Annotated in this window: 52 protein-coding genes and 1 pseudogene (2 of these 53 cut by a window edge); 16 read left to right on the top strand and 37 right to left on the bottom strand. The window is 44.8% G+C overall.

The features are described 5' to 3' along the window. Positions 1 to 665, top strand: partial view of a phosphoglycerol geranylgeranyltransferase gene (locus LWP20_RS01455; protein WP_242926338.1) — the 3' portion only. The gene continues 100 nt to the left of window position 1, outside the view; 665 of the gene's 765 nt are visible here — the last part of the coding sequence; its start codon lies off the left edge, out of view; the stop codon is at positions 663 to 665. Here the strand turns inward: LWP20_RS01455 and LWP20_RS01450 are convergent. From LWP20_RS01450 to panC, 7 genes are all read right to left on the bottom strand, one after another. After that, complete coding sequence (locus LWP20_RS01450) at positions 648 to 1,571, bottom strand: AraC family transcriptional regulator (RefSeq protein WP_242926337.1); 924 nt, start codon at positions 1,569 to 1,571, stop codon at positions 648 to 650. The genes LWP20_RS01455 and LWP20_RS01450 overlap by 18 nt on opposite strands. Before the next feature lie 160 nt (positions 1,572 to 1,731). Continuing rightward, positions 1,732 to 2,871 (bottom strand): acyl-CoA dehydrogenase, encoded by a 1,140-nt coding sequence (locus LWP20_RS01445; protein ID WP_242926336.1) that lies wholly within the window; start codon positions 2,869 to 2,871, stop codon positions 1,732 to 1,734. Between the two features lie 239 nt (positions 2,872 to 3,110). After that, a complete protein-coding gene (locus tag LWP20_RS01440) occupies positions 3,111 to 3,791 on the bottom strand; it encodes a zinc metallopeptidase (protein ID WP_242926335.1) in 681 nt (226 codons plus the stop codon). 9 nt (positions 3,792 to 3,800) lie between these two features. Then, positions 3,801 to 4,298, bottom strand: a complete 498-nt coding sequence (rfaE2, locus tag LWP20_RS01435; protein ID WP_242926334.1) for a D-glycero-beta-D-manno-heptose 1-phosphate adenylyltransferase — start codon at positions 4,296 to 4,298, stop codon at positions 3,801 to 3,803. Further along, complete coding sequence (locus LWP20_RS01430) at positions 4,282 to 5,328, bottom strand: lysylphosphatidylglycerol synthase transmembrane domain-containing protein (protein WP_242926333.1); 1,047 nt, start codon at positions 5,326 to 5,328, stop codon at positions 4,282 to 4,284. The genes rfaE2 and LWP20_RS01430 overlap by 17 nt, the downstream gene beginning before the upstream one ends. An 8-nt stretch (positions 5,329 to 5,336) precedes the next feature. Further along, a complete protein-coding gene (panD, locus tag LWP20_RS01425) occupies positions 5,337 to 5,684 on the bottom strand; it encodes an aspartate 1-decarboxylase (protein ID WP_242926332.1) in 348 nt (115 codons plus the stop codon). Between the two features lie 95 nt (positions 5,685 to 5,779). Beyond that, complete coding sequence (gene panC, locus LWP20_RS01420; protein ID WP_242926331.1) at positions 5,780 to 6,634, bottom strand: pantoate--beta-alanine ligase; 855 nt, start codon at positions 6,632 to 6,634, stop codon at positions 5,780 to 5,782. A 135-nt stretch (positions 6,635 to 6,769) separates the two neighbouring features. On the opposite strand from panC, the gene LWP20_RS01415 reads away from it, so the two are divergent. The 3 genes from LWP20_RS01415 (at position 6,770) to glmS (ending at position 10,848) form a co-directional block, all read left to right on the top strand. After that, on the top strand, positions 6,770 to 7,582 hold the full coding sequence (locus tag LWP20_RS01415) for a glycogen/starch synthase (protein WP_242926330.1): 813 nt from the start codon (positions 6,770 to 6,772) through the stop codon (positions 7,580 to 7,582). Beyond that, positions 7,566 to 8,942 (top strand): DUF4270 domain-containing protein, encoded by a 1,377-nt coding sequence (locus tag LWP20_RS01410; protein WP_242926329.1) that lies wholly within the window; start codon positions 7,566 to 7,568, stop codon positions 8,940 to 8,942. The genes LWP20_RS01415 and LWP20_RS01410 overlap by 17 nt, the downstream gene beginning before the upstream one ends. Before the next feature lie 70 nt (positions 8,943 to 9,012). Continuing rightward, the gene (gene glmS / locus LWP20_RS01405) at positions 9,013 to 10,848 is read left to right on the top strand and encodes a glutamine--fructose-6-phosphate transaminase (isomerizing) (RefSeq protein WP_242926328.1); all 1,836 of its coding nucleotides are present in this window, start codon (positions 9,013 to 9,015) and stop codon (positions 10,846 to 10,848) included. 76 nt (positions 10,849 to 10,924) lie between these two features. On the opposite strand, the gene LWP20_RS01400 is transcribed toward glmS, so the two are convergent. Continuing rightward, positions 10,925 to 11,611, bottom strand: a complete 687-nt coding sequence (locus LWP20_RS01400) for a 3-hydroxyacyl-CoA dehydrogenase family protein (protein ID WP_242926327.1) — start codon at positions 11,609 to 11,611, stop codon at positions 10,925 to 10,927. 47 nt (positions 11,612 to 11,658) lie between these two features. On the opposite strand from LWP20_RS01400, the gene LWP20_RS01395 reads away from it, so the two are divergent. Further along, positions 11,659 to 12,039 carry a RidA family protein gene (locus LWP20_RS01395; RefSeq protein ID WP_242926326.1) on the top strand — a complete coding sequence of 127 codons (381 nt, stop codon included), beginning with the start codon at positions 11,659 to 11,661 and terminating at the stop codon, positions 12,037 to 12,039. Between the two features lie 67 nt (positions 12,040 to 12,106). Here the strand turns inward: LWP20_RS01395 and LWP20_RS01390 are convergent, their stop codons facing one another. After that, positions 12,107 to 13,099: a YihY/virulence factor BrkB family protein gene (locus tag LWP20_RS01390; RefSeq protein WP_242926325.1), complete on the bottom strand. Its 993-nt coding sequence runs from the start codon at positions 13,097 to 13,099 to the stop codon at positions 12,107 to 12,109. A gap of 181 nt (positions 13,100 to 13,280) precedes the next feature. Here LWP20_RS01390 and gltX point away from each other — a divergent pair, with 181 nt between their 5' ends. From gltX to LWP20_RS01375, 3 genes are all read left to right on the top strand, one after another. Next, positions 13,281 to 14,822: a glutamate--tRNA ligase gene (gene gltX / locus LWP20_RS01385; RefSeq protein WP_242926324.1), complete on the top strand. Its 1,542-nt coding sequence runs from the start codon at positions 13,281 to 13,283 to the stop codon at positions 14,820 to 14,822. Between the two features lie 130 nt (positions 14,823 to 14,952). Then, positions 14,953 to 15,297, top strand: a complete 345-nt coding sequence (locus LWP20_RS01380; RefSeq protein WP_242926323.1) for a hypothetical protein — start codon at positions 14,953 to 14,955, stop codon at positions 15,295 to 15,297. Between the two features lie 44 nt (positions 15,298 to 15,341). Next, positions 15,342 to 16,109, top strand: coding sequence for a TIGR00266 family protein (locus LWP20_RS01375; protein ID WP_242926322.1), 768 nt, complete (start codon positions 15,342 to 15,344; stop codon positions 16,107 to 16,109). A gap of 137 nt (positions 16,110 to 16,246) precedes the next feature. Here LWP20_RS01375 and LWP20_RS01370 read toward each other — a convergent pair whose 3' ends face one another. The 3 genes and pseudogenes from LWP20_RS01370 to lptB all read right to left on the bottom strand — a co-directional run bounded on the left by LWP20_RS01370 (position 16,247) and on the right by lptB (position 18,966). After that, the gene (locus tag LWP20_RS01370; protein ID WP_496197209.1) at positions 16,247 to 17,764 is read right to left on the bottom strand and encodes a GH3 auxin-responsive promoter family protein; all 1,518 of its coding nucleotides are present in this window, start codon (positions 17,762 to 17,764) and stop codon (positions 16,247 to 16,249) included. A gap of 44 nt (positions 17,765 to 17,808) precedes the next feature. Then, positions 17,809 to 18,087, bottom strand: a pseudogene (locus LWP20_RS18320) (four helix bundle protein); the annotation flags it as partial. Between the two features lie 147 nt (positions 18,088 to 18,234). Beyond that, positions 18,235 to 18,966: an LPS export ABC transporter ATP-binding protein gene (lptB, locus tag LWP20_RS01365; protein WP_242926320.1), complete on the bottom strand. Its 732-nt coding sequence runs from the start codon at positions 18,964 to 18,966 to the stop codon at positions 18,235 to 18,237. Between the two features lie 195 nt (positions 18,967 to 19,161). Here lptB and LWP20_RS01360 point away from each other — a divergent pair, with 195 nt between their 5' ends. After that, positions 19,162 to 19,983: a glycoside hydrolase family 25 protein gene (locus LWP20_RS01360; protein ID WP_242926319.1), complete on the top strand. Its 822-nt coding sequence runs from the start codon at positions 19,162 to 19,164 to the stop codon at positions 19,981 to 19,983. 88 nt (positions 19,984 to 20,071) lie between these two features. Here LWP20_RS01360 and recJ read toward each other — a convergent pair whose 3' ends face one another. From recJ to pdhA, 14 genes are all read right to left on the bottom strand, one after another. After that, the gene (gene recJ / locus LWP20_RS01355; RefSeq protein WP_242926318.1) at positions 20,072 to 21,778 is read right to left on the bottom strand and encodes a single-stranded-DNA-specific exonuclease RecJ; all 1,707 of its coding nucleotides are present in this window, start codon (positions 21,776 to 21,778) and stop codon (positions 20,072 to 20,074) included. Between the two features lie 245 nt (positions 21,779 to 22,023). Next, a complete protein-coding gene (locus LWP20_RS01350; protein WP_242926317.1) occupies positions 22,024 to 23,838 on the bottom strand; it encodes a tetratricopeptide repeat protein in 1,815 nt (604 codons plus the stop codon). A 129-nt stretch (positions 23,839 to 23,967) separates the two neighbouring features. Next, a complete protein-coding gene (locus LWP20_RS01345) occupies positions 23,968 to 26,079 on the bottom strand; it encodes a peptidylprolyl isomerase (RefSeq protein ID WP_242926316.1) in 2,112 nt (703 codons plus the stop codon). Between the two features lie 74 nt (positions 26,080 to 26,153). Next, positions 26,154 to 27,455, bottom strand: a complete 1,302-nt coding sequence (locus LWP20_RS01340; protein WP_242926315.1) for a hemolysin family protein — start codon at positions 27,453 to 27,455, stop codon at positions 26,154 to 26,156. Between the two features lie 17 nt (positions 27,456 to 27,472). Continuing rightward, on the bottom strand, positions 27,473 to 27,646 hold the full coding sequence (locus tag LWP20_RS01335; RefSeq protein WP_242926314.1) for a hypothetical protein: 174 nt from the start codon (positions 27,644 to 27,646) through the stop codon (positions 27,473 to 27,475). A gap of 2 nt (positions 27,647 to 27,648) precedes the next feature. Further along, positions 27,649 to 28,185, bottom strand: a complete 537-nt coding sequence (lptC, locus tag LWP20_RS01330) for an LPS export ABC transporter periplasmic protein LptC (RefSeq protein WP_242926313.1) — start codon at positions 28,183 to 28,185, stop codon at positions 27,649 to 27,651. A 143-nt stretch (positions 28,186 to 28,328) separates the two neighbouring features. Further along, positions 28,329 to 29,621, bottom strand: coding sequence for a BamG family beta-barrel-assembly machinery protein (gene bamG, locus LWP20_RS01325; RefSeq protein WP_242926312.1), 1,293 nt, complete (start codon positions 29,619 to 29,621; stop codon positions 28,329 to 28,331). After that, the gene (locus LWP20_RS01320) at positions 29,614 to 30,330 is read right to left on the bottom strand and encodes a type III pantothenate kinase (RefSeq protein ID WP_242926311.1); all 717 of its coding nucleotides are present in this window, start codon (positions 30,328 to 30,330) and stop codon (positions 29,614 to 29,616) included. Before LWP20_RS01320 ends, bamG begins: the two co-directional genes overlap by 8 nt. Positions 30,331 to 30,336: 6 nt before the next feature. After that, positions 30,337 to 32,070 carry a pseudouridine synthase gene (locus LWP20_RS01315; RefSeq protein WP_242926310.1) on the bottom strand — a complete coding sequence of 578 codons (1,734 nt, stop codon included), beginning with the start codon at positions 32,068 to 32,070 and terminating at the stop codon, positions 30,337 to 30,339. A gap of 83 nt (positions 32,071 to 32,153) precedes the next feature. Further along, on the bottom strand, positions 32,154 to 32,714 hold the full coding sequence (gene scpB, locus LWP20_RS01310; RefSeq protein WP_242926309.1) for an SMC-Scp complex subunit ScpB: 561 nt from the start codon (positions 32,712 to 32,714) through the stop codon (positions 32,154 to 32,156). A gap of 12 nt (positions 32,715 to 32,726) precedes the next feature. Then, positions 32,727 to 33,116 carry a TraR/DksA family transcriptional regulator gene (locus LWP20_RS01305; RefSeq protein ID WP_242926308.1) on the bottom strand — a complete coding sequence of 130 codons (390 nt, stop codon included), beginning with the start codon at positions 33,114 to 33,116 and terminating at the stop codon, positions 32,727 to 32,729. A gap of 472 nt (positions 33,117 to 33,588) precedes the next feature. Further along, positions 33,589 to 34,065, bottom strand: coding sequence for a 6,7-dimethyl-8-ribityllumazine synthase (gene ribH / locus LWP20_RS01300; protein ID WP_242926307.1), 477 nt, complete (start codon positions 34,063 to 34,065; stop codon positions 33,589 to 33,591). A gap of 145 nt (positions 34,066 to 34,210) precedes the next feature. Then, entirely contained in the window at positions 34,211 to 34,924 is a 714-nt protein-coding gene (locus tag LWP20_RS01295; protein ID WP_242926306.1) for a tetratricopeptide repeat protein, read from the bottom strand. 119 nt (positions 34,925 to 35,043) lie between these two features. Beyond that, positions 35,044 to 36,090 carry a pyruvate dehydrogenase (acetyl-transferring) E1 component subunit alpha gene (gene pdhA, locus LWP20_RS01290; RefSeq protein ID WP_242926305.1) on the bottom strand — a complete coding sequence of 349 codons (1,047 nt, stop codon included), beginning with the start codon at positions 36,088 to 36,090 and terminating at the stop codon, positions 35,044 to 35,046. Positions 36,091 to 36,221: 131 nt separating this feature from the next. Here pdhA and recF point away from each other — a divergent pair, with 131 nt between their 5' ends. The 5 genes from recF to LWP20_RS01265 all read left to right on the top strand — a co-directional run bounded on the left by recF (position 36,222) and on the right by LWP20_RS01265 (position 40,689). Next, the gene (gene recF / locus LWP20_RS01285) at positions 36,222 to 37,328 is read left to right on the top strand and encodes a DNA replication/repair protein RecF (protein ID WP_242926304.1); all 1,107 of its coding nucleotides are present in this window, start codon (positions 36,222 to 36,224) and stop codon (positions 37,326 to 37,328) included. A 34-nt stretch (positions 37,329 to 37,362) separates the two neighbouring features. Beyond that, on the top strand, positions 37,363 to 38,088 hold the full coding sequence (locus tag LWP20_RS01280; protein WP_242926303.1) for a hypothetical protein: 726 nt from the start codon (positions 37,363 to 37,365) through the stop codon (positions 38,086 to 38,088). A gap of 73 nt (positions 38,089 to 38,161) precedes the next feature. Further along, entirely contained in the window at positions 38,162 to 38,485 is a 324-nt protein-coding gene (locus tag LWP20_RS01275; protein ID WP_242926302.1) for a DciA family protein, read from the top strand. 188 nt (positions 38,486 to 38,673) lie between these two features. Continuing rightward, on the top strand, positions 38,674 to 39,231 hold the full coding sequence (locus LWP20_RS01270; protein WP_242926301.1) for an acyl-CoA thioesterase: 558 nt from the start codon (positions 38,674 to 38,676) through the stop codon (positions 39,229 to 39,231). Positions 39,232 to 39,309: 78 nt separating this feature from the next. Further along, positions 39,310 to 40,689 carry a M28 family metallopeptidase gene (locus LWP20_RS01265; protein ID WP_242926300.1) on the top strand — a complete coding sequence of 460 codons (1,380 nt, stop codon included), beginning with the start codon at positions 39,310 to 39,312 and terminating at the stop codon, positions 40,687 to 40,689. 192 nt (positions 40,690 to 40,881) lie between these two features. On the opposite strand, the gene LWP20_RS01260 is transcribed toward LWP20_RS01265, so the two are convergent. Both LWP20_RS01260 and LWP20_RS01255 read right to left on the bottom strand, forming a co-directional pair. Next, the gene (locus tag LWP20_RS01260; protein WP_242926299.1) at positions 40,882 to 41,604 is read right to left on the bottom strand and encodes a head GIN domain-containing protein; all 723 of its coding nucleotides are present in this window, start codon (positions 41,602 to 41,604) and stop codon (positions 40,882 to 40,884) included. A 327-nt stretch (positions 41,605 to 41,931) separates the two neighbouring features. Continuing rightward, positions 41,932 to 42,117, bottom strand: a complete 186-nt coding sequence (locus LWP20_RS01255) for a hypothetical protein (protein WP_242926298.1) — start codon at positions 42,115 to 42,117, stop codon at positions 41,932 to 41,934. A gap of 1,087 nt (positions 42,118 to 43,204) precedes the next feature. On the opposite strand from LWP20_RS01255, the gene LWP20_RS01250 reads away from it, so the two are divergent. Beyond that, positions 43,205 to 45,061 (top strand): ABC transporter ATP-binding protein, encoded by a 1,857-nt coding sequence (locus LWP20_RS01250; protein ID WP_242926297.1) that lies wholly within the window; start codon positions 43,205 to 43,207, stop codon positions 45,059 to 45,061. Positions 45,062 to 45,167: 106 nt separating this feature from the next. On the opposite strand, the gene LWP20_RS01245 is transcribed toward LWP20_RS01250, so the two are convergent. From LWP20_RS01245 to LWP20_RS01215, 7 genes are all read right to left on the bottom strand, one after another. Continuing rightward, complete coding sequence (locus tag LWP20_RS01245) at positions 45,168 to 45,608, bottom strand: hypothetical protein (RefSeq protein ID WP_242926296.1); 441 nt, start codon at positions 45,606 to 45,608, stop codon at positions 45,168 to 45,170. A gap of 46 nt (positions 45,609 to 45,654) precedes the next feature. Further along, complete coding sequence (locus LWP20_RS01240; protein WP_242926295.1) at positions 45,655 to 46,515, bottom strand: glycerophosphodiester phosphodiesterase family protein; 861 nt, start codon at positions 46,513 to 46,515, stop codon at positions 45,655 to 45,657. A 6-nt stretch (positions 46,516 to 46,521) separates the two neighbouring features. Continuing rightward, complete coding sequence (locus tag LWP20_RS01235) at positions 46,522 to 47,013, bottom strand: fasciclin domain-containing protein (RefSeq protein ID WP_242926294.1); 492 nt, start codon at positions 47,011 to 47,013, stop codon at positions 46,522 to 46,524. Positions 47,014 to 47,098: 85 nt separating this feature from the next. After that, entirely contained in the window at positions 47,099 to 47,722 is a 624-nt protein-coding gene (locus LWP20_RS01230; protein WP_242926293.1) for a rhomboid family intramembrane serine protease, read from the bottom strand. Between the two features lie 93 nt (positions 47,723 to 47,815). Beyond that, on the bottom strand, positions 47,816 to 48,790 hold the full coding sequence (locus tag LWP20_RS01225; RefSeq protein WP_242926292.1) for a polyprenyl synthetase family protein: 975 nt from the start codon (positions 48,788 to 48,790) through the stop codon (positions 47,816 to 47,818). A gap of 7 nt (positions 48,791 to 48,797) precedes the next feature. Next, complete coding sequence (gene rnr / locus LWP20_RS01220; RefSeq protein ID WP_437179399.1) at positions 48,798 to 50,900, bottom strand: ribonuclease R; 2,103 nt, start codon at positions 50,898 to 50,900, stop codon at positions 48,798 to 48,800. A gap of 698 nt (positions 50,901 to 51,598) precedes the next feature. After that, positions 51,599 to 53,431 carry an ABC transporter ATP-binding protein gene (locus LWP20_RS01215; RefSeq protein WP_242926290.1) on the bottom strand — a complete coding sequence of 611 codons (1,833 nt, stop codon included), beginning with the start codon at positions 53,429 to 53,431 and terminating at the stop codon, positions 51,599 to 51,601. Between the two features lie 235 nt (positions 53,432 to 53,666). Here LWP20_RS01215 and LWP20_RS01210 point away from each other — a divergent pair, with 235 nt between their 5' ends. Beyond that, positions 53,667 to 54,254: a hypothetical protein gene (locus LWP20_RS01210; RefSeq protein WP_242926289.1), complete on the top strand. Its 588-nt coding sequence runs from the start codon at positions 53,667 to 53,669 to the stop codon at positions 54,252 to 54,254. Positions 54,255 to 54,314: 60 nt separating this feature from the next. Here the strand turns inward: LWP20_RS01210 and LWP20_RS01205 are convergent, their stop codons facing one another. Together LWP20_RS01205 and ileS are read right to left on the bottom strand one after the other, a co-directional pair. Continuing rightward, positions 54,315 to 54,932 (bottom strand): lipoprotein signal peptidase, encoded by a 618-nt coding sequence (locus LWP20_RS01205; protein WP_242926288.1) that lies wholly within the window; start codon positions 54,930 to 54,932, stop codon positions 54,315 to 54,317. A 108-nt stretch (positions 54,933 to 55,040) separates the two neighbouring features. Then, a protein-coding gene (ileS, locus tag LWP20_RS01200) for an isoleucine--tRNA ligase (protein ID WP_242926287.1) crosses the window boundary here: on the bottom strand, positions 55,041 to 57,671 show its 3' portion. It continues 720 nt past the right edge of the window; the window shows 2,631 of its 3,351 coding nt (coding positions 721-3,351); the start codon falls outside the window, past its right edge; it ends in the stop codon at positions 55,041 to 55,043.

The following is a 57,671-nucleotide window of genomic DNA, read 5'->3' as shown; positions in this document are numbered from 1 at the left end:
TGCAACTGCTTGCGCTGAGCGAACTTCACCCTATAGATTTTTTCTTTGTAGGTGGCAGCCTCATCACTACTAATAACCAGGGCGGGCTTATACGTCTGCTTAAATCCAACTCTGATATCCCGGTTATACTTTTCCCGAGCAACAGCCTGCACATTGATAAACAAGCCGATGGCATTTTACTGCTTTCGCTTATATCAGGCCGTAACCCGGAGTTCCTGATAGGCCAGCACATACTTTCGGCTCCTATACTTAAGGCCAGCCAGCTGCACGTTTATCCTACCGGCTATATGCTTATTGATACCGGCCGCCAAACCACGGCTTCATATATGAGCGGCACTACACCTATACCTTACGATAAGCCTGAGATTGCTGCCTGCACGGCTATGGCCGGCGAGATGCTTGGCCTGCGTTACATTTACATGGATGGTGGCAGCGGTGCCCAGAATCCTATTAGTGCGGCTATGATTTCGGCGGTACGCAAAGCGGTGGATATCCCGGTTATAGTTGGCGGAGGCATTAATACTAAACAAAAAGCTAAGGCTGCCCTTGATGCTGGTGCCGATGTGATTGTGGTAGGTAACCACATAGAAAAAAACCCCGGCTTTCTGGCCGAGGTTTCTCAAATTGTTTCTTCTTATAATGTTGCCTTAGATATTCATCGCTGATTCTCTGCGACGCATCTTACCAGCTGGTATACCAAACATCATCTTGAAGCGACGGCAGAAGTACGCAGTGTCTTTGTAGCCCACGTCTTTACCAATCTCACGGATGCTCTTCTTGGTAGTACGTAGCAGGAATACGGCACGCTCCATGCGCTGGTACTCGATGTAATCCTGTGGGTTAATACCAGTCAGCATTTTGAAATACTGGCCTACATAATCCTCAGATACGTTTGCTACGTTAGAAAGCACTTTGTTTGAAAGGTCGCCGCCCAGGTTCTCCTTGATATAGTTGAACAGGTCGATAAGGCGAGGATCTTTGAAATAGGTGCTGTTTGTTGCCAGCTGCTCCACGAACATTTTGTTACGCAGAATGTGGCGCACGATCTCTACTACAATGTTTTCAGTGTAGATGCTGATCAGTCGCTCTTTACCTGGCAGGTCCTGCATGCTTTCCTCTACAACCTTTATCACCAGGTTAGCCAGTTTGTTGTTACCTGAAATCAGGAACGCCGGCAGATCTAGTGAGGCGAAGAAGTTAACCGAGTCAAATACTTTTGCTTCGAAGCTAACATAGCTATGGCTTTCCTCAGCATCACCGATCAGATCAAGCTCGTTGTTGCTTTTGAAAAACTTCTCTCTGTTTGTGATCAGGTCATCGTTAGAGATAGTTCTGCCATCGCTGGAACCGTATGTCACTTTTGTGCTACGGCCACCCGGAATAAACAGAAGCTCCCCTTCTTCTACCATTTGCTCCTCGTCGCCGAAAAAGATACTACCCCTGTGGAGCAGGATCAGATTGTTGCCTACATCATAGTAGTTGCGCACCGTAAACGGCTGCTGCAACACCAGATTTTTAGCCTTAATGAACCGCACCCCAAGCGATTCAATAATTTTATTGTAATCTTCCATGTGTGTTACCAACTAACTTTTATACTATAAACCCTTAATTCAAGGCCTAAAGCTAAGACTAATCTTTATAAAATTCAAATTAATTTTAAAAAATAAATTTTAATTCAACAAATCCTATTCTTAGCATAAACTACAGATTAACAGATATTTAAGACTTGATTTACTTAAGCAATTCTCTTGAAATTACTATTTTCTGTATCTCAGAAGTACCTTCATATATCTGCGTAATTTTTGCATCGCGCATTAAACGCTCTACATGGTATTCTTTCACGAAACCATATCCCCCATGTACTTGTACGGCTTCGATGGTAGTATCCATTGCAACTTTTGATGCAAAAAGCTTAGCCATAGCACCCGACTTACCATAATCGGCGTGTGTATCTTTATCATAAGCAGCCTGCAGGCAAAGAAGGCGGGCAGCCTCAATGTTTGTAGCCATATCAGCCAGCTTAAACTGGATAGCCTGGTGCTTCGAGATTTCTACGCCAAATGCCTTACGCTCTTTAGAATACTTAACCGCCAGCTCGTAAGCGCCTGAAGCTATACCTAATGCCTGCGAAGCAATACCGATACGGCCACCAGCCAACGTAGACATAGCGAACTTAAAGCCGAAGCCATCTTCACCGATACGGTTCTCTTTCGGCACCTTCACGTCAGTAAACATCAGTGAGTGGGTGTCAGAGCCACGTATACCCAGCTTATTTTCTTTAGGTCCGATCTCAAAACCTTCCATACCACGCTCTACAATAAGTGCATTGATGCCACGGTGGCCTTTTGCTACATCTGTCTGCGCAATTACAATGTATACAGAAGCTGAACTACCGTTTGTGATCCAGTTCTTTGTACCGTTCAGCAGGTAGTAATCGCCTTTATCCTCGGCAGTGGTGCGCTGCGAAGTAGCATCAGAACCAGCCTCCGGCTCAGATAAACAGAAAGCACCGATGATCTCGCCAGTAGCAAGTTTGGTCAGGTATTTCTGCTTTTGCTCTTCGTTACCATACTTCTCAATACCCCAGCAAACAAGCGAGTTATTAACCGACATTACAACAGAAGCAGAGGCATCTACTTTAGAGATTTCCTCCATGGCCAGTACATAAGATATTGTATCCATACCGCCGCCATTGTACTTAGGGTCTACCATCATACCCAAAAATCCAAGCTCACCCATCTTCTTGATTTGCTCAGCCGGGAACTTCTGGTGCTCATCGCGCTCTATTACGCCTGGCAGCAGTTCGGTCTGTGCAAACTCACGGGCAGCAGCTTGTACCGCCAAATGTTCTTCTGTTAATTGGAAATTCATGCTTATATAAATTTAAGTGCAATCTATTTAGTTTTATCGGGCGCAAAACTATGAAATTCAGAGGTATTAAAACAACCCGTTATAGTAATATTTGTTTAACCCGCCACAAACCTCCAATTTATTATATTAAACGCATTAGTGACAAAATAGGATTTAACAAACAAAAAACGCCATTTGCTACTAAAACAAATGACGTTAATTTATTAATAATCAGACCTATACAACGAACACATCTTCAGTTAGTCGCGGCGCCCCATTAGTAATGATACATAGTATAACAATGTTGCTAACGAGCCCAGCGCAGCAACCACGTAAGTTAAAGCAGCCCACTTAAGCGCATCTTTAGACATGGCATACTCTTGCTTTGTTACAACATTATTCGATTCGATCCAGGCAAGTGCCCGCTTGCTCGCGTCAAATTCTACGGGTAGCGTAACAAAACTAAAGATAGTTGTAAGTGCAAAAAGTGTTACACCAATTGTTAACGGAATTGGAGTTGTCTGCAGCATGAAGATACCGATAAGTATAATCCACTGCATGTAACGCGAAGCTATACTTAAGGCAGGCACCATAGCCGAACGGAACTTCAGGAAACTATAGGCTTTGGCATGTTGTACAGCGTGGCCACATTCGTGCGCGGCAACAGCGGCGGCGGCGGCAGAACGCGCTTCATATACATACTCGCTCAGGTTTACTGTTTTATCTGCCGGGTTATAATGGTCTGTAAGACGGCCGGCTACCGAAATTACTTTCACATCGTGTATACCGTTATCGGCTAACATCATCTGCGCAATCTCGCGGCCACTCAGGCCAGAGCTAATCGGAATCTGAGAGTATTTCTGAAATTTGCTTTTAAGGCGCCAGCTTACAAGCCAGCTTATCAGCATAAAAATTATACCTATTAAATATATACCAGCCATAGCTATACTTTACTTTGTTTTAGGGTTGAGTTGATTTTCTATTTTGTTTACGATGTTGGTAGTAGAATAGCCTTTAACCAGTGGTACAGTTTTTACTTCTCCACCTTTAGCCATAACTACCTCGTGCCCTACTATAGTTTCTATGCTGTAATCGTCGCCTTTAACCAGTATATCCGGCTGAATGGCTTGTATCAGTTGCAACGGAGTATCTTCATCGAAGAGCACTACTGCATCTACGAACAAAAGCGATGCCATTACCCTTGCACGTGACATTTCGTCCTGAAGCGGGCGATTCGGGCCTTTAATTCTGCTGATTGAAGCATCTGTATTTAACCCAAGTACTAATTTATCGCCAAGTTGTCGTGCTTTTTCAAGATAATCAACATGCCCCAGGTGCAGAAGATCAAAGCAGCCGTTGGTGAAAACTATTTTCTGGCCTTGGTTTTGCCAGGTATTTACTTGTTCCTGTAATTGGGAAACGGAAAGGATTTTATCGGTTGATTTCATGATGAGTAGTTACTTCTGCCTGTATGGTTTCAGCTACGGGCTTATTGCGCCGCAGCATACCTGCCATAAAACTAAGCACTCCCATTAGAACGACCAAAAGTGTTTGTGAAGTATGTGCGAGCAACGCATAGGCCATGCCGCCTTCTTTGGGCACGCCATATAAGAGCAATGTAGTTTGCACCAGAATATGGTATACGCCGATACCACCCTGCACAGGTGCTGCCATGCCTAAACTACCAATAACAAGCACAGATAGTGCCGCCCCAAACGATAAATGGGCGGTAGCGGGCAAAGCGTAAAAAACAACCAGGCTCATACCATAATACATACCCCACACAAAAAAAGTATGCAGCCAGTAAGCAACCGGGTTTTCTAACTTCGAAAGGCTAAAGATACCATCCAGCATGCCTTTTAAAAAACCGGTAACTTTCAGGAAATATTTGTTTTGCCGCAACTGGTTTAAAAACACAAGTATAAGCACCAATGCAATGGCAATCACTGCTACTGTAATACCTCCTATTAAGTATAAGGAATCCAGGCTTTTTTCAAGGTTATTATACTTGTCAGCAAAAAGACCCAGTAGCAAATCCTGCAGCCGGTCAAGCTCTACCAGAAAAGTAATGCCTATAACCAATAACAGCATCAGCATATCCACAAAACGCTCGGCTATTACAGTGCCAAATCCGGTATTTACCGGTATTCCCTCAGTGCGGCGCAGCATGGTACAGCGGGCCACCTCTCCCATACGCGGCAATACCAGGTTAGCCACATAGCCAAACATCATGGCATTATAGGTATTCCCAAGCGAGGGCTGATAACCGGTAGAGTTAAACTGCATGCGCCAGCGGTAGGCCCTGCTCATGTAACTTATCACCCCCATCACCAACGAAAGTATGATCCAGGAATAGCTTGCATTTTTAAGCTCGTCCCACATTTTCATAAAGTCCAGTTCCTTTAGAGCGTACCACATCAGAAATGCGGAAACCGCTAAAAGCAAAACATACTTTAGAAATGAGAGCAGCTTTTTCATGAACAGAATTATACCAGGCGGTTATGCTGGTCAGGGAAAACAAGCGTAGGTTTATGGCTGCGCGCGTTTTCAAAATTAACGGTGCAATAGGATATAACGATCACAATGTCGCCTACCTGTACTTTGCGGGCAGCTGGCCCGTTCAGGCAAACGGTTCCGGTAGCGCGCTCGCCTTTAATTACATAGGTTTCGAAGCGCTCGCCGTTGTTTATATTAACGATAGTCACTTTCTCATTCTCCACCATATTGGCGGCATCCATCAGGTCTTCATCAATTGTGATGCTACCTACATAATGCAACTCGGCCTGCGTGACCTTACAACGGTGGATCTTAGATTTTAAAACCTCAATCTGCATGGTTTGGTATTGAAATAAAGCGCAAAGTTAGACAATAAGCATCAGATTAACTACCAAAGTATAGCTATCTGCCCACAGCATGCAGGCAAAACAATCTATACTTCATTTAAATTCACAATGATATTATCTATCAGGCGCACTTCGCCTACAAAAGCTGCTATACACAAAGCCACCTGCTTATACTTACTTACATCTTCCACGGGCTGCAACGTATCAGGATCTGCTATTTCAAAATACTCTAACGCAACCTGGTTTATACTTTGCAGATACTCTGCTATACTTTGTTTTATACTTGCTACCGGCTTTTGCTTAAGCTCTGCTTTTGCCTGCTGCAATGCTTTATATAAATGTGTTGCAATTTGCCGCTGCTCCTCATTTAAGCGCTTGTTACGCGAAGACATCGCCAGCCCATCTGTTTCGCGCACCGTAGGGTAACAAACCAGTTCCAGGTTAAAGCTTAAGCCATTTACCAATTGCCGCACTATAGCTACCTGTTGCAAATCCTTCTGCCCAAAATAAGCCTTATGTGGCTGCACCAGGTTAAACAGTTTGCCAACTATAGTGGCAACTCCATTAAAATGCCCGGGGCGGTGCTCCCCTTCCATTACGGTCTCCAGCACTCCGAAACTAAACTGCAGCAGTGTCTGTTCTCTATATACTTCTCCGGCATTTGGTGCAAACAGATAATTGCAGCCTACTGTTTTCAGTAACGCAATGTCCTCTTCCATGGTGCGGGGGTATAGTTTGTAATCGTCCGGGTTATTAAACTGGGTAGGATTTACAAAAATGCTGCAGATGGTAATGTCGTTTTCCTGGGCAGAAGCGCGCAGGAGCTGTAGGTGCCCCTCGTGCAGGGCGCCCATAGTTGGCACAAAGCCGATGGTTTTACCACTGCACCTGAGTGCCTGCACCGTTTGTCGGATGGTGCCAACCTGTTCTATAACTTCCATTATGGCTGGTTTACTTAGCTCGTCTGGTTAAAGCCGGTAAAAGTAAGTTATAGTACAGAAAATTGAAAATTAGAATAAAAATTACTAATTTTGCACGTCCCAATACTGTTGCTTATTAATTTTTAACTCCATATCATGTCCAAATTGCGAATCCTATACGCTGCCACCGAGATCAATCCTTTCTTACAAACCACGAAAGTAGCAGAGTTTCTGAATACACTACCACAGGGGATGCAAGAGCGAGGAATGGAGATCCGCATCTTCGTTCCAAGGTTCGGGCTAATAAACGAGCGCAAAAATCGTTTACATGAAGTTGTACGCCTTTCGGGCATCAACATAGCAGTTGGCGATGATGAGAAACCACTTGTAATTAAAGTAGCTTCTATACCTAATGCCAAGCTGCAGGTATATTTTATCGACAACGAAGACTATTTCCACAGAAAATCCGTTTTCGTTGACAAGAACAATAATTTCCACCAGGACAACGACGAGCGCGCCATCTTCTTTTGCAAAGGTGTACTTGAAACGGTTAAAAAACTAGGCTGGCAACCAGATATTGTACATTGCAACGACTGGATGACAGGCCTAATACCAATGTATCTGAAGACGACTTACAAAAAAGACCCGATCTTTAAGGATGCAAAATCGATGTTCACGGTGTATAACCACGATTGCACACAGAAGTTTGAGGGCGACCTGAAAGGCAAAGTTAAAATGCTTGACATTGATGACAGCATGTTAACGCACCTGCAGTCTGCTGACGTGGACAGCTTCATGAAGATTGGTATGCAGTATGCCGACTCCGTGATCAAAACAAATGAGAATTTCAGTGAAAATATAGATGCGCTGTTTAATGAGTTCGTGAAAACCAAGAACATCAATACCATCAGCGCCGACGACAACCTGTTAGATTCTTACTACAACCTATATAATGAACTTAGCCGTTAGAAGATTCCTCCTGTTCTTCTTTTCCATTGCTGCCCTTACTGCCTGCGAAGATGCCAAAGATATTGGTATTGAACTGCAGGACGAAAACCAAATAGGCACAGATTATACTGATACACTAACTATAAACACTGGCACTGTGCTCCTGAACGACTCTATTCTGTCGTTTAAGGCATCGCCTGCGTTGGTGGGCAAGTATAACGACCCGGTGTTGGGCAGTGTTAGTGCCAATAATTTTACAGAACTGGGCCTTGGAACATCTAACCTAAAGTTCGGCGATAACCCGGTAGCAGACTCGTTAGTATTGACGCTGGATTATAACCTTATTTATGGCAACAAAACAGCGCCCCTTACACTTAATGTGTACCAGCTAACAGAGGGCTTTCAGGAGAAAGCTACATATTTTACCAACTCCAATCTTGCTTACGAAAGCAGCCCCATAGGTTCTAAAACCTTTGTGCCGCAGCTTATCAAAATCAAGAAGAACAATGTTGAAGTAGACTCTGCTGTACTTGTAAAGATAAAATTTGACCAGGCCTTCCTGCAGAAAATTGTTGCAGAATCAGATAAAGACCCACTTAAAACGCAGGCCAATTTCAACAACTTCCTTAAAGGTATAGCCCTAGTAGCAGCCGACAATGCAGGCAGCATAGTAGGTTTTAATATGACCTCGGCCAACACTTCTTTTATCCTGTACTATAAAAACGGCACTGAGCAAAAGAAGCATTCTTTTACTTTTAACAGAGATATTGTAAGAAGCTTTAACCGCGTAACAGGCAACAGAACGGGCACCTCGGTAGAGTCTCTGCAAAACAAAGGCGACTTTAAAGCAGCTTCAGAAACAGGAGGCGAAAGTTACATCCAAACCAATACGCAGCTGCTTACTAAACTCACTATACCTTACCTGAAGGAATTTAAAGAAGCAAAAGGTAATATCATCATCAATAGAGCTGAGCTTATTGTACCAATCAAAAAATCATCTGCAAGCACGCTGACCGCACCTCCGCAGCTTGTTATGTATGAAACAAACAGCAAAAATGAGATTATCAGGAATGCTGCCGGTACGCCAACTTCTGTACAGTTAAGTAGATCAAGCGGACTTAATGGAACCGCATACCCGGCGGTGCTTACTATACCTGCATCTAAGGAATATTATACTGTTAATGTTACGCCTTATATACAGGCTATACTTTTAGGCAATAAGCAAAATAACGGCATACTACTTGCGCCAGCTAATGTAGTAGCAACAGGAAACCTTGGCCAAAGCCAGATTCAGACAGAGTCGCGCCCATACCGTGCCATTATCAGCAATACCGGCACCGATAAAGCTAAGCTTCTCCTTTATTATTCAAAGCTTAACTAAAAAATTTATATTCATATTTGAGAAATAGGTACCTTTACGGGTACCTATTATATTTTATAGATAAAATTATATGTGTGGAATTGTAGCATATGTAGGGCATAGAGAAGCATGCCCGATTATTATCAAGGGTCTGAAGCGATTAGAATACAGAGGGTATGATAGCGCAGGCATCGCTTTGATGAATGAATCATTGAATGTTTACAAAAAGAAGGGCAAAGTAAGCGAACTGGAGGCATTTATTGCTGAGAAGGATGTGCATGGTCATATTGGTATGGGCCACACGCGTTGGGCAACTCACGGTGAGCCAAATGATGTAAACGCGCACCCTCACTTTTCTAGCTCTAAAAGCATTGCCATTATACATAATGGTATAATAGAAAATTACGCTGCTCTTAAAACTCTTCTTTTAGAGAAAGGCCATACTTTCCAGAGCGAAACCGATTCGGAAGTTTTCATCAACCTGATCGAAGACATCAGAACAAATAACCACTGCTCTTTGGAAGAAGCAGTACGCCTGGCATTGCATGAAGTAGTAGGTGCTTATGCCATCGTAGTGCTTTCTAAAGATGACCCAGACCAATTGGTAGCAGCCCGAAAAGGTAGCCCGTTGGTAGTTGGTGTTGGGCAAGGCGAATATTTCCTGGCTTCTGATGCAACTCCGATTATAGAGTATACCAGCGATGTAATTTACCTGAATGATCATGAAATTGCTGTGATCAAAAATGGCGAACTGGATATCCGCTCTAAAGAAGATGTTAAGCAAACGCCTTATGTACAGCGCCTTGAAATGGCGTTAGAGTCGATAGAAAAAGGTGGCTACGAGCATTTTATGCTGAAAGAAATTTTTGAGCAGCCACGCTCTATACTTGACAGCATGCGCGGCCGCATGATAGCGGAAAGCAACCACATGATGATGGGGGGTATACGCGAATTCGAAAATAAATTCGTGAATGCCGAGCGTATCATTATTGTTGCCTGTGGTACTTCGTGGCATGCCGGCCTGGTAGCCGAATACCTGATCGAAGACCTGGCCCGCATACCTGTAGAAGTAGAATATGCTTCTGAATTCCGTTACCGCAACCCAATTATCAGCGAAAAGGATATTGTAATTGCTATTTCACAATCGGGTGAAACGGCAGATACGCTGGCAGCCATTGAGCTGGCAAAATCGAAAGGAGCTACTATTTTCGGTATCTGTAACGTGGTAGGTTCTTCTATTGCACGCGCTACAGATGCAGGTGCTTACACACACGCCGGCCCTGAAATTGGTGTGGCAAGTACAAAAGCCTTTACAGCACAGGTAACAGTACTTACGCTGGTGGCCATGATTATTGGCAGCAAGCGTGGCACGCTGGAAACTACCAAACTACATGAGCTGATGGTTGAGCTTGAAAACATACCTGATAAGGTTGAAAAAGCCCTGCAACTTGATGAGCAGATTCAGGAAATATCGGCGATGTTTAAAGATGCAACAAACTTCTTATACTTAGGTCGTGGTTACAACTTCCCGGTTGCGCTGGAAGGTGCCCTTAAGCTAAAAGAGATTTCTTACATACATGCAGAGGGTTATCCGGCTGCCGAAATGAAACACGGCCCGATTGCTTTAATTGATGCGCAGATGCCGGTTGTAGTTATTGCTACTAAGGATAGCTCATATGAGAAGATCGTTTCTAACATTCAGGAAGTGCGTGCGCGCAAAGGCCGTGTTATTGCCATCGTAACAGAAGGCGATAATGTGATACCTGCCATGGCTGACTATGTGATTGAAGTACCGGAAACAAGCGAGCACCTGGTGCCATTGCTATCGGTAATTCCGTTGCAGTTACTTTCTTACCACATTGCTGTAATGCGTGGCTGTAATGTAGACCAGCCTCGTAACCTGGCAAAATCAGTAACAGTAGAGTAATCTATATTTACTATAAAACACAAAAGGAGACCCAGAACAGGTCTCCTTTTTTTATACTTATACTTTATAGTTACGGCTATACTTCAAACTTTTGGCCTGTAAGGTATTTGGTTTTCAGCAACGGGCATACTTTGTAGCGTTCTTCTTTTGTATCGTTGTACATAGCTTCCAGCACATGGTATACATTGGCTACCCCGATCTGGTTAGCCCACTCAAATGGCCCTTTCGGGTAATTTGTGCCAAGTTTCATACCTAAATCAATATCATTTATACCTGCTGTGCGCTCCTGCAAAGTATAGCACGCTTCGTTAATGATCATGCACAGCATACGTGGCGTAACCATGCCCACACGGTCTTCTACCAGCAAATAATCTGTACCTAGTTCTTCGCAGATTGCTTTTAATCTTTCTTCATCATCTGAGTTGATCAGGCTAACTTCTAAAACCGGCCTGTTAAACAAAGAGGGCAGACCGTTAAAGCCAAAAAGTGTGCACGGATGCCCAGCCAATCCGGCCTGCTTAACCATTGCGGCAAGTTGGGCTGTAGCGGTATTACAAAATACCACCTGCTCCGGTGCATAATAGCTTAGCCGCTCCGGGTATTGGTATATCAGAAAATCAAATACAATATCAGTAGGCTCCAGCTGCTCATCTATCAGGCTGTGGCTATGCAAAAACGAAAACCGGTGGCTACTGCCACTTTCAGGAAATTTCAGTTTAAACTCAGCGGCCATTTCAGGCCCAGCCAAAACAACTATGTGCATATTTCTGTACTTTTGATGGTAAAGATAAACATTTAAACTTATTCAGAATGGCACATACCATTGTTAACTCACAGAACGCGCCGGCTCCTATCGGCCCTTACAGCCAGGCAACTATGGCCAACGGCGTACTTTATGTTTCAGGCCAGATACCGCTAAACCAGCAGACCGGCGAACTGGTAACGGGCAACATAGAAGAAGAAACACACATGGTAATGAAAAACCTGCAGTTTATACTTACTGAGGCCGGCATGGATTTCAGCAACGTAGTAAAGTGCTCTATCTTCGTAAAAGACCTGAACAACTTTGGTAAGATAAACGAAACGTACGGCAGCTATTTCACCAGCAACCCACCTGCCCGCGAAACTGTAGAGGTTAGCCGCCTGCCAAAAGATGTGAATGTAGAAATTTCCTGCATCGCAGTTAAGTAACCCAAAGTATAAAGCCTGCTCGCTACTACAAGCAGGCTTTATACTTTATTGAGGTTAAGCTATTGCTTTAAATGTTCTCGCCTGCGGCCAGGTTCTCTTCTTCACTTATTTCTTCTTCCTCTTCGCCGTATGCTTCTTTTTCGTGCTTACCCGGTTCTGCATTTACAGCCGATTTGCCTACTTCCATTTCTTCCTTAATCACACGCACGGCATAATCTGCAGGATAAATATTAAAGCCATACTTACGCGAATACACAAACGTAAAAACTGCCCCGAAAAAAATGATCTGGGAGGTAAAGAACACCCAGGTAAGTATGACTACCACAGAGCCGGCCGCCCCATAAATAGACGACAGATTACTAGTGCCCAGGTATAACCCGATCAGGCTTTTGGCTACCGAAAAAAGCACAGCCGTTACCAAAGCCCCAACCCATACATCGCGCCATCTTATTTTGGCATCGGGCAAAAACTTGTAAATACAGGCAAACATAACCGCCATTATCACAAACGATGTGGCAAAATCGCTTAAGTGAAGTATAAACAATACCCAATCAGGCATGCGGGCTTCCAGGAAAGCGCTGATGGCTACCAGAACAGAATTGGATAAGAGCGACAGCAACAGAAGTACAGCAATAAAAAGTATGAGCCCGAAAGATAATAACCGGTCCAGGAACAGTTTCAGGTAGCCATACTTGGGCTTAGGCCGCACCTGCCATACTTCGTTCAGGGAATCCTGCAGCGAGATAAACACCCCTGTAGCAGCCAGAAAAAGGGTGACAACGCCTAACACTGTAGCAAAACTGAGATTGGTGAACCGGTTAACATTCTCTACCATCTGCTGCACCTGATAAGCGCCTTCAGAGCCGATCATGTCTTTTATCTGGTAATAAATTTCGCCGGACACGGCCTGCCTGCCAAAGAAAAAACCGGCGGCACTAATGATAATGATGAGCATGGGCGGCAAAGCAAAAATAGTGTAATACGCCAGCGCAGCCCCTTTCTGAAAGGCATTGTTATCTATAAACTCAAGATAAGTTTCCTTGAGCAGGCCCCAGGTCATATGTAACCGCTTTCGCACCATGTAGTACACTATAAATCTACCTTAAACAGATACGGAATCTGCTGATTATGGTGTTTCTGAGCCGGCGCCCTGCAAACCCGGGTATAACTATTATCGAAACGATACTTTATTTTGTACCTTTGCTCAGTTTTAGAAATGCACAGAATAGAATAAAAGATACATGGAAAGAGAAGTAAGAGTACGCTTTGCCCCAAGCCCTACCGGGCCTCTCCATATTGGCGGCGTGCGCACAGCCTTATACAACTACCTGCTGGCTAAAAAAACCGGCGGCACTATGATCCTTCGCATCGAAGATACCGATCAGAACCGTTTTGTGCCGGGCGCCGAAGATTATATCCGCGAGTCGCTGGAGTGGTGTGGCATTAAGCTGGACGAAAGCCCATGGGATGGCGGCCCGTATGCGCCTTACCGTCAGTCGGAGCGCAAGCCAATGTACATGCAGTATGCCATGCAGCTGATTGAAAGCGGCCATGCCTACTATGCTTTTGATACTGCCGAAGAGCTGGAAGCAATGCGTGAGCGTTTAAAAGCTGCTAAGGTGGCTACGCCACAGTATAACGCTATTACCCGCGCTACCATGCGTAATTCGCTTACTATGCCCGAAGATGAAGTTAAAAAGCTTTTAGATTCTGGCGCTCCTTATGTTATCCGTTTAAAAGTACCGCGCAAAGAAGAGATTCGTTTAAAAGACCTGATCCGTGGTTGGGTTATGGTTCACTCTTCTGCCATTGATGATAAAGTACTGATGAAGTCGGATGGTATGCCTACCTACCACCTGGCTAACATTGTAGATGACCACCTGATGAAGATCTCTCACGTGATTCGTGGGGAGGAATGGTTACCATCGGCGCCGTTGCACGTGTTGCTATACCGTTACCTGGGCTGGGAAGATACGATGCCTGAATTTGCGCACTTACCACTGTTACTGAAGCCAGACGGAAACGGTAAACTTAGCAAGCGTGATGGCGATAAACTGGGCTTCCCGGTATTCCCGCTACGCTGGCAGGACCCATTCTCAGGCGAAATTTCTTCAGGTTACCGCGAGAGCGGCTATTTACCGGAGGCCTTTGTGAACTTCCTGGCATTCCTAGGCTGGAACCCGGGCACGCAGCAGGAAATCTTCTCAATGGATGAACTGGCTAATGAGTTCTCAATAGAAAGAATCGGTAAATCAGGTACCCGTTTTGATATTCAGAAAGCCCGTTGGTTTAACGAGCAGTACCTGCGTGCCAAACCAGATGCTGAATTAGCTGACTACCTGCTGGATGCTCTGAAAGAGCATAATATTGACTGCTCCCACGAGAAAGCTGAAAAGATTGCCGGCCTGATGAAGGAGCGCGTAAGCTTTCCGCAGGAGTTCTGGCGCGAGGCGGCTTACTTTTTTGTTGCTCCAACAGAGTATAGCGAGAAAGTGGCTTCTAAAAAATGGAATAGCCAGGCAGTAGCCGTTTTCGAGGAATTCAAGAACGAGCTTCCATCGCTTCAAAACTTCAATGCTGATACCGTAAAAGAGCTGCTGAATAGTGTACTGGAGCGCCAGGGCATGAAAATAGGTCAGGTTATGCAGGCGTTGCGCCTGGCTGTAACAGGTGCCGAAGCCGGCCCGGATCTAATGCACATCATCGAGGTTATCGGTAAAGAAGAAACTGTTAGCAGAATAGAAACAGCTATCGCAAAATTAAGCAGCTACGCTTCGGCTTAAGTATAACCCCATTGCAAAGTATAAAAGGCTAACCTTAATTGGTTGGCCTTTTTTTGTTGGCTATACCTGGCGTTGTGTAACTTATTGCAGCCTCTTCTCTTATACATCATAAGTATAAAAGAATAAAAGTATGGCTAAGAATAAAAAAGAAGATAAAGGCAAGAAAAAGGCTCGGGTTCATAAAGATTTAGAAGGCTTCGAAATCAAAGTAAACCCACAGGGCGAAATTACCTCCAACTATAATATCGACCAGATAAACGAATTCCTGAACAAAAACGTGGAAGATAAAAAGCTTGTGAAACGTGATGCCGCCGAAAAGGCAAAACGTGAGGAAGAAGAGGAATACCATGTACAGGAAAGTGAGGAAACAGAAGAAACAGATGAGGATTTTGTGCGCAATACCAATACTGTTTCGGATGAAGACGAACTGCCACCACGCGTTAAAAAAGACGCTGACGAAGAAGAAGAGCTTTAACAAAAGCTTATATTGCCATTGAAACTACTGTAGAACTATAAACTATGAGAAACTCACACGAAATTGACTACAAAATCTTTGGCAACGACATTCAGGTGCTGGAGATAGAACTTGACCCAAGAGAAACCGTTATTGCCGAAGCCGGCGCTATGGTTTACATGGAAGAAGGCATTGATTTCCAGACTAAAATGGGCGATGGCTCTAACCCCTCGCAAGGCTTTTTAGGTAAGCTGGTATCTGTAGGCTCGCGCCTTATTACCGGCGAATCTTTGTTTATGACGCACTTTACCCACCAGGGCCACGGCAAAAGCCGCGTAGCTTTTTCTGCGCCATACCCGGGTACTATACTTCCTGTAGATCTGCGCACTGTTCGTAACAATACGCTTATTGCACAGCGCGATGCTTTTCTGGCGGCAGCGTTAGGCACTAAACTCAGCATACATTTTAACCAGCGCTTAGGAGCAGGTTTTTTTGGTGGCGAGGGATTTATACTTCAGCGCATGCAGGGCGATGGTATGGCCTTTATACATGCCGGTGGTACCATTGTAGAGAAACAACTCAACAACGAAACGCTGCGCTTAGATACTGGCTGTGTAGTGGCTTTTGAAGATGGTATAGATTTTAGTGTGCAGCAGGCAGGTGGTTTAAAATCGATGATATTTGGCGGCGAAGGTTTATTCCTGGCTACGCTACGTGGTACAGGCCGCGTCTGGCTGCAATCTATGCCGGTTAAAAAACTGATTCAGGCACTGATGCCGCACGGCGAGAATGCCCGCAAAGAAGGCAGCATTCTCAGCAACTTCCTGGAATAAAAGGACGCTGCGCCCTAATTAGGAATAGGTTATACTTACAATTATAACTCAAACAAAAATCCCCGGCAGGTATAAACTTGCCGGGGATTTCCTTTTATGTTCTTTCTATCAATTCGTGACTTAGCACTCAGAACTCATTACAGCCCGTTCACCTGCATGATCTCTTCCAGGTACTCACGGGAATTAGACAATCGTGGCACTTTGTTCTGGCCTCCCAGCTTACCTTTATGGCTCAGCCAGTTTGTAAACGTATTACGTGGGGCAGCATGCACAATAGGCTCCTGCAGGGCTATATCTTTTTCGCGCTTGGCGTCATAATCCGAGTTTATTTCCCGCAGGCTTCTATCGAGCACCTGTGTAAACTGCGATAAATTATTAGGCTCTTTCTCAAACTCGATCAGCCACTCGTGCCCGCCACGCTTTCCGCTTTCCATGTATAGTGGTGCGGCCGTAAAGTTGGTGATAATAGCTCCTGTGGCATTGCAGGCATTCGTAATGGCAACTTCTGCATTTTCTACGATCACCTCTTCGCCAAAAGCATTAATAAAGTGCTTGGTACGCCCGGAAATTTTAATGCGGTAAGGGCTAAGGCTGGTAAACCGGATTGTATCGCCAATTTTGTAGCGCCACAAGCCAGCGTTAGTTGATATCACAAGAGCGTAATTTTTACCCAGTTCCACCTGGTCCAGCGTCAGTGTTTTAGGGTTCTCCTCCTCTACCTGGTCCATAGGTATAAACTCATAGTATACACCATAATCCAGCATTAGCAGCATTTCGTCTTCTGTGCCTACCTGGTCCTGTATGCCAAAGAAACCTTCCGAAGCATTGTATACTTCCAGGTAGTTCATCTTATCTGTAGGAATGATTTCCCTGAATAGCTGGCGGTATGGGCCAAATGCTACTGCCCCATGCGTAAACAACTCCAGGTTTGGCCATACTTCTGTGATATCCTTTTTACCGGTAACTTCTAAAATGCGCTTCAAAAGTATGTAGGTCCAGGTAGGTACGCCGCTCAGGCTGGTTACATTTTCCGGTATAGTGGTTTCAAGCATCTTCTCGATCTTGTCTTCCCACTTATCCATTAAAGCTACTTTTAGAGGAGGCGTGCGCATAGCTTCTGCCCAAATTGGCAAATTCTGCATGATCACGGCCGAAACGTCGCCACAGGAAATTTTAGCATTATACTCGCTTGGTCGGTGGCTGCCGCCAATAGATAGAGCTTTACCGGTAAACAGCTTCGACTCCGGGTAATTATTTACATAAATCGAGAGCATGTCCTTGCCACCTTTATAATGGCAATCCTCCAAAGACTCCGGGCTAACCGGAATATACTTGCTTCGTGCATTGGTGGTACCCGACGATTTGGCAAACCACTCGATTTTGCTCGGCCACAATACATTCTGCTCGCCTTTCAGCACACGTTCTATTTGCGGAAACAGGTCTTCGTAGGTAGAAACGGGTACACGCTCCTGAAACTCGCGCACCGAAGAAATATCTTTATAACCGTACGTTTTGCCCCAATCTGTACCTTTTGCAGTATCTATCAGGTTCAGAAAAAGCTCTTCCTGTACTTCGTGCGGGTATTTCCGGAACAGATCAATGTCATGAATCCGCTTCTTCATTACCCACGATACTATTGAGTTTATTATTTCCAAGTTCGTAATTGATGATTGTTTATTGTTGATTGCTTTTCAACGAGCTAAGCCTGTAAATTATCATTCGTAATTTTGATCAGAATATTGATCAGTTTCGGCAGCTTTTGCAAAATAGAGAAAATATATTCGTACTCTTCCTGCGACAGGAGCTTTCTAACTTTGCTTTTCTCATTCCAATTCAAACATTCATATACGGACCCTCTTGCATACCTGTAGAAGTTAATTTTATCCTTTTTACCATGACGTCCAAAGCCTTCGGCAATGTTAGCAGAAACACTATCAATTGCCGTAACAAATTGGATGCCTACTGTCGATTTTGGAAAATGACTCCATTTTTCAACTACAGACTAAACGAAATTACTTAATGTGAAAGCTTCTTTATAAGCTTCCAGATCATTTAACTGAAGATGTTTCTTCTCTTGCATAAAATCAGCATACGAGAATAACAATCAACAATTAGCAATCAGCAATTAAATCTTCCGCTTCAGCTCGAAATGCTTACCTAAGTATACACGGCGTACCTGTTCGTCGGCAGCCAGTTCTTCGGCACTTCCTGATTTCAGGATCTTGCCCTCAAACAGCAGGTAAGCACGGTCAGTTATAGAAAGGGTTTCGTTTACGTTGTGGTCGGTGATGAGGATGCCGATATTTTTACTTTTAAGTTTAGCTACAATACCCTGGATCTCTTCAACAGCTATTGGGTCTACACCGGCAAAAGGCTCATCCAGCAGCACAAATTTAGGATCTACGGCAAGAGCACGGGCAATCTCGGTACGACGACGCTCGCCACCAGACAACACAATGCCTTTGTTTTTACGCACATGTGTCAGCGAGAATTCTTCCAGTAGTTCCTCTACTTTTTCTTGCTGTTCTTTTTTTGGCCTGTCGGTCATTTCCAGCACTGCCATAATATTTTCCTCCACGGTCAGTTGCCTGAAAACAGAAGCCTCCTGTGCCAGGTATCCAACGCCACGTTTGGCACGCTGGTACATTGGCAGGTTTGTTATATCTTCTGTATCCAGAAAAATCTTGCCGCTGTTAGGCTTTACCAGGCCCACAATCATGTAGAAAGATGTTGTTTTACCGGCACCGTTAGGCCCCAGTAACCCTACAATCTCACCTTGATTTACCTCCACGCTCACATCATTTACAACGGTGCGGGATTTATATTTCTTAAATAAGTGTTCTGCTCGCAGTATCATCGCTTAAAGTTACACAATATCGGCACACCCTGCAATGCAGGCAAAAAAGCAGCAATTTCTATACTTTTTAATCACGGATATATTAGTAAATTCCTATTTTAATTTTATAACTATAAGTATAAATGTTTCTGTAACATGTTGTTTTTGATGTAATATATTTTTAGTTTGTAACTCAATTCAATTTTAGCCAATTGTATGATTCTAACCTTACTTTACTCTGCCAGCCAGAAAATGCTTTCTGCTGCCCTGTTACTATACGTTGGGTTTGCAGGTGCATTTACGGATCATTCGGAAAACACAAAAAACAATAATCCTACAACGGTAACTGCCAAAGCTGCTACACCATCCAGCCTGAAGGGCATTGATGTATCTAAATGGCAAAAGGACGTGGACTGGATGCAGGTAAAAGGCGCTGACATTACTTTTGCTTTTGTAAAGGCCACGCAGGCTGATTATCGCCTGGATCCATACTTTTCGCGTAACTGGGACGAAACCAAACGTGTAGGCATTAAGCGTGGGGCTTATCATTTTTATATACCGGGCGCTCCTGTTCAGGGACAAATCGAGATTTTTAAAAATACGGTAAAGTTAGAAGCCGGCGACCTGCCTCCTGTACTGGATATAGAAGTTATGGACAGCAAGGTGAGCGGAGAGCAAATGCGCCAGGATATTAAAGCATGGCTGGAGGCTATAACACAACATTACGGGGTTAAACCAATTATTTATACTAACCAGAATTACTACCGCCGCTGGCTGCAAGGCTATTTCCAGGACTATCATTTCTGGATAGCACGTTACAGTCCTGCTGAGCCGGATATTCACCATACCGATAAATGGATGTTCTGGCAATACACCGACCGAGGCGCCATTCCGGGCATAAATGCACACGTTGACATGAACTTCTTTGCCGGTGATTGGGATACCCTGCATGCCATGTGCCTCCCGGATGTTTCTACCCTGGCTTCGTCAGAGGCTATGATACTCGACGAGCTGCGCAACCTGCAACCGATAAAATAGCTTTCATAACATAACCTATACTTAAAAAGGCCGGGCCGTGAGTTTAAAATCACAGCCCGGCCTTTTTTGTAGGCAGCTATACTTTGTGCTAATTAAGCCTGATATCTTTAATACGCAACTGCAGGGTTATAATGCCTCTGTATACATTCTCTTCTACTGTATAACACACATCAAAAGGAATGCCTTTGGAAATTGGTTTGTAGAAATCACTCAATCCAAAGCCAATAGCATCAATATAATTATTGCCATCCTGCGTAAGGCGCAGCTTCAGGTGCGAGTCGCCAACTACTCTCACAGAGCCGGCATCGTAAACACATTCCGAAACAAAAACAGGGCTCATGTTGCCGGGGCCAAAAGGCTCCATCTGCTTTACAATGTTGTAAAAATTACGCGTTATCTGGTTCAATGTAATTTTGCCGTCTATCTCAATCTGAGGCACACGTTGGTCATCCGTAATGGTATTAACTACAAACTGTTCGAACCGCTCTCTGAAGGCCGGAATATTCTCAACTGGCAATGTTAAACCGGCGGCATACATGTGGCCTCCATATTGCTCCAGCAAATCAGCGCAGCTCTCGATGGCACTGTGCACGTTAAAGCCATGCACGGAGCGGGCCGAGCCGGACGCTTTACCGTTTGAGTGGGTAAGTATGATAGTGGGGCGGTAATATTTTTCGATGCAGCGCGAGGCAACTATACCTATAACTCCTTTGTGCCAGTTCTCTTTGTAAAGCACAGTAGAGCTGGCATTTCGCAGAAAATCATCCTCCTCTATCATTTGCAATGCCTCTTTTGTAATGTTAGAGTCTTTGCTGCGTCTTTCCTTATTCGTTTCGTTAATGATATCGGCCATCTGGAAAGCCTGCTCTTTGGTTTGGGCCAGCAGCATACTTACCGAGCGCTTGGCATCGCCCATACGGCCAGCGGCGTTAATGCGCGGAGCAAAACCAAACACGATGCTGGTAATATCCATATCGCCGGTAATACCTGCCAGCTCTTTCAGGGCTTCAAGTCCGGGGCGCATGGGTTGTGGGCCATTTATCAAGCGCAAACCATAGTATGCCAGCACACGGTTCTCTCCGGTTATAGGAACAATATCTGCAGCGATACTTACTACCAGCAGGTCCAGTAATTGGTAAGCCGCCTCCAAGTCAATATCATTCTGGATACAGAAAGCCTGGATCAGTTTAAAGCCAACTCCGCAACCCGAAAGCTCTTTGTAAGGGTAAAGGCAATCTACGCGCTTTGGGTCGAGCACGGCAACAGCCTGTGGCACATCGTCGTCAGGTAAGTGGTGGTCGCAGATAATAAAGTCAATACCAAGCTCAGTGGCGTAAGCTACTTTATCAGCAGACTTAATACCACAATCGAGGGAGATGATGAGTTTAAAGCCATTCTCGGCTGCATACTCTATACCTTGTGTAGAAACGCCGTAGCCTTCTTTATACCTATCGGGAATATAAAATTCTATCTGGTGCGTGTATTGGCGCAGGAAACTATACATAAGGGCTACCGAAGTAGTGCCATCCACATCATAGTCGCCATAAACCAGTATTTTTTCGGATTGATGCAGCGCCTCATTTAAGCGATCAACAGCCCTGTCCATGTCCTTCATCAGAAATGGATCGTGGAGGTCGGTTAAGGCAGGACGAAAAAAGGCCTTGGCTTCTTCAAAAGTGCAGATGCCCCGCTGGCAAAGTATACCGGCAAGCGTAGGGCTTATCTTCAGGCTATCAGCTAAACTGCTTACTACCTCTGGCTCTGCCTCTTTGTTATACTCCCACCGTTTCTCCATATTGCTTCTGCTATCTTGTATACAAAGGTAGCTAAATTAACAGGATTTTGAGGCCATGCCTATGCTGCTACTAGGCTGCTTCCTTTAATTGTCTGTATCTTTGTGCCAGTACAACAGGTTTGAACATGAAACGATTCAGAGAATTTTACGAAAAGTATAAAAACTACTCGCTGGATTTAGTGATGTATGGTTTCTTCATCATTTTCCTGCTGATTCTCTTTATCTTCTTCGGAGATTAAAGCATCCTAATTAGGCGTATCGCCGCGCAGTTTCCTGAAACGCTTGCGCACATCAGTTACATAAATACTCCCCTGGTGCTTCACCAGAAAATCATTGTATAGCTGCAGTGCTTTGGGTGTATCTTTAAGGTTCTCTTCGTAAATAACTGCCATCTTATACAAGGCATCGTCGCTTAAAATATCTGTAGGGCTGCTTACTACCTTTTCCAGGTTTGCAACTGCCTCGTTAAAGCTGCCAATGCGCTCATAAATAGTAGCTTTCTGAAAGTATATTTCATCGGTTAAACTATGCCCTGGGTACTTTTTAAGCATACCATCCAGTTTAGCCTGCGCTTCCTGTAATTTGTTCTGGAAGATCAACAGGTCGATAGCAGCAAACTCGCGCATGGCAGTGGCAGATGTATCCAGGCCGGTGTTATCAGTTATCAGCAGGCTCAGGTCCATGGCGTCGTTGGCAATTTCGCGGCTGGTGGCCAGTTTAAGTATATCCAGGTGTGCCTGCGCCAGCTCAAAATCGCCTTTATAGTAGCTCAGGCGGGCGTTGCGCAGTTTTGCTTCGTGCCCAATAGGCGTATCTTTATGCGATTTCTCCACCTGCGAGTATAATAATGTAGATTCCCATGGCTCGCCTTTCAGCAGGTATATATCGCCCAGCGTTAGTTTGCTGTCTGCTACCAGATTAGTGCTTGCCCTTGGCATGCTGATAGCTTCCTGCAACAGCGCGATGGCTTTGTCCTTATCATCCAGGAAAAAAGCATACAGGTTTGCCATGTGCTGCAGCGCCTCTACTGTTTGTGCATTTCTTCCGGCCTCTGCTAACAGCGCTTCATAATCGGCTACCAATGCTCTTATCTTCACCACATCTATCGGAAAAGTATTTTGTACCTGTTCTTCGCGGGCATTTATCAGGCGTTGTTTTGCAATAAGGTAGTAAGGGCCATCGGGGTATTCTTTTGTAATGTATTCGTAGGCTTCTATGGCACCTTTATAGTCTTTGTTCTTTGCACTGATGGCTCCCAGTTCCATAACGCGCGTGCCGCCGCTACGGGTGCGTTTATCTACGGAACGGGCCTGCAGCAAGGCGCTGTAAAAATCCTTTCGTTGGATGTATAGCCAGATCAACAGTTCGTTATAACTTAATTTATCAGGGTTTTGCTGCACGCGAAGTATAAGTTCTTTCTCCAGCGTGTCGAAGGCTTTCTCATCGCGGAGACTATTTTGCAGCATGTTCTGTACATAAGGCAGTTCATCCTCGCTTTCCTGCAGCAAACTCAGCACTTCTCCTATCAGCGGCTCGTTCTTTTGCCTGTAAGTATAAAGCGCTATAAGCGCACGGTTATTCTCTGATGGGTTTTTAGTTAGTTCACGGCCACGCAAATATGCTTTCTCTGCATAATCAAAGAGCTCCTGTTGTATAAACTCATTGGCCAGTACAATAGCCTGGTCGGGCTTCATCTGGGCCAGCAACTTATCGAAATGTTTTTCGGCTGCTTCTTTATCGCCAGCTGCCTGGTAAACTACCCCCAGGTCTACAGCATAACTTGGAATGCCGGGATAGCGCTTTATGGTTTTCTTTACCAGCTTTTCTGCTTCTTTGTAATTGCGCTGAGCCAGCAGAGTTTTCAGGTAATCGGGGTATACCTGGTTATAGAGTTGCCTGTCATCAAGCAGCTTGTTGTAAATGGCAGCAGCCTTGTCATAGTCGCCTTTCTGGAAGTATGCGCGTGCCAGTTCAAGGTCCTGCGATTGCGCCATGGCAGCCGGGGCCACTAAGAGCAGCAAGAGGGTGAGAAAAAAACTATAGATCGGTTTTACAGGCATAAGTACAGTATAAAACGATTATCTGCCACAACTTGATATTATTATCACTTGAATTTATACTTACGCATTAGTAAAACAAAAAAGCCACCCATTACTGAGTGGCTTTTTCATATTTTATACTTTGTGAGATTAGAAGAATTTCACGCGGTTATCTTTGATATCAGCTTTCTCTTTGATTGCCTCAAAAGCATTAGCCTCTGTTCTGGCGCTACGCGTAGTAATAAGCTCTTTCTTAACAGCTGCCAGATCTTTTGTTTCAGGAGCCTTGTTAAGCTGCGTCAGTTCTACCATCAGAACACCGCCCTGTCCTTCGAAAGCAGCAGTGTGCGTACCTGGCTTCAGGCCAAACGCTTTACCAACAGCAGCCGGCTCAACACCTAAACCAGGTAAAGCACCAGAAGCAAATGTTACATTCTGAGCATCTCTGATCATGGCATCAGGGCCATACTTAGCCGCAATCTGATCTAAAGTACCTTTTGTGCCATCTAATTTAGCGATGATCTGCTTAGCTTTTAACTCGTTGCGAACAGCAGCTGTCAGTTCTTCTTTAACGTCTGCTACTTTTGCATAGCCTTTTTCACGCTCGCCGGTTAAAGTTGCTACCACATACTGATCGTTAATCTCGAACACAGGCGATACATCACCAACTTTAGTGTCTTTGCTATAAGCCCAACGTACCAGCTCACGAGCGTTGCTCAGGTTATTTACCAGGATATTGTTTTTGCCAATGTTAGCAGCTTCTTCCTTTACAAGACCCTTATTTTTAGCAACATTCTTTCTGAATTCTTCAGAGTTAGCGCTGGTTCCTGAAATCTCATCTGCAATGCTGTAAGTAGCATCACGTGTAGTTTCGCTTGGCTCTATGCTACGCTGAACAGCAGCAATCTTGTAAGTCTGCTTTGTTTTAGGAGCAGTGATCTTGATGATGTGGTAACCATACTCAGTTTCTACAGGAGCTGGCAGCAAACCAACTGAAGATGCACCAAATACTGCTTTTTCGAAAGCTGGCACCATACGGCCTTCAGTGAAGTAACCCAGGTCACCACCTACAGAAGCAGTTCCGTCTGTACCATACTGTGCAGCCATTTTAGCAAAATCAGCACCGCCTTTAATCTGGGCAAGTACATCTTTTGCTTTTGCCAGAGCAGCAGCTTTTGCTTCAGGCGTATCGTTTTCAGGCTTTATCAAAATGTGGCTTGCTCTTACGGCATTAGAAGTACCTTCTTTCGCATCCACTACTTTGAACATCGTCATTGCATTTCCGCTGGTGTAAGGGCCGTATACTTTACCTTCCTGTAAAGGCAGGCTGGCACGTAGCTGCTCAGGAAGCTCGCCAACGTTTACATAAGCACCGTTGTAAGGAACATCAGAGTTTGTATTTACAAAAGCTGAGTCGTTTGTAGAAGCGGAAAATTGCTTGGTAAGCGTTGCAGTTTCCTGGTTATAGTAGGCGATGTCCTCTTTAGAAGCCGCAACCGGAATGGTAACGAACTCAATAGAACGGCCATCCTCTACTTTATACATGTCTTTGTTACGGTCCAGATAATCCTGAAGCTGGGCATCTGTAACTTTAACACTTGAGTCTGAAATAGAGAAATAAGGCACGAACAATGCTTTAATGTTAGCAGTTGTGTTTTGTGCATTATAGTAATCCTTAGCCTCGGCAGTAGTAACGTATACTGACTTGGCCAGCAGGTTAGCAAATTTTGTCTGGATGCGGTCCTGCAGGATGCTCTGCTCAAAGTTTGTCCACATTGGGCGGGCGTTTGGCCCCATTTGGTCCAGGTTCTGCAGGTATTGTATTACCTGATTACGATCGAACTGACCTGTTTGTGGGTTTGTGAAGGCTTGCTGTACAGAAGGATGAATATTATTACCCTGTACCATGTCTGCCAGCTCTTCCTCGGTTACTTCTATACCAAGGCGCTCGTATTCTTTCTGTAAGGCAATCTTAATGATTAGCTGGTTCCAGGCCTGCTCACGAATCATAGCCAGCTCGCCTTCGGCAGCAGTACGGCCAGACTGATTTTCGAAGTTTGTCTTTATTTGCTGGAACACTTCATCAAACTCCTGGTACTCTACTTTCTCGCCGGCAATTTCGCCTACAACGGTTGCATCGTTACCCATAAGTTTTGAGTTTGGCCCAAGTAGGTCGCCGCCTACTACAAACACACCAAGCCCAAGGGCAATGGCGCCGATAGCCCAACCCGACTTTTCTCTAATCTTGTTAATTAATGCCATTTGTTATACAACTTAAAAAGGATGTGCAAAATAAGGTTAATCGCGCTAAAATTCAAAATTTTGTGAATTTCTGTTTAAGATTCGTTATCTACCTGAAAGTCTGATGCTTTTACAAGCTTTACAACGTTGATTCTATTCTCGTCCATGGAAAGGACCGTAATTGTGAAAGGCGCAACTTCCACCACCTCGCCCGGAACAGGTATTTCGCCGAGTTCCGAAAAGATAAATCCGCCCAGTGTTTCGTAATCTCCCTCGGGCAGTTCCAGGTTATACTTGTTGTTGAGGTAATCTATTTCGTGGCGGGCGTTGAACAGGTACATGCCCTGCTCCGGGAACGCCTGCTCCAGCAGCGAGTCTTCTACGTCGTGCTCGTCCTGTATCTCCCCGAAAATCTCTTCTATCACGTCCTCCACGGTAACTATACCTGAAGTACCGCCAAATTCATCTACTACCACAGCCACAGAGCGGTGTTCTGTTACAAAGCGCACAAACAGCTCGCTGGCCAGCATTCCTTCCGGTACCAGACTCACCGGCGATAAAATTTCTGCTATGTTTTCAGGCTGTTTAAACATGGCCAGCTGGTGGCAATACCCTATAATGTTATCTATGGTATCGTTGTAAACCAGTATTTTGGAGTGGCCTGTAGTTACAAAAGCCTGCCGCAGTGTTTCTACCGTATCGCTTACCTCTACAGCTTTTATCTCAGTGCGTGGCACCATGCACTCCCGCACTTTCACGGTTTTAAAATCAAGCGCATTATGAAATATCTCAGGGTCTACTTCGGGCGTGTCGGTAGGTTTAGATTGATAGAGCCTGCTTTTGATATAGGCGTTCAGGTCGATGTTTCCGAAAACCGGTTTGTCTTCCGAGAACTCGATCTTGAACCCTTTTTCAGCAACCCATTTGCTAAGCGACACAATCAGATATACTACCGGATATAGCAGATAAAAACAAAGTATGATCGGGATGGCCAGCACCTGCAACATGCGGTTCGGGTTGATGACAAACAGGCTGCGGGGCAGGAACTCAGCCGTAAGCAACACCACCAAAGAGGCTATAATAATCTGTAGCACCAGCACCAACGGGCTGAAATGAAGTGGTGCCGGCAGGTAAAATGCCAGCAAATTATGGAGTACCTGGGCTATGACAAAGCCATATAACACCAGCGCCAGAATATTACCAATAAGGGCAGTACCCATCAGCCGTGCGGGGCGTTGCAGCAAAAACCAAAGTATACGGCCTGACAAGGCACCGTTCTTTTCGCTTAGCTCTATTTGCAGCCTGTTAGCCGACATAAAAGCCATCTCAATACCTGAAAAAAAGGCTGAGAATAACAATGCAAGGAGGAGTAAAAGTATCTGGCTAGGTTCTATCATGTAGAATTACGGCGTACTTAAGCGCTGTTTTTCTTTTTGCGGTGGCGGTATACCATAAACAGTACAGTGGCAATCATAAAAATCCAGTAATTGCCTGCCACATCTGATTCTTCTATACTTCGGTGTATACCAATAACGATGGCTACAAAAGCCAACGATAACAAAATGGTATTCAGCAAGTTTTGGTTCATTCTTATTCTTTCAGGTTAATTATACCTGTTGGTTTTAATATTTTATACTTCGAGAAATCCTGGTTAGCGCGCAGGCCCTGCCCCATCAGCACTTCGTCCGGGGTGGTTATCTTCACAAACTTATCGGTATAGATCTCGGCCTTCCTTTTATCCCAGTAAAGCTCTTCTGTTTCCAGCTTCTCGCCTTTCAGGATATTATTTACTACCACGTTGCCGCGCACCAGGTATATCTCTTTGTTGCGGTCCTGCTTGCCATAGTTGGCCTTAATAGTAGATGACATCTGTCCTGGCTTCTCGTAAAATTCTACATAGATGCCTTTCGGGAAAACGCCATCGCCATTTTCAAACTCCTGCTGCACAGGAGCCTGCATTTTTATAAGCAGTTTTGCCGAATCGCTGTAAAGTGTGAGCACATCTTTGTTCTCGATCAACGGACCTGTATACTTTACTTCCTTATCAGGGTCTTTTAGCTCTTCTTTGCAACTGGCGCCAAGTATAGCTACCATAGCTAACAGCCCCAGTATCCATGCTTTCTGCATCAGGTATTTTGAAACTAGTTTAGTGGTGAAGTTAGTAAATTTTACCATTCCTTTTTATTACTGCCTGGCTATTGCGTTACAGCCATAAAAAAAGCCGCTCCAAGAACGGCCTTTCTATATAATGTTTTCTGTTGCTTAAAAGTTTAGTCTAAACGGCGCTTAATAAACCAACGGCTGTTAACAGTTACGCCAAAGCTGAACTGGAAGTAATTTTCCTGAATCAGGTTATTATCGGTAGTGCCGCGCTGCCCTAATGCGAATGCAGTATTAAACTGGTACATATCATAAATAGTAGAACGGCCGATAGGCAATGTCATACCTAAAGTTACAGCCTTGTCTTTTATCTGCTCGCCATTGATCTTGTAGGGTGTGTTGCCATAGTTAACGCCAGCGCGGTACGTGATACGCTCAAAGTAATTACCCACAGACGTGGCATCTGGTGTATACTCACCGCCAAGGCCTATACGGTAGCTATTTGCCAGTTCCTGCTGCCCGTTAAAGTTGCGAAACTCTGACCAGTTCTGAGTATAAAACTCTGCACCTATGGTCAGGTTAGAGCCATTGTCTACGCTGATACCGGCACGCAGACTCGAAGGAAGTGATACGCTGCCTTTTACGCTGTCTGGCAGAATGTTCTCGTCCTGAACTACTTCATAAATTGTGCGGCGCTCATAAGAAGTTTTGCGGTTTGCACTCAGGTCTGTTTTCAAACTATAAAGCGCGCCTGCACTTAAATATAGTTTCTCTTTTAATTCTTTTCTATAGTTGGCGCCCGCTCTGAATAAGAAATCTTTGTAGCGGGTACGCTCACTGTAAATTACACGCTCCAGGTTAAGGCCCACCAACGTTGTATCTTCTATCAGCGACGATGACTCTTTTGTGATCGTTCCGAAAAGATAAGAAGCACTAGCTCCTACGGTAAGTCCGTCTGTAATACGTACCCCATGCCCAAAGTATACTTCTGTTATACCGCCTTCGCCACGGTACTGGCTTTTTATGCTTGCCTGCGGGTTACTAGGCAATGCGCTTGTAGCATTTATCTGGTAATCTACTACGCTATAAGGCCTTAAACTTACAGCAGAACTCCATCTTTTAGAAATCGGAACACCCAGGGTTAAGTAAGCAATATTGCCATTACCATCTACCTGCGACTCATTGCTGTTTTTGAGCTTCTTAAGCTGGCCATTTACGCCCAGGTCAAAAACGGTGGTGCTGTTATAGTATAGCAGTGCTGGGTTTGCAGTGTTAGACTGGTAACTGTTACCGGCACTAACGCCAACGCCACCCATACCTGCTGTACGCAGGCTGCCCAGGTTATTATTAAGTTCGCCAAGGCCATAGCGTGAGTACGGGGTATTGCCTATATTTTGCGCCTGCACAGCGTGCGTTAAGCTCAGCACGGCAACGCAAATCAATACTCGGAGTGTCTTATACATTATGTGTCAATATTCTGTGAAGCCCGATCAGGACCAGTTCAGGAATTACAAAGATGCGTCCTTTTAACTTACTTTCAAAAAATCCTGCATCGCCTCCGCAAAGTATAACCACCAGATCGGGAGATCTTTCGGTATAGGCATTGATTATTCCCTGCAATTCGGCTACAGTTCCGGTCAAAACACCGCTTTCAATGCTCTCCTGCGTGGTTTGGCCGGTAAGAATTAAATTTTCAGAAGTTTGCTCTACTAACGGCAGCCGCTGTGTAAAAGTATGCAGTGCCTTGAATTTCATGCGTAAGCCTGGTGCTATGGCTCCGCCATGGTACTGTGCCTGATTATCGGTAAAATCGTAGGTAATACAGGTGCCCGCATCAATTACCAGGCAATTTCTGTTCGGAAAGAAATAATGCGCTCCCGCTGCCCCGGCAATACGGTCAGCGCCCAGCGTTTGTGGGGTTTTATACTTGTTTATAACAGGCAAGGCTGTCTGCGCCGAAAGCTCCACGAAGCTTCCTGACACAGCCAGCCTTGCCTTTATAGTTTGCGGTTTGCCTGCCACTGAGGCAACTATGGCATTATCAAAAGTATAAGCAAGCAGGTCCTGAGGCAAATCACCCTCTTTAAAATAGCCTTGCTTTATTAAGACATCGTTTTCAAAGATGCCATACTTTGTGCCTGTGTTTCCTATATCAATGGCGAGGTCCGGCATGTATACTTACACAAAAAACTTCAGACGAATAACTTCTTTTTCGCTCAGGTAGCGCCACTCGCCACGAGGCAGGTCTTTTTTAGTCAGGCCTGCATACTGTACACGGTCAAGGGTTACTACTTCGTAGCCAAGGTGTTCGAAAATACGGCGCACAATGCGGTTACGGCCAATATGGATTTCCAGGCCTAAAAACTTGCCTGTATCTCCTAGCTCCGCCACATCGTCTACCATTGCTTTGCCGTCTTCCAACTCAACACCTTCCACTACTTTCTGGAAATCATCTTTCGTGATCGGCTTATCCAGTTCAACCTGGTAAATCTTTTTAATGTCGTTAGACGGGTGCGTTAGTTTATGCGCCAGTTCACCATCATTCGTGAAAAGCAGCAAACCTGTCGTGTTGCGGTCTAAGCGGCCAACCGGGAAAATACGCTCTTTCGAAGCTTTTTCTACCAAGCTCATCACCGTTTTGCGTCCTTCCGGATCATCAGTTGTAGTGATAAAGTCTTTTGGCTTGTTAAGCAGCACATAAACCATTTTCTCGCGGCTCAGTACTTTTTTGCCATAAACTACGGTATCGCTTGGCTGGACTTTATAACCCATTTCGGTTACTACTTCACCGTTTACTTTTATTTCACCAGACTCGATGAGTGTATCGGCTTCGCGGCGTGAGCAAACTCCGGCATTGGCAATATAACGGTTCAGACGGATGGTACCGTCATCCTCTTCTTTGATGTTGGTCTTCTTGATGCGCGGGTTATTCTTGTAGCGGCTCAGGTTATAGTTCGGGCTCTGCGGGTCGCGCTCAGAGTCATCGGAGCGGCCGCGGCCTTTGTTGTTTCTGTCATTTCTGTCAGATGAGCCTTTGCTGTAACGGTCGTTGCGATCATTGTTGAAAGATTTCTTCTCACCTCCGAAGCTACGCTTTTCACCACCAAATGATGGTTTTGAGCTGCGGTCATCACGGTCAGAACGTCTGTCATCTCTGCGGTCAGCACCGAAAGATTTTCTTTCACCACCTTCTCTCCTGTCAGAGCCGAACGAACGCTTTTCACCTTCGCCTTTATTTTCGTAACGGTTTGGTCTGTCGCTATTATAAGAGCGGCGCTCTCCGCCTTCGCGTCTGTCGCCACCGAAAGAACGTTTTTCACCACCTTCACGGTTACCGGCTCCAAAAGAACGACGTTCGCCACCCTCTCTTCTGCCTTCGCCAAATGATTTTCTTTCGCCTTCTTCGCGACGCGGTGCAAACGAGCGGCGTTCTCCGCCTTCTCTTCTATCACTACCTTCACGACGGTCAGAGCCAAATGATCTGCGCTCGCCTCCTTCTCTGTTTCCAGAACGCTCTGGTCGGTCGCCGTAAGCTTTTCTTTCGCCGCCTTCGCGCTTATCACCGAAGCTACGGCGCTCTCCACCTTCTCGGCGGTCGTTTCCGAATGAGCGTCTATCTTCACGGTTACCAGCGCCAAATGATTTTCTTTCGCCACCTTCGCGTTTGTCGCCACCGAAAGAACGTCTTTCGCCACGGTCATCGCCACGGCGGTCATCCTTTCTATCAGAACCAAAAGAGCGGCGCTCTCCGCCTTCTCTTCTCTCAGGTCTGCTATCTCCTTTATCTCTTCTGTTAAATATTTTCTTTTCTCCGCGGTCGTTTGATGGTTTGCCGAAAGATCTTCTTTCGGAACCTCTGTTTCCTGCCTCGTCGCTGTTATCGCGTGCAGGTCTGTCGTAATCTCTTGCCATTGTAAATAAATTAATGATGCAGTATCGCTACTGTATCTTTATGTGCAGTAATAAAATTTATACTTGATAAGCCAGGTGGGCTGCTAATCGGCTACTTCGCCGATCATGTTTTCTTCTGAGGCGAAGTCTTTTAGCTGTGGAAGGTCTTTGATATGGTTAATACCGAAGTAGTCCATAAACTTCTGCGAAGTGCCGTAAAGTACGGGTCTGCCTATGGTATCGGCTTTGCCTTTTATTTCAATCAGCTCTTTTTCTAATAGTTTGTGGATGGCGTAATCGCACCCAACGCCACGAATCTGCTCTACTGCCGTGCGGGTAATAGGCTGCTTGTAGGCAATAATTGCCAGCGTCTCCAGTGAAGACGCCGACAATTTTTTCTTTGACTTTTGTTTCAGGTATACGCCAACGGTATCCTGGTACTCTGGCTTTGTCAGGAACTGGTAACCGCCCCCGATCGCATAGATCTGAAAGGCAAAACCGGTTTCTGTCAGTCGCTCATTTATTTCTTCTATACTTTCCAGCACATCGCTCACCAATACTTCCAGCCCAAGCGCTTCAGTTAAGCAGCGTTGCAGTTCTTCGATCGTTATCGGTGATTGGGCACAAAAAACAAGTGCCTGAATATGGTTTTGCAGTATATTCAAGGAGTAAAAATGCTAGTCGTTTCGCTGTAATTTAGCTTCAATAGAATGCTGAGTATGCGGCACGGCGCGCAATCTTTCTTTAGGTATAAGCTTGCCTGTAACTATGCAAACACCGTAAGTTCCGTTTTTTATGCGGATAAGGGCATTCTCCAACTGCTGGATAAACTTCATCTGGCGCGATGCCAACTGGTTTAAGCTTTCTTTCTCAGCAGTGTCGGCTCCATCTTCAAGCACTTTAGCAGTTGATGCTGTGTTTTCAGTACCTGAATCGTTACGGCGGCTAAGTGTCTCCTTAATAAAAGTCACTTCCTTGCGGGCGTTATTCAGCTTCTCAAGAATGATGTTCTCAAACTCTGCTAATTCCTCTTTCGAATAACGCTGTCTTTCTTCGTTTGTGTTCATTTTATTTGTTTGAACTGTATGTCTGCTAATATCCTTAACCAATGATTAAGTAACTTTTGCCCAGCCACCAGGTTCTTTGGCGGCATAACAGCAACAGTTATCTTTTAGTTTATTCTGCAATAGTAATACCAGAAATACTTCGTGCTTCTGTTCTCTATATTAGCATTTTAGCTAAAATTGGTGCAAAAATAGCAGTTATATTTATACTTTGCTACCTGTCGTCTTTTATTTAATTTTTTTTCTGTTTAATCCTACAAAAAACCAGACAAGCCCGCTCTATACTTAATTTGACTTCTATCGAGCTGAATGGATTAACCAACTACTCATAATATTTCAGAATTCCGGCATTAAGTAAGGTCATACGGTAAATACTGTCTGGCTTAAAGTATACAAATTGCTGTTTTTAGCGCATTGTAAAACTATAAAAGCCTGTGCAATACGCAGGCTTTTATAGTTGATTTATACTTTGCTTTTAGAAGCTGAGCATGTGTATGGCAGCAGCGGCAGCTTCTGTACCTTTGTTGCCATGCTTGCCACCCGCTCTGTCTAAAGCCTGCTGCAAATCGTTGGTGGTTACCAGGCCAAAAGACACCGGCTTGTTATACTTAAGTGATACCGTAGTAAGGCCCTGCGCCACTGCGTGGTTAATGTAATCATCGTGCTTGGTATCGCCTTTAATAACAACACCCAAACAAATTACGGCATCTATTTCCTCGCTCTGCGCTATAAGCTGCGCACCCAGCGTAAGCTCAAAACTTCCCGGCACGGTGTTTAAGTATATGTTCTCTCTTTGCACGCCGTGTTTCAGCAGTGTTTCGATGGCTCCGTTGCTAAGCGCGTTTGTTATCTCAGTGTGCCACTCGGCTACTACTATACCAAATCTTTTTTCTGACATGTCCGCAAAGCTGTTTTTGCTGTATTCGTTCAGGTTCTTTAATGCTGTAGCCATTTATTTTTATAGTTAAGCGTTAATAGTTCTAAGTTGGATAACTCACCTTTTACAAGGCTTTAAGTGCAGATAAAAAAAGAAGCGCTTTTGCCTCGATGATCAAGACAAAAGCGCTTTTATACTTCAGGCAAGCCTGTGTTTATACTTAGTTATTGCCTCCGGCCAGCGCCTCAGCACGAGCTTTATACTTCTTCGCGTCTGCTACTTCAGCAGATGCTACGTAGTCTTTCACGATCTTATCGTACGCTTCGGCAGCGGCTTTAAAGTCGTTCCCAGCTTCGTAAGCTATACCTGCTTTCATCAGGTATTGTGGCGAGAAATACTGGTTAGCGTTATGGTCAGCTGCTTTTTTGTACATATCGGCAGCTTCTTTGTTTTTACCTTGCTCTGACAGGGCATCGCCAATTAAGCTGTAAGCACGGGCCTGCAACAGGTAATCATCAGATTTGAAATCTTCAAGATGGCTCTGCGCATCGGCAAATTTACCTTCTTTCAGCAAAGCTACACCAGCATAGAAATGAGCTAAGTTACCGGCATCTGTTCCGCTATACTCGTCTGCTATTTTCAGAAAACCGTCGTACTGTCCGTCGCCGTTAAGGGCTTTGTTCAGCGAATCGGCTTCGAAATAATGTACAGACTGGAACATAGCTTCCTGCGCTTCTTTGTTCTGGCTGCTGCGGTAGTTATAGAACACGAAAGCACCAACTACAAGTGCGGCAATTACGGCAAACACACCAAGTAGCTTCGATTTGTTTTTTGCAACAAAATCCTCTGACTGCGCCAGGCGATCTGCCAACACATCCGGATTCTCAATCAGCTCTTCAAACTCGCTGTGTTTCTTTACTGTTTCTTTTGCCATTAGCTTTGTTGAATTATACTTTCAAAAGTAGGTATTAAAAATGAATTTTTGCTTTGCCCACAGGAGCAGAACAACAAATTTATAATTTTTAATTCCTAATCCTTAATAGTTTATAAAATTTAGTCCATCAGGTATGGATAGTTCTCCTCCACGTAGATGTCTGTGTACAGTTCTTTCGGATCCGGATAAGGAGATTCTTCGGCAAATTTCACAGATTCAGCTACTTTCTGCTTCACTTTCTCATCAATCTGCTCCAGCTCTTCTTCTGTAGCCCAACCGTTTTTAAGTATAGTTGCCTTAACAGATTCTATTGAGTCGCGGCCTTTGTAGTCTTCCAGCTCTTCCTTGGTTCTGTACTTAGCCGGGTCAGACATAGAGTGGCCTTTGTAACGGTAAGTTCTGAACTCTAAAAGTGTAGGGCCTTCGCCGGCACGGGCACGCTCGGCAGCTCTTGCTACAGCATTGTGTACGTTCTCAACGCTCATGGCCTCTACAGGCTCAGATGGCATTTCGAAAGCGTGGCCCAGTTTGTAAAGCTCAGTTACGTTAGAAGTACGCGTTACCGAAGTACCCATTGCATAACCGTTGTTCTCGATCACGAAGATCACAGGAAGCTTCCAGGTCATGGCCATGTTAAGCGCCTCATGGAAGGCACCCTGACGGATGGCGCCATCACCCATGTAGCAAATGCACAGCTTGCCGGTTTTGTTATACTTCTCGGCAAATGCAAGACCAGCGCCCAGTGGCACCTGGCCGCCCACAATACCGTGGCCACCTACAAAATTTACTTCTTTATCAAATATGTGCATAGAGCCACCTTTGCCTTTAGAGCAACCGGTAGATTTTGCAAACATTTCTGCCATTACAGCATTTGGGCTAGTGCCTAATGCAATCGGGTGAGCATGGTCGCGGTAAGCGGTAATCCACTTATCGCCTTTTTCAAGAGCAGTAACAGCACCCGCTACACAAGCCTCCTGGCCAATATAAAGGTGGCAGAAACCTTTGATTTTCTGCTGGCCATACAACTGACCTGTTTTTTCCTCGAAACGGCGGATGAGTTTCATTGTCTCAAACCACCACATGTAAGTCTCTTTTGAAAATGTGGGTTCAGCCTGTACCTTTGCTTTCGCCGACTTCGCTTTTGCCTTTTCTTTCGTATCAGCCATGGGTAAATGTCTATTCGTTTTTGTTGTCCGTTGTTTGTTCTCAGCAATTTATACTTCAGAAACAGCGACTAAATGGCCGCCAACGGATTTAGCATGCGAAATTAAGGAAAAAGAAATCAAAGTAGAAACTAATGCTCCTCGAAAATCTCAGTTTGCTGTTTTTCAAGAACTATGACGAAGCTAGCCTTAGTTTCTCTCCTCACATAAATTGCTTTATTGGCGATAACGGAAGTGGCAAAACCAACCTGCTGGATGCCATACATTACCTCTCGCTAACTAAAAGTGCTTTTAACAGCTCGGATGCCCAGAATATAAAACAGGGCGAAGAATATTTTATGGTGAAAGGCCGCTTTGTAGTAGAAGGCGAAAAACATACCGTGCTGTGCAGCTTAAAACAAGGGCAAAAGAAAACGGTAACGCACAATAAAGTGCTTTATGAGAAAATGAGCGAGCATATTGGTCGTTTTCCGGTAGTGCTTATTTCGCCTTACGATACCGACCTGATACGGGAAGGCAGCGAAGAGCGCCGCAAGTATTTCGACAGCCTGATATCGCAGCTTAACCATACTTACCTCGAGCAGCTTATACAGTATAATTATATACTTAAGCAACGCAATTCGCTGCTGAAACAATTTGCCGAGCGCCACTATTTCGATAAAGATTACCTGCACATACTTAACGAGCAACTGGTACCTTTTGGCCAGCAACTGGCCCAGGAACGGGCCGCTTTTCTGGAAACCTTTGTACCTGTTTTTCAGAAACATTACCGCCACATTTCCGACAGCTCCGAAACGGTAACCTTAACCTATAAAAGCCAGTTGTTAGGTACCAGTTTTGAGCAGCAGCTACTGCAGGCCGAACGCAAAGACCTGGCCCTGCAACGCACTACGGTTGGCCCGCACAAAGATGATTTTGTGTTTCTGATGGATGGCAACCCGGTGAAAAACTTTGGCTCGCAAGGCCAGCAGAAAAGCTATGTTATTGCCCTGAAACTGGCCCACTTTGAAGTAATGGCCGAGCGCCAACACCACAAGCCTTTACTTTTACTCGATGATATTTTTGACCGCCTCGACGAGAAGCGCATCACTAAGCTCATGCAAATGGTAGCCGCCCATACTTTCGGCCAGATCTTCCTGACAGACACCCACCTCGACCGCACCGACAAAATTCTCTCCGGCCTCTCAGAAAGTATCCGTAGATTTGAAGTGAAGGAAGGAAAAGTGAGTTTAATTGGGTAATTATGAACAACATTTTCTTTATCTAAGGGGAAGTATGCAGAATAAACATGAGATAGAGGAATACTTTTTCAAAAAGTTAACAGAGCTCTTTCCTTCGCTTCCTAAGGGTAGGTTAAGTAAACCTGAACCACCTGATTTTTTGATCGATACAGGTACAGAAACAATAGCTGTTGAAATAACCCAAATCCATAATGAAAAAGGACCTAATGAGAAGTTTCCTCCAGCACAGAAGCATGCCACAGAAAACTCTATTTTAGAAACTGCGCAAGCACTATTTTCCCAAAGGAATAACATTCCTTTACATATGAGCTTTACCTTTGCCAACAACATTCTTTTAAATGAAAAACAAAGACAGGTTTTATCTCGGCAGATTTGTGAATTAGTTGAAAATGAGACGTACGGGAGGCAACTTGAAGAACATTTCTCATTTCATTTAAGATATAATCTACCGCAAGAACTGCTTCGTGTTAGTGGCTACTACTTTCCAAATGTAAAAGGTGTTAGCTGGTATTCAGCCAAAGGAAGATTAGTACCTAACCTGACAAAAAGAGAAATATTAAATATTCACAGATTAAAGGAAAGGAAGATGAGCGGGTACATGGACAAAGTAGATAAAGCTATACTTGTGATAGCTGAAGGCCTTATTCCCAATTCTTGGTTCGATGACGTAGAAACTTTTGAGCAAAATGAGTTTGTGAGTCAGTTTGATAAGGTATTTATTATCCGTTACTTATCAGACCAGTTGATTGAACTCAAATAAAAGTTGATTTCCCCAGCTTTAAATTCTTTCTATTTTATTCTTAATTCCCTCACCCACTCATTCAAAACCAACCGTGCGCTACTACAAGAAAAAAGAGGCGATTGACAAGCGCAAATCCGATATGCAACCTATCGGTGAAAGTATAAAAGCGCTGTTGCAAGCTTACCGCCTCGATGGCAAATTAAACGAAGTAAACCTGGTGCAACGCTGGGAAGAAATCATGGGCAAACCCATCGCCCTGAAAACACAGGAATTATACTTCCGGGACAGCAAACTATTTGTACGCTTAACATCTGCCCCGCTCAAACACGAACTCAACATGAGTAAGAGCAAGGTGGTGGAGCTCCTAAATCGCGCTGCCGGCCACGAGGTAGTGAAGGAAGTAGTGTTTTTATAGCACTGACCTCCGAGGGTTTGCAAAACCTCGGAGCGTCTTGCTAAGTAGTACCTGCCGCTCCTGCATAGACGCTAGCAGGAGCTTCGCACACTGCTAGGTCTATAGCATCCTGTCTATCCTTTAATCCTGAAAATTCTGATTCAGACAAAAGCAACAAAGCTTTCGTATACTTGCCCAAAGTATAAACTATGACCGACGAAGCTTACCGGCCTGTCTCCTACTCCCGTACTACGCTAACCGAGCTCATGATCCCGAGCTACGCCAACTTTGGCGGTAAAATTCATGGAGGTATTTTACTCTCGCTGATGGATAAAGTAGCCTATGCCTGCGCGGCCAAGCATGCCGGAAATTATTGCGTAACCGTTTCGGTGGATGGCGTAAATTTTCTGCAACCCGTGGAAGTACAGGAACTGGTTTCGCTGATGGCATCTGTAAACTATGTGGGCAATACCTCGCTGATGGTAGGTATAAAAGTGATTGCCGAAAACGTAAAAACCGGCTTAGTAAAGCACACCAACACCTCTTACTTTACCATGGTTGCCAAAGGCGATAACGATAAGCCTGTACAGGTGCCCGGGCTTATACTTGAATCTCCGGACGATACCCGTCGTTTTCTGGAAGCTATTAAACGCCGCGAACTGGCGCAACGCTATCAATCAGAATTTAAGGAAGCCAAAACTATACTTGCTATCGAACAGGAACTGCACCTGTTACAGAACGAGCGCTGCCAGTTAGCCTATATTTAAATCCTTATACTTTAGTTGTTGGTAATTCCGGGCATTCATCTCTATATTTAAGGTTTAAGCACTTTATACTTACACCTAATGCAAAATAACTTCTTCTCACGCCTATTTGCCCTGCTGGTTATAGTTGGGTTATACCTGGCTATTATTCCTGCCACTTTTGCGCAAACCATTGTGCGCCACGACGACGAAATAAAGAAGATGGTAGACGAAATATCTGCCGCTAACCTGGAAACGTTGGTTCGTAAACTGGTATCATTTGAAACCCGCCACTCCCTGAGCTCCCTTAAAGACAAGAAAAAAGGCGTTGGCGCTGCCCGCGAGTGGGTAAAATCTGAGTTCGAGAAATATGCACAAGCCTCGGGCGGCCGCATGACCGTAGAGCTTGACAAGTACATAGTAAAGGCCAACGGACAGCGTATTCCGCAGGATGTGGAGTTGGCAAACGTAATGGCAACGCTGAAAGGCACCGACCCTAACGACGACCGTGTCATGATCATCAGCGGCCACATGGACTCCCGCAACACGGATATTATGGATGTGAAAGGCAAAGCGCCCGGAGCTAACGACGATGGCTCTGGTGTAGCTGCTGTAATGGAACTGGCCCGCGTTATGGCATCGCGTCAGTTTCCGGCTACCATTATATTTGTAGCCGTAACCGGCGAAGAGCAAGGCTTACAGGGTGCACGCCACCTGGCCGAAAAAGCGAAAAGCCAGAACTGGAACCTGATCGCGATGCTGAACAACGATATGATTGGAAATTCATCATCTGACGAAACAGAGCTGCGCAACAACGTGCAAGTGCGTATTTTCAGCGAAGGCATACCTGCTGTAGAATCAGAGGAGCAAGCTAAAATGCGCCGTTCTACCAACCGCGAAAACGACAGCGAAAGCCGCCAGTTAGCCCGCTACATGAAAGAAACCGGCGAACGTTATGTAGACCAGCTCGAAGTAAAACTGGTGTACCGCAACGACCGTTTCCTGCGTGGCGGCGACCATACTCCGTTTAGCCAGAATGGCTTCCCGGCTATCCGTGTTTGCGAAATGAACGAAGATTACCGCCATCAGCACCAGAATGTGCGTGTAGAGAATGGCGTGCAGTATGGCGACCTTCCTGAGTTTGTTGATTACCAGTATATGCGTAAAAATGCCGGCCTTAACCTGGCATCGCTGGCTAACCTGGCCTGGGCACCTTACGCGCCAGCTAATGTTGGCGTATCCATCAAAAACCTGACAAACAAAACAGACCTGCAGTGGGAAGCTCCTAAAAAAGGCGAGCGCCCAGCCGGTTATTATGTTCTGATGCGCGACACCAGCAGCCCTGTCTGGGAGAAAAAGTTCTATGTAAAGGATACAAAAGTGACCCTGCCTTATTCTAAAGACAATTACTTTTTTGCTGTGCAGGCAGTTGATGCCGAAGGCCACGAAAGCCTTCCTGTTTTCCCGGTGCCTGTTCGCTAAGTATAGTCAGTATGGCCTTTTCTTATAGGGCTCATAAGTAACAATAGCAAGTATAAAAAGGCGCTGAGAACTTCAGTTTAAAGCTTTATAAGTATGATTTTATACTTGCTGCCATAGTTTCAATAAGATCCTCCTAAATAAAAACAGCAGCCCCAAAGAGGCTGCTGTTTCCAGGATTTTAAATTTGTGTTTTTATAACTTTGAGATTCTAGCTGCAGCCGAAGTATCAGCAGTGATTCTAGGGCTGCCTTTATAGTATACTGCGGATGCACCGGAGGCAGTAATATCAAGTGATTCGCGGGCATATACTTTTACTCTGCTGGCACCGCTGGCTTCTATCTTCACACGCTTGGCTTCCAGTTCCTGGGCACTAACATTTGATGCTCCCGACATATTCATGCTCAGTTCGTCTGCTTTGCCGGTTAGCTCCACTTTGCTGGCCCCGCTCATATCAGCAGTCAGGTTTTTGGTATCGATAGCCAGGTTTACTTTAGAGCCTCCGCTCAGATCAAGTTTAAAGGCATCCGCTTTAAATGTAGATTTTCCAATTAGCTTCACGCCACCGCTGATTTCGATGCTGTTTAATTGCTTAACGGTAATGTAGGCCTTCAAGCCTTTGCTCGTGCTCAAGCTTTTATCGTTGTAAATACGTAGCACACCGTTCTTTACATCTGTTTTAATATTGGAGAGCAGGTTCTCGTCTGCTTCTATACGGACGTTTTCATCTTTGCCCTGCACCAGTTCCACAGTAAAGCCGCCGCCAACATCAATACCTTTAAAACCGGATACATTTCTGGTTTCGGATTTCAGGTTACCATTGCCTTTCAGGTTTTGTGCAAAAGCCGGCATCTGCACTATAAACAGCGCTAAAACAAAAACAGCTAACGTGGTGGCGTAAAACTTTACAATCTTCATAGGTTTATTTTTATGGTTTCTGATTTTACTTCTGCCTAATAGATGCCCATTCAACCCAAAGGTTGCTTCAGGTATGAATTTATTTTTTTAGACAAGAAGAAATAATGAGAAGCTTACCTTATAAAAATTCAGAAAGGGAAATCAAGCGCCACTTTTCATGTGGAACGCGCTAACTATATAGCCGAGATATTATAGCCTAATGAAGAGCTACAGAACCTAAAAGCAGTTAAACCTGGAAAGCCAGACTTATCAGAAAGCTAAAAAAGGAAAGGCAACAGCATGTAGCCGGGGTAGCTACCGGTAACAAAAATTAAGAAAAAGAAAGTATTAACTACGGTTACCTGTTTCAGCTGCCATATCGCTGATCAGACCCAGCGCCATACCTATAATGTATAACAGACCAACTGTAAGCATATGGCCCGCATGAAATGCACCAGGACGGGCAAAGCACATCAGCAGTACTAAAACGAGTACACCTACTGTAAGTAAAAAAGGCTTGTAAAGTTTAGACATCTACTTATTCTGCTATTAGTTATATTTTTTAATAGCTATACTTTATTTGATATATTTTTGTTATGCTCTACCCTTAAAAAGGAGCAATTCGGAAGTTTACAACTATAACTCCCTTAATAACAGACAGCAAAGTAAATAAATTTATCAAATAAACGTTTTCCCAGCCTTTATTTTAATTATTCCTCTGGTTAGATGTTTAGCCATAAAATATACAAATAACAGTTTTACTGGCAGATGGTTTAGCAACAATTCTGATATATAACAGCACGAACCATCCCGTTTGGCCTGCAACGGATTATTAAAACCTAATAAGGAAGCATATTATACTCAAGTATAGTTTAGCTTAAGTATAAATTTATGTAGAGAGGCTAATTAAGAACAGGTAAAATTAAAACCTATAAAACCAGGTTTAGAAGCAGGAGACGGGGAAATATAAAAATTTTAAAAAATCTTTTGAGGAACTTCTTTTTTATAAGAAATCAAAAACGTACTTTTGCACCCGAATTAAGAGGGCGCTTATTGTGGTAAGCTAATATCAATACATTTTTTTTGTAAAGCAAACAATTTTTAAAAAAAATGTCTCTCTATTTCTATTATAGCAGTTCTGTCTAAAATTAAAACTGGATAATGCTATATTCAACAAAACAGAAGTTAAAATAACAAAGATAAGGTTAGTTAAAGTTTAGATTAGTTTAGTTTGTTTAAGGTGAGAGAAGGCCCCGACCATTTTGGTGGGGCTTTTCTCATTTTATACTATTTCATATACTGCTTTAACAACTTTTGCTAAGGTATTTCGGGTGTAAAGAGCAAACTGGCTAGCCAACAACGGCCTTTGCTAAATACCAACTGATACGTATTCACGCCACGATATCCCACCTAACCACTATTGCTGAAGTTAATTTAGTTTGCAGAACGTTTTTGCCGGCTGCTTTTTCTTCAGTTGTTATAAGGAGATGAATATCTGAAGCTGCGCTTTTTATTTATCCGATAATCATAGCTGGCATTCCGGTAAGAGCCTGTTAAACATATCTCGCATCAATTGGTATAGTTATAGGCATTACCCCACACAAAGGCACGTAAACAGTATATGGATTTTATTAAAAAAGGAACAAGGGCGGCCTCAGCAAAACCCGACGGAGAAAAGAAGAGCCTGCGCGAGCAGATGGGAGCGCTTAAAAACCTGCCTAAGTTCTTCCGCCTTATCTGGGAAACCAGCAAAAGTATGACCGTTGGCAACATGCTGCTGCGCCTTGTTAAAGCTGCGCTTCCGCTGGCTATGCTATATGTAGGTAAACTGATCATTGATGAGGTTATCAGGCTGATAGACGTTACCGGAGAGCGCGAGCTGTCCTATCTCTGGATATTGGTGGCTTCTGAATTGGGGCTGGCCCTCCTATCCGACCTTATAAATCGCGGCATCACGCTTCTGGATAGTTTACTGGGCGATCTTTTTTCTAATAAAACCTCGGTAACCCTGATAGAGCATGCTGCCACCCTGGACCTGGCACAATTTGAAGACGCCACTTTTTATGACAAACTGGAGCGGGCACGCCGGCAAACAGTAACGCGTGTGGTGTTGATGTCGCAGGTACTTTCTCAGTTGCAGGATATGGTTACGATTGCTTTTCTAGCAGTTGGTCTGATAGCTTTTAACCCCTGGCTTATAATTATACTGCTGATTGCGGTTATACCTTCTTTCCTGGGCGAAACGCATTTTAACGAGCGCACTTACTCCCTATCCCGCTCCTGGACTCCCGAGCGCCGCGAGCTGGATTACCTGCGCTACATTGGCGCCAGCGATGAAACAGCCAAAGAAATCAAAACCTTTAACCTTTCCGGTTTCCTGGCTCACCGTTTTAAACAACTATCCGACAGGTATTATGATCTGAATAAAGGCCTTATCGTGAATCGTGCCGTTTGGGGAAGTATACTTTCAGCTATCGGTACACTGGCTTACTATGGTGCTTACATCTTTATACTTTTCCAGACGGTAGCGGGCGCTATTACAGTAGGTAGTCTTACGTTTCTGGCGGGCTCGTTCAGCAATATGCGAAGCTTGCTGCAGGGCATCATGACGCGTTTTTCCCAGATAGCAGAAAGCGCTTTATACTTGCAGGACCTGTTTGATTTCCTGGAGCTGAAACCTCAGATAACTCCGCCCGCTAACCCATTACCTGTGCCAAGGCCCATTAAACATGGCTTTACATTCGAGAACGTAGGTTTTAAATATCATAACAGCGAGCGCTGGGCAGTACGCCACCTTTCCTTTCATTTGCAGGCAGGCGAAAAACTAGCTTTAGTTGGCGAGAATGGTGCCGGTAAAACTACACTGGTAAAACTGCTTGCAAGACTTTATGAACCTACAGAAGGTAGAATTTTGCTGGATGGTGCTGACCTGCGCGACTATGACCTGAACGACCTGCGCCACCAGGTCGGTATTATTTTCCAGGATTATGTTCGCTTTCAGATGACAGCCTCCGATAACATTGCCATTGGCCAAATCAGCAACATTAACGATACAGACCGCATTCATACTTCGGCCCGCAAAAGCCTGGCAGACCCGGTTATACAGCGGTTGCCCGAAGGCTATGACCAGGTGCTCGGTAAGCGCTTTAACAAAGGTGTGGAGCTATCGGGTGGCGAGTGGCAAAAAGTAGCGTTGGCACGTGCTTATATGCGCGACGCGCAGCTGCTTATACTTGACGAGCCTACCTCCGCCCTGGATGCGCGCGCCGAACATGAGGTGTTTATACGTTTCTCGGAGCTGATAGCGGGCAAAACAGCTGTACTTATCTCCCACCGCTTCTCTACTGTGCGTATGGCTGATCGTATACTTTTCCTGGAACAGGGGCAATTGAAAGAGCTGGGCTCCCATGAAGAATTACTGGCGCAAAATGGCAAGTATGCCGAACTGTTTACTTTGCAGGCAAAGGGTTATCTATAGTACTGGCCCAGGAATTCAGTTTTAGGTTATACTCGTACTAGAGATCAACACAAATTCGTCACACGTGGAACATGTGCAGCAGCCAACTTAAAGTATAGATTAACGATTATTCAAAAGAAACCGTGTTATCGAGCCACGTTTCAGCCTCTTCTATAGTTGCGAATTTAGAAATGGGGAGCCCTGTCTGGTCTGCAATGGCATTTACCTGCAGGCTTGCAATTTTATCTGAAGGCATAATGTGGGCCACTTGCTGCACACCTTCTTTTACCATCAAGCGTTGTGCTTCCAGATGCAGGTCGTTTAATTCCTGCGGATGCGTAACTAACTGGCTCTGGTCTGTAAGTATGGTAAACCCAGGTTCAGTCAGCACCAGTAATTTCTTCAGATCTTCGAGGTAACCAGCCACAACCTGCTTCGATTTCCAGAAACCTTTTAAAGTAAGGTATGCCCTGTTCTTACCCATGCTAAAGTATATCTCGTAACATAGGTTTTTAGCAACCTCTATTCGTGCGTCATCCGGGGCGGTATTGTGGTTAGCGATTAACATGGCTCGTGATGTATACGCAGGCTCTGTGTTGGTGCTTTATACTTAGCTAAGGATTTGTAGCTCCATTCCTATATAATTGGCACAACCCAACAGCAAAATCAGGAAAGTCGGTAATGATGGCATCAACGCCCATCTCCAGTAACTCCTTAACATGCTCAGGTTCATTTACTGTCCAGGTACAGATTCGCATGCCTTTTGCTTTTATAAAATTTACCAGGTCGCGGGTTAATAATTTATACTGCGGGTTATAAGCATAGGGGTAAAAACCAAGCGCCTGCAAGTGCCATTCCGTAGGCAGATCATCTTCTACAAGCAGGCCAAGCTTTATCTCCGGATAAAATCGGTGCAATATCTGCAAAGGCCTTTTATCAAAAGACTGTATCATGCAGCGTTCTGTAACCTGCTGCTCCTGTAAAACCTGCATTACCAACTCTGTAAACTCCTCCGGCGGAAGATGAAAAATATGATCTCCTTCCGGAAAAGATTTCAGCTCGATATTATACCCGACAGGCCGAAGATTATGTACCAACACATGTTGCTCTACCGCTGCAATTACTTCCTGTAACAAAGGTTTATGGGTGCGCATTTTTTCCTGTGCCGGAAAACGCGGGTGTAGTTTGCTGCCACTATCATACAGTTTGATCTGGGAGTAAGGCAGCCGGAAAATATTATGATCTTTTTCCTGGAAAGGAGAAATAGGGCTTCCATCTGGCAGCAGGCAAAACTCAGATGAAAAGTATGCTTCGTGCGATACAAGCACCTGCCGGTCATAAGTTATTACCACGTCCAGCTCCAGGGCATCAACGCCTAGGTCTACAGCTTTCAGGCAGGCAGCTATGGTATTTTCAGGCATCAGCCCGCGGCAGCCACGGTGGCCATGCACCTGCGGCCAAACTCCATTTACCATACTTGTTTATGAGTTCAGAGCGCCGGCCAAACCATGTATAACACCGTTTTTACAATCGTTATCAGGATGGGTAATACGCACCCCATTTATCAAAGTATGGCCATCCTTGCGGTAAATAGATAAAGATGTACCTGCCAGTGTTTCTACTTTAGTACCATCTTTCAGGCTCTTTTCAATGTGTTTACCTTTAAGAATATAGCCCGCCATTATAGCCCTGATTTTTTCCGGAGATTCATTTTTCAGAGCTTTTATATCCTGCTCAGGTGGGGCAAGCAAAGTATAAGGGGCATCGCCGGTAAGCAGAGGTGCATAACCTGCAGTAGTTAGCAATTGTACCAATACCGGCCTGTCTTTCATGATCTGCTCGAGCAGCGTAACAGGTTGCTGTTGCTGCACGCAGATGGCGTTAAGAGCATGCACTGGTTGCATTACAACCAGAAGCAGCCCTATTACCAGAAATTTTATCGTTATATTTTTAGGATCAATATTCATACGCATAAATGCTCATTTATAGCGATTTATACGAGATCCTAAAGTTTATAGCTAAAGCTTACAGGAAATGTGATGCAAATAATACTAATGATTAGAACATACGCCAGTTACTGATCTGCTCCACAAAATTTGGCCCTGCCGCCGGAAACAAAACTAATGTTAGTAACAGACCATACACAGCGCCATAAAAGTGAGCATCGTGGTTAATGTTATCGCCCATACGCTTGCCCGAATAATAAGAATAGATCAGGTAAATTACACCAAGTATAAAACCAGGCAGGCAAAGTATAGCATATAGGCAAATATCCTGTGTTGGGTAAAACAGGATGCTGGAAAATACCACAGAAGCAACTCCGCCAGATGCTCCAAGCGCGCGGTAAGCCGGGTCGTTGCGATGTTTCAGGTAAGTTGGCACATCTGATATAATAATGCCGCCAAGGTAAATAAGTAAGTATAAAAGCACGCCAGTTACAGGCCCGAACAAGCCTATAAATGTCATTTCTACCGCTCTCCCGAAAAAGAACAGCGTGAACATGTTAAAGAACAAGTGCGAGAAATCGGCATGCAGGAAACCTGATGTAAGGAAACGGTGCCAGGAATTATCGCGCTGCACGGCATACGGCTGGAAAATCCAACGATGCATCAGGTCATGGTTTTTCCAGGCGTACCAGGAAATTCCGACAGTAAGTATAATCAGGATGAGGGTGATGCTCATTGGTTAATTTTGAATGAATGAATAACTGAATTTTGAATACAGGTGTAAGATGAGAAACATTTTCAAATTCTACCATCTTCAAATTTCCAAATCTTAACTATCCCGCTCCATCAGTTGCAGGGCCAGGCCGCGTAGCGTTGCTTTACGCTCTTCTGTTACCTGCACGGCATCCAGATGATGGATGGCATTTTTAAAGTATAAATCAATCTGCTGTTCGGTTTGCTGCCGGATCTGAAGCTCATCGTATACTTTGGTGATGGCTTTCACTTTTTCTTCGGCAGTGTCGGCTCCTGTTCTGTTGCGCCAGCTAATTATTGTTTGCAGTTGCTCCTGGTTCGCTTTTTCCAGTGCTGTCAGCATCAGGAAAGTCTTTTTATCAGAGAGAATATCGCCGCCTACCTGTTTGCCAAACTTGTCTTTGTCGCCATACACATCCAGCAAATCATCGCGCAATTGAAAAGCAATGCCAATGTTGTTACCAAAAAGCTTCAGGTGTTCGGCATCCGAATCAGGCGCGCCCTGAAGTATAGCTCCCAACTCTAAACTGAAACCAAGAAGGACCGCTGTTTTCAGCGTAATCATCCGGATGTATTCCTGAATGCTTACCTGCTCGCGCTGCTCAAAATTCATGTCGTGCTGCTGGCCTTCGCATACTTCGGCGGCAGTTTTGCTGAACAGCTCCAGCACTTTTGCCAGCTTATTCTGCTCTACCTGCAACAGTAACTGGTAAGCACGCACCAGCATTACATCGCCGGAAAGTATGGCTATGTTGGCATTCCATTTTTCGTGTACGGTTGGCTTACCACGGCGCAATGGAGCACGGTCCATGATGTCGTCGTGCATGAGCGTGAAGTTGTGGAAAACCTCTACTGCCGCAGCGGGCAAAAGAGCGTTTTCCACATTATCATCATACATTTCTGCAGCCAGAAGCACTAAAAGAGGCCTTATTCTTTTACCGCCCAGCGCCATAATATAGCGTATAGGCTCGTACAACTCCGCCGGGTTGTCGCCGTAATGTAAGGTAGTAAGCGTATGGTTTATCTTGTCTGAAAGGCGTGAGATATCCACTGGGTGTTTAGTGTTGTTTCAGGGTTTTTATTAGTTCCAGATCGATGGTACGCTCGGCAAGATTGGCACTTTTTACACGTACCAGCACCTCATCTCCAAAAGAAATAATGCGCTTGCTCTGGCGGCCTATGATGCGGTAATTATTTGCATCCAGCTCATAGTAATCGTCGTTCAGGTCTGACAGACGCACCATGCCTTCGCATTTATTCTCCTCGATCTCCACAAATATACCCCATTCTGTAACACCAGACACTATACCTTTGTACTCGTTGCCGATAGTATCTTTCATAAACTCTACCTGCTTATACTTGATAGAGGCACGCTCGGCATCGGCGGCGCGTTTTTCCATGTCAGAAGAATGGCGGCAGCGCTCTTCGAACTCTTCTTTCTCTGCCGATGAGCCTCCATCCAGGTAATGCTGCAACAGGCGGTGCGCCATCATATCCGGGTAGCGGCGTATGGGCGAAGTAAAGTGAGAATAATGATCGAATGCCAGACCAAAGTGACCTTCCGGCTCAGTGCTATACTTTGCCTTCGCCATTGTTCGGATAGCCAGGTTCTGCAGCACGCTTTGCTCCGGCTTGCCTTCTGTTTCTTCTGCCAGTGTATTTAGTTCAGTTGAGATGTCTCCATCCGGGTCTACTTTATAACCAAACTTGCGGGCAAATATAGAGAAAGTGCTCAGCTTATCAGGATCCGGGGAGCCGTGCGTACGGTAAACCATAGTTGGGCGGCGTTTGCCTTTGCCCAGGTTGTAAACAAACTCAGCTACCTTTCTGTTGGCCAGCAACATGAATTCCTCTATAAGTTTGTGGGCATCCTTGCGCTCTTTAACATAGATATAAAGTGGCTTGCCTTTTTCATCGAGCTTAAACTTTACCTCGGTTGTTTCGAAGCTGATGGCACCATTCTTAAAGCGTTTATCTTTTAGCTTTTTAGCGATGTTGTTCAGCACGTTTATCTCTTCAGCAAAGTCTCCCTCGCCTGTTTCGATGCGTTCCTGTGCCTCTTCGTAAGCAAACCGGCGATCAGAATAAATGACCGTGCGGCCATACCAGGTATCGTATAGTTTGCCGTTATCATCGAGCTCAAAAACAACTGAGAAGGTTAGCTTTTCTTCGTTAGGGCGAAGCGAGCATAAGCCGTTAGACAAGCGCTCGGGCAACATCGGGATGGTACGGTCTACCAGGTAAACTGAGGTAGCTCTATGGAAAGCTTCTTTTTCGAGCAGGGTTTTCGGGTGTACGTAATGTGTAACATCGGCAATGTGCACGCCTATTTCCCAGTTACCATTTTCCAGTTTCCGGATAGAAAGGGCATCATCAAAGTCTTTCGCATCTGCCGGATCTATAGTAAATGTGGTTACATCCCTGAAATCGCGGCGTTTGTTTATTTCTGCAGTGGTGATCTTATCTGAAATTTCTTCAGACTCTGCCTCTATGGCTTCCGGAAACTCGAACGGCAACCCGAACTCAGCCATAATAGAGTGAATCTCAGCTTCGTTCTCACCCGCCGGGCCAAACACACGAATTACTTCCCCGGTTGGGTTTTTATCAGGGCTATCCGGCCAATCAATAATTTTTACCAGTACCTTATCACCATTCTGGGCATTGTTCAGCCCACTCTCGCCCACAAACACATCAAAGTATAAGCGTTTGAAATCGGGCACCACAAAGCCAAAATTTTTGGTAAGCTGCATAATACCCACCAGTTCTTCGCGCTGGCGTTCTAATATTTCTACAACTATACCTTCCTGGCGGCCGCCGCGCACTGTTGGCAGCACTTCTACTTTTACAATATCGCCATGCATGGCATACTTCAGGTGTTCCCTGAAAACACGCACATCGTCATCGGTTTCTTCCGATACAATGTATGCATACTTGCTATTGGCCAGGTCTACTTTACCCGTTATAATATTTACGCGCAGGTTGAGCATGAATTTATCATCATCCACCGCGATTAGCCTGCCATCTTTTTTCAATGATTTAAGACATTCGTCTATTTCAAGGCGGGCAGCTTTGCTGGTAGCGCCCAGCCTGCGGAATACCTGCCGATAGCTTAAAGCCACATCCGGGGATTGGGCAAACGTTTCGTATACTTTGCCCTTCATGCCTTTAAGGCCACTGCCTCTGCCTCCGGACTCGCCTCCTCTTGACTGGAAACCTCCGCGCCCTGATCCGCCTCCTCTGGACGAACCTCTTTTAGAAGAACCACTTCTCTCCGAATCTCTTCCCCTTGCTGCTCCTTCTCTATCGCCTCTCGCTGATGAACCTCTTCCGGCTTTTTTTCCACTGGCGCCGTCTTCGGCTCTGTCGTTTCTTTTGTTGAATTTACTTCTCATGTATGTAGGTATCTCTATGGCCCGGCTGCCCTTTGCAACCATAACCATTTATAAACTTTAGCTAGAATAATTTAGGTACTATACGCCTTTTGGGTAAGGCAAGGCTAAAGCATTAAGCAATTTGACGTCAATTTATAGAGAAATTTCTATATAAGTGGGAAGAGTTTGCGTTTACTAGTCAATATATCGCTTAGATAAGGGCAGAAATAAGGAATTAAAAAATAGCAGAAGAAATAATGTGGCTAATATGAAGTCAGGATTATGAAGCCATTTAGTTAAAGCTATCCCGATAAGTATAAAAGCAGGAGAAATCAAGAAGTATAAAGAGGCAATTACCTTGTTTCTATGCTTAATAACCTTGTAGCCAACAATCAGAAATACTACTATACATATTGTAAATAGAAAAATGGCCAAATAAACTGCTGCTACAATGCCATTAATATTTACCATACTCTATTGGGTTAGGACTAAATTCCTGCTTCTGCTTTCATTAACTCCCGTTTCTGTTGGGCTTTGATAATATCTTCTGGCTCGCCTTTCGGGATGGCGCTGATAAGTGTGCGGGTGTATTCCTCTTTTGGGTTCAGGTATAATTGCTCTGGAGTACCACTCTCCACGATCTGGCCTTTGCTCATTACCAGAATACGGTCCGACATATACTTGGCAACCGACAGGTCGTGGGTAATAAAGATATAGGTTATCTGGAATTCTTGCTTCAGCTGGTTCAGCAAATTAAGTACCTGCGCCTGCACCGATACATCTAAGGCCGATACCGATTCATCGCAGATAATGCATTTTGGTCGCAATGCTAAAGCCCTGGCAATACATATACGCTGTCGCTGACCGCCCGAAAACTCATGTGGATAACGCTGGAAGTGATCAGGCAGAAGTCCCACCTTCTCAAGCAGTTCCATAGCTTTGGCTTTGCGTTCTTTATCGTTGGCATATAGGTTATGCACACGCATCGGCTCCATGATAGCTTCGCCTACAGTATGCATCGGGTTAAGCGAAGCATATGGATCCTGGAAGATCATTTGGAAATCGCGGCGGCTTTTGCGGAGCTCTTCTGAACTAAGCTGGGCTATATCACGGCCATTAAATATTATACTTCCTTCTGTTGGCTCTACCAATCTAAGCAAGGTACGGCCCAATGTAGTTTTTCCACAACCCGATTCGCCAACCAGACCTATTGTTTCGCCGGGATTAACTGTAAAGCTTACACCATCTACTGCCTTTACATAATCAGTAGTACGGCCAAAGAAACCCTTTTTTATCGGGAAGTATACTTTCAAATTCTCTACTTTAAGCAACGGTGGCTTCTCGCGGTTTTCCTGCTGGTGTTTTATATCGGTAACGGTGCCTACATAGCTGTTCACCACATCGGCTAACGACGGCTCATATGCCTGCTGCTTTCTTTCGATGATGTCACCAAACTCGTCTTCCACCATAAAATCAGATACAGTAGGAAGTATAGACTGGGCTTTAGCTGATAGCTTCGGTCGGCAGGCCAGCAGCCCTTTGGTATAGGGGTGCTGCGGATTTGTAAAGATATCCATCACCTTACCCTGCTCTACAAGTTTGCCTTTATACATGACCAATATGCGGTCAGCAATCTCGGCCACAACACCCAAATCGTGGGTGATGAACAATACAGCTGTATTCTCTTTTACACGTAGCTCATCTATTAATTGCAGCATTCGCGCCTGTACCGTTACGTCCAGGGCAGTAGTTGGCTCATCGGCGATAAGTATACTTGGTTCACAGGCCATGGCCATGGCAATCATTACGCGCTGCTTCTGCCCACCCGAAATTTCATGTGGATAAGCGTTGTAAATTTTCTCCGGCCGTGGCAGTTTTGCTTTCTCAAAAAGGGCTATAGTTCGCTCTCTGGCTTCTTTTTCTGAAATATTAGTATGGAGCAGCAAGACCTCAGCTACCTGTTTTCCACAAGTATAAACCGGGTTCAGCGACGACATCGGCTCCTGAAATATCATCGAAATATCATTCCCTCGGATCTGCTGCATCTGCTTTTCCGGCAACTGGAAAAGGTCTACTTCCCCGAACTTTTCTGACTGGAAAATAGCCGTTCCTCCTGCTATCCTGCCCGGCGGTGTATTGATAAGCCGCATTACTGAAAGCGATGTTACCGATTTGCCTGAACCAGACTCCCCAACTATAGCCACTGTCTCGCCGGGGTATACTTCAAACGATACCTTATCCACAGCTTTGGTAGTGCCGCGGTGCGTGGTGAAAACAGTTTCTAAATCTGTGACTTTAAGTATAGGAGTTGGAGTTGCCAATGGTAATTCGGGTTAATGCTTCTGGTAAAAATAAGAGTTTTTAGGCAATTGTTATGGCCGAGATTAAGATTAGTTTTTGAAACAGCTTTCTCATTAGTTACTCAATTTAAAAAGTAAATAGTTTACCAGATAGTATAGTAGATTCGCATTTTTAAAAAATATATTGCAATAACTATATTAGTTAATCCTAATATCTCATAAATTTAGCGTACACAACTCAGCCTTATTTAATTTTATGAAAAAACTATTACTACTTTCATTGCTAATCTTAACTAGCCTTAATTGCTCTTTTGCGCAGGATCAGGATGTAGAAAAAAAACCTTCGCCAGTTCGCTTTTTGCTTGGTGGCGCTTTAGAATTTGGTGGTGACGATGTGGCCAAAGTATACTTTACAAATGGCGAAGACCAGTCTGTAAAAGCCGGTCAAGGCGTTTCTATTGCCTTAGGGGCGCAATTCCAGTTTCCTAAACTTGAGAAATTACTTTTAAGAACTACGGTAGGCTACAAGTATGTTACCACGCAGGCTGACAATGCCCATATCCGTTTAACCCGCGTTCCTTTACAATTTACTGCAAACTGGATGGCAACTGATAAAATAAGATTAGGTGCAGGGCTTGTTACCCATCAGGCTATTCGTTTTAAGGCAGATGGCATTGGAGAAGACATGACCTTTAAAGGTGCTAGCGGTCCTGTATTTGAGGTAGCTTATAGTATAGTTGGCATATCTTACACTGCCATGAAGTACACTGACCAGACGAACACTACTTATTCGGCTAACTCAATTGGTATTACGTTTTCAGGAGTATTTAATAAAAGAAAATAAAATATAAAAGCGGCTGCTCCACATGGAACAGCCGCCTCTATTTATACTTTGTACTTTTGATTACAAACCTTGCTGTTGTACCGTTCTGTGTTCCTGCTCGTGGTGCTCACCAAAAAAGCGCTTCTGGTTGAAAAGAATCAGCAACACACCTATAAAGATGGCAGCATCGGCTACGTTAAAAATTGGCCACAAAGACATTGGTTTACCACCAAGAATAGGTACCCAGTGTGGTATAATGCCTTCCCATATATCGAGGTAGAACATATCGATTACCTGTCCATGAAACCATGGTGTGGATGAACCATACAGCGCATTATCAAACCAGACACCATAAAATGTACTATCTACCAGGTTACCGATGGCGCCGCCAAGTATAAGCGCAATGCACCAGATCAAACCTTTTGGCGCATGATGTTTAACGAGATAGTATAAATAATACCCGATACCGAACATGGCTACCAATCGGAACAGTGTAAGTATAAGTTTACCATAATCAGAGCCTAACTCTACGCCAAAGGCCATACCTGGGTTAAGCGTATAGTGCAGCTTAAAGAAGTCGCCTATAACGTGGATTTCGCCGGGCAGACCCATTTCCATGTTGTAATGCACGATCAGCTTTACGGCCTGGTCTATCAGGATCACAACAAGGCTGAGCAGGTAAAATTTCCAGTATTTCATGTGTGTTAGGTAAGCAGCGCTGGTTGGTTATAGTTATCAGCTACTGCAAGTATACTTAATAAAAATAAACGCACCAGTCTGTTTTAGACAAACGGGTGCGTTTATAGTTTAAACTGCTACAGCTTCCGTACGAATCTGCATGTAGATCTGGTACTCGTCCATTTCCAGCAACGTACCATCAGCCAGTCCATCTACTATCTCAAGGCTCAGTGCCTGTGTTTCGGAGCAGATGTAGTCTCTGAAGTTCTCAACGGCAGCGTTTACTTCAGGAGCTGACGGCTGCATCTGGATATAAATCTTGTCCTGAACTTCAAGGTTAGAGTCTTTACGCAGATTCTGGATACGGTTAACCAGGTCGCGGGCTATACCTTCCTGCTTCAGTTCTTCGGTTATAGTTATATCCAGGGCTACAGTCAGTTTACCTTCGCTGGCTACCAACCAACCTGGTATGTCTTCTGAAGAGATCTCCACATCATCCGGCGTCAGCACGGCAGTTTCATCGTCAGTTATCAGTACTTCAAAACCACCTTCACGCTCCAGCTTCGCGATGTCTTCCTGGTTCATTTGCTGTACAGCGGCAGCTACCAGTTTCATCTTCGGACCAAACACCTGACCCAGCTTCTTGAAGTTAGGCTTGATCTTCTTCACCAAAATGCCGGACGTATCATCAATATACTCGATGTGCTTTACGTTCACTTCGCTCATGATCAGGTCTTCAACTGCCTGGATCTGGTGACGCGTGTGCTCGCTAAGTACAGGTATAAGTATACGCTGCAACGGCTGACGAACTTTGATCATGTGCTTCTTGCGCAACGAATGTACAAGTGACGATACTGTCTGCGCCAGCGCCATGCGCTCTTCCAGGTCTTCGTTTATAGCAGTGTGCTCCACTTCAGGGTAGTAAGCCAGGTGCACCGACTCTACCTTGTTTTTACCACTCACGCTGTTCAGGTCACGGAACAGTTGCTCGGTATAGAACGGCGCGATTGGCGAAGCAAGCTTGGCTATAGTTTCCAGGCAAGTATAAAGTGTCTGGTAAGCAGCTATCTTATCTTCGTTGTACTCACCTTTCCAGAAACGCTTGCGGTTCAGGCGCACGTACCAGTTACTCAAGTCGTCCGTCACGAAATCCTGGATAGCACGGGCAGCTTTGGTTGGATCATAGTCGTTGAAGTATGCGTCTACGTCCTGCACCAGCGTGTTCAGTTTCGAGATGATCCAGCGATCGCTTTCCGTTCTGCGCTCCAACGGCACATCGGCTTCGGCATACGTGAAGTTATCCAGGTTAGCGTACAGCGCGAAGAAAGAATACGTGTTCTGCAGCGTTCCGAAGAAACGGCGCTGTGTTTCCACTACACCATCCGCATTAAATTTCAGGTTATCCCAAGGTGGCGCATTCGCGATCATGTACCAACGCACAGCATCCGGGCCATAGGTACCAATCATGTCAAACGGATCGATGGCGTTGCCTAAGCGCTTGCTCATCTTGTTTCCGTTCTTATCCAGCACCAGGCCATTTGCAATTACGTTCTTGTATGCCACGCTGTCTTCCAGCATTACAGCCAGGGCATGCAGCGTAAAGAACCAACCACGGGTCTGGTCAACACCTTCTGCAATGTAATCTGCCGGGAAGTTCTGCTCAAAGATATCTTTGTTCTCCAGTGGATAATGCCACTGTGCATAAGGCATCGCGCCAGAGTCGAACCAAACGTCGATAAGGTCTGGCTCTCTGTACATTGGCTTACCCGATGGACTTACCAACACGATGTTATCCACGTAAGGGCGGTGCAGGTCGTTTATCTCAACCGCCGCATCCATGAAGCCTTTATTAACAGCTACATCTATCAGCTCACTGAGTTCAGCAATAGAGCCAATGCAGATTTCTTCTTCACCGTCTTCGGTTCTCCAGATTGGTAGCGGCGTACCCCAGTAGCGCGAGCGCGACAGGTTCCAGTCTACCAGGTTCTCGAGCCAGTTACCAAAACGACCAGAGCCCGTAGATTCCGGTTTCCAGTTGATCGTCTTGTTCAGCTCGATCATTCTTTCCTTCACCGCAGTTGTACGGATGAACCAGCTATCCAGTGGATAGTAAAGTACCGGCTTATCGGTTCTCCAGCAGTGCGGGTAAGTGTGCTCGTATTTCTCTACTTTAAAGGCTTTGCCTTCTTCTTTCAGTTTAATAGCGATCAGTACGTCAGTTGGCTTATAGTCTGCAGCAGACTCATCCTGACCGTCGTAGTTCTTCACGTACATGCCGGCAAAGTCCGTAATCTCTTTCACAAACTTACCTTGCTTATCAACGATAGGCGATGGCTTACCATTCTCGTCCATTACCAGCAGCGCCGGAATATCGTTCTGTGCAGCTACTCTAAAGTCGTCGCTACCGAACGTTGGCGATATATGTACAATACCGGTACCATCCTCTGTCGTCACGAAATCACCAACCACTACTCTGAAAGCTGGCTTATCTGGCTGCACATATGGCATCAGCTGGTGATACTCCACTCCTGCCAGGTCGGCGCCAACAAATTCTTCCACCACTTTAAATGGCACCAGTTTATCACCTGGCTTGTAATCTGCCAGCGCAAGATCTTTGGCTTTATCGTTAAAGTAGCGGCTTACCAGGTCTTTGGCAAGTATAACCGAGATTGGCGCGTAAGTATATGGGTTGTAGGTTTTCACCTTCACATACTTTATACCTTTCCCCACAGCCAAAGCCGTGTTAGCCGGAAGCGTCCA

Source organism: Pontibacter vulgaris (assembly GCF_022758145.1).
GTDB classification, from domain to species: domain Bacteria; phylum Bacteroidota; class Bacteroidia; order Cytophagales; family Hymenobacteraceae; genus Pontibacter; species Pontibacter vulgaris.
This window is presented reverse-complemented; position numbering and strand designations above follow the sequence as displayed.

Coding starts and splice junctions, on each gene's coding strand:
- LWP20_RS01450 (WP_242926337.1), bottom strand. CDS start 1,571: ATGGAAGATTACAATAAAATTATTGAATCGCTTGGGGTGCGGTTCATT.
- LWP20_RS01445 (WP_242926336.1), bottom strand. CDS start 2,871: ATGAATTTCCAATTAACAGAAGAACATTTGGCGGTACAAGCTGCTGCC.
- LWP20_RS01440 (WP_242926335.1), bottom strand. CDS start 3,791: ATGGCTGGTATATATTTAATAGGTATAATTTTTATGCTGATAAGCTGG.
- rfaE2 (WP_242926334.1), bottom strand. CDS start 4,298: ATGAAATCAACCGATAAAATCCTTTCCGTTTCCCAATTACAGGAACAA.
- LWP20_RS01430 (WP_242926333.1), bottom strand. CDS start 5,328: ATGAAAAAGCTGCTCTCATTTCTAAAGTATGTTTTGCTTTTAGCGGTT.
- panD (WP_242926332.1), bottom strand. CDS start 5,684: ATGCAGATTGAGGTTTTAAAATCTAAGATCCACCGTTGTAAGGTCACG.
- panC (WP_242926331.1), bottom strand. CDS start 6,634: ATGGAAGTTATAGAACAGGTTGGCACCATCCGACAAACGGTGCAGGCA.
- LWP20_RS01415 (WP_242926330.1), top strand. CDS start 6,770: ATGTCCAAATTGCGAATCCTATACGCTGCCACCGAGATCAATCCTTTC.
- LWP20_RS01410 (WP_242926329.1), top strand. CDS start 7,566: ATGAACTTAGCCGTTAGAAGATTCCTCCTGTTCTTCTTTTCCATTGCT.
- glmS (WP_242926328.1), top strand. CDS start 9,013: ATGTGTGGAATTGTAGCATATGTAGGGCATAGAGAAGCATGCCCGATT.
- LWP20_RS01400 (WP_242926327.1), bottom strand. CDS start 11,611: ATGCACATAGTTGTTTTGGCTGGGCCTGAAATGGCCGCTGAGTTTAAA.
- LWP20_RS01395 (WP_242926326.1), top strand. CDS start 11,659: ATGGCACATACCATTGTTAACTCACAGAACGCGCCGGCTCCTATCGGC.
- LWP20_RS01390 (WP_242926325.1), bottom strand. CDS start 13,099: ATGACCTGGGGCCTGCTCAAGGAAACTTATCTTGAGTTTATAGATAAC.
- gltX (WP_242926324.1), top strand. CDS start 13,281: ATGGAAAGAGAAGTAAGAGTACGCTTTGCCCCAAGCCCTACCGGGCCT.
- LWP20_RS01380 (WP_242926323.1), top strand. CDS start 14,953: ATGGCTAAGAATAAAAAAGAAGATAAAGGCAAGAAAAAGGCTCGGGTT.
- LWP20_RS01375 (WP_242926322.1), top strand. CDS start 15,342: ATGAGAAACTCACACGAAATTGACTACAAAATCTTTGGCAACGACATT.
- lptB (WP_242926320.1), bottom strand. CDS start 18,966: ATGATACTGCGAGCAGAACACTTATTTAAGAAATATAAATCCCGCACC.
- LWP20_RS01360 (WP_242926319.1), top strand. CDS start 19,162: ATGATTCTAACCTTACTTTACTCTGCCAGCCAGAAAATGCTTTCTGCT.
- recJ (WP_242926318.1), bottom strand. CDS start 21,778: ATGGAGAAACGGTGGGAGTATAACAAAGAGGCAGAGCCAGAGGTAGTA.
- LWP20_RS01350 (WP_242926317.1), bottom strand. CDS start 23,838: ATGCCTGTAAAACCGATCTATAGTTTTTTTCTCACCCTCTTGCTGCTC.
- LWP20_RS01345 (WP_242926316.1), bottom strand. CDS start 26,079: ATGGCATTAATTAACAAGATTAGAGAAAAGTCGGGTTGGGCTATCGGC.
- LWP20_RS01340 (WP_242926315.1), bottom strand. CDS start 27,455: ATGATAGAACCTAGCCAGATACTTTTACTCCTCCTTGCATTGTTATTC.
- LWP20_RS01335 (WP_242926314.1), bottom strand. CDS start 27,646: ATGAACCAAAACTTGCTGAATACCATTTTGTTATCGTTGGCTTTTGTA.
- lptC (WP_242926313.1), bottom strand. CDS start 28,185: ATGCAGAAAGCATGGATACTGGGGCTGTTAGCTATGGTAGCTATACTT.
- bamG (WP_242926312.1), bottom strand. CDS start 29,621: ATGTATAAGACACTCCGAGTATTGATTTGCGTTGCCGTGCTGAGCTTA.
- LWP20_RS01320 (WP_242926311.1), bottom strand. CDS start 30,330: ATGCCGGACCTCGCCATTGATATAGGAAACACAGGCACAAAGTATGGC.
- LWP20_RS01315 (WP_242926310.1), bottom strand. CDS start 32,070: ATGGCAAGAGATTACGACAGACCTGCACGCGATAACAGCGACGAGGCA.
- LWP20_RS01305 (WP_242926308.1), bottom strand. CDS start 33,116: ATGAACACAAACGAAGAAAGACAGCGTTATTCGAAAGAGGAATTAGCA.
- ribH (WP_242926307.1), bottom strand. CDS start 34,065: ATGGCTACAGCATTAAAGAACCTGAACGAATACAGCAAAAACAGCTTT.
- LWP20_RS01295 (WP_242926306.1), bottom strand. CDS start 34,924: ATGGCAAAAGAAACAGTAAAGAAACACAGCGAGTTTGAAGAGCTGATT.
- pdhA (WP_242926305.1), bottom strand. CDS start 36,090: ATGGCTGATACGAAAGAAAAGGCAAAAGCGAAGTCGGCGAAAGCAAAG.
- recF (WP_242926304.1), top strand. CDS start 36,222: ATGCTCCTCGAAAATCTCAGTTTGCTGTTTTTCAAGAACTATGACGAA.
- LWP20_RS01280 (WP_242926303.1), top strand. CDS start 37,363: ATGCAGAATAAACATGAGATAGAGGAATACTTTTTCAAAAAGTTAACA.
- LWP20_RS01270 (WP_242926301.1), top strand. CDS start 38,674: ATGACCGACGAAGCTTACCGGCCTGTCTCCTACTCCCGTACTACGCTA.
- LWP20_RS01265 (WP_242926300.1), top strand. CDS start 39,310: ATGCAAAATAACTTCTTCTCACGCCTATTTGCCCTGCTGGTTATAGTT.
- LWP20_RS01260 (WP_242926299.1), bottom strand. CDS start 41,604: ATGAAGATTGTAAAGTTTTACGCCACCACGTTAGCTGTTTTTGTTTTA.
- LWP20_RS01255 (WP_242926298.1), bottom strand. CDS start 42,117: ATGTCTAAACTTTACAAGCCTTTTTTACTTACAGTAGGTGTACTCGTT.
- LWP20_RS01250 (WP_242926297.1), top strand. CDS start 43,205: ATGGATTTTATTAAAAAAGGAACAAGGGCGGCCTCAGCAAAACCCGAC.
- LWP20_RS01245 (WP_242926296.1), bottom strand. CDS start 45,608: ATGTTAATCGCTAACCACAATACCGCCCCGGATGACGCACGAATAGAG.
- LWP20_RS01240 (WP_242926295.1), bottom strand. CDS start 46,515: ATGGTAAATGGAGTTTGGCCGCAGGTGCATGGCCACCGTGGCTGCCGC.
- LWP20_RS01235 (WP_242926294.1), bottom strand. CDS start 47,013: ATGCGTATGAATATTGATCCTAAAAATATAACGATAAAATTTCTGGTA.
- LWP20_RS01230 (WP_242926293.1), bottom strand. CDS start 47,722: ATGAGCATCACCCTCATCCTGATTATACTTACTGTCGGAATTTCCTGG.
- rnr (WP_437179399.1), bottom strand. CDS start 50,900: ATGAAGGGCAAAGTATACGAAACGTTTGCCCAATCCCCGGATGTGGCT.
- LWP20_RS01210 (WP_242926289.1), top strand. CDS start 53,667: ATGAAAAAACTATTACTACTTTCATTGCTAATCTTAACTAGCCTTAAT.
- LWP20_RS01205 (WP_242926288.1), bottom strand. CDS start 54,932: ATGAAATACTGGAAATTTTACCTGCTCAGCCTTGTTGTGATCCTGATA.